At 42.7% G+C, this 57,671-nt stretch carries 51 protein-coding genes (1 of these 51 running past the window's edge); 25 read left to right on the top strand and 26 right to left on the bottom strand.

The window, feature by feature from the left end; translation table 11 throughout:
- The 3 genes in view from QZ576_RS15780 to QZ576_RS15770 are tightly spaced (at most 25 nt apart) and all read left to right on the top strand, a layout consistent with a single transcriptional unit that may run on beyond the window.
- Positions 1 to 1,174, top strand: the 3' portion of a protein-coding gene (locus QZ576_RS15780) for a tetratricopeptide repeat protein (RefSeq protein ID WP_297098754.1). 590 nt of this gene lie to the left of the window's left edge; the window shows 1,174 of its 1,764 coding nt (coding positions 591–1,764); the start codon falls outside the window, past its left edge; the stop codon is at positions 1,172 to 1,174.
- A gap of 3 nt (positions 1,175 to 1,177) precedes the next feature.
- Complete coding sequence (locus QZ576_RS15775; RefSeq protein WP_297098753.1) at positions 1,178 to 2,053, top strand: DUF4292 domain-containing protein; 876 nt, start codon at positions 1,178 to 1,180, stop codon at positions 2,051 to 2,053.
- Between the two features lie 25 nt (positions 2,054 to 2,078).
- Positions 2,079 to 3,281 carry a peptidoglycan DD-metalloendopeptidase family protein gene (locus QZ576_RS15770; protein ID WP_297098752.1) on the top strand — a complete coding sequence of 401 codons (1,203 nt, stop codon included), beginning with the start codon at positions 2,079 to 2,081 and terminating at the stop codon, positions 3,279 to 3,281.
- Between the two features lie 109 nt (positions 3,282 to 3,390).
- Here QZ576_RS15770 and QZ576_RS15765 read toward each other — a convergent pair whose 3' ends face one another.
- Both QZ576_RS15765 and QZ576_RS15760 read right to left on the bottom strand, forming a co-directional pair.
- A complete protein-coding gene (locus tag QZ576_RS15765; RefSeq protein WP_297098751.1) occupies positions 3,391 to 3,738 on the bottom strand; it encodes a hypothetical protein in 348 nt (115 codons plus the stop codon).
- Between the two features lie 89 nt (positions 3,739 to 3,827).
- A complete protein-coding gene (locus QZ576_RS15760) occupies positions 3,828 to 4,529 on the bottom strand; it encodes a Crp/Fnr family transcriptional regulator (protein WP_297098750.1) in 702 nt (233 codons plus the stop codon).
- Between the two features lie 160 nt (positions 4,530 to 4,689).
- Between QZ576_RS15760 and QZ576_RS15755 the strand changes: the two genes are divergently transcribed.
- The gene (locus QZ576_RS15755; protein ID WP_297098749.1) at positions 4,690 to 5,106 is read left to right on the top strand and encodes an OsmC family protein; all 417 of its coding nucleotides are present in this window, start codon (positions 4,690 to 4,692) and stop codon (positions 5,104 to 5,106) included.
- A gap of 619 nt (positions 5,107 to 5,725) precedes the next feature.
- Positions 5,726 to 7,090, top strand: a complete 1,365-nt coding sequence (locus QZ576_RS15750) for an NAD-dependent succinate-semialdehyde dehydrogenase (RefSeq protein ID WP_297098748.1) — start codon at positions 5,726 to 5,728, stop codon at positions 7,088 to 7,090.
- A gap of 9 nt (positions 7,091 to 7,099) precedes the next feature.
- Here QZ576_RS15750 and QZ576_RS15745 read toward each other — a convergent pair whose 3' ends face one another.
- From QZ576_RS15745 to QZ576_RS15715, 7 genes are all read right to left on the bottom strand, one after another.
- Positions 7,100 to 7,369: a hypothetical protein gene (locus QZ576_RS15745; protein WP_297098747.1), complete on the bottom strand. Its 270-nt coding sequence runs from the start codon at positions 7,367 to 7,369 to the stop codon at positions 7,100 to 7,102.
- A gap of 10 nt (positions 7,370 to 7,379) precedes the next feature.
- A complete protein-coding gene (gene hemH / locus QZ576_RS15740; protein ID WP_297098746.1) occupies positions 7,380 to 8,396 on the bottom strand; it encodes a ferrochelatase in 1,017 nt (338 codons plus the stop codon).
- Positions 8,393 to 9,751, bottom strand: coding sequence for a protoporphyrinogen oxidase (gene hemG, locus QZ576_RS15735; RefSeq protein WP_297098745.1), 1,359 nt, complete (start codon positions 9,749 to 9,751; stop codon positions 8,393 to 8,395). The genes hemH and hemG overlap by 4 nt, the downstream gene beginning before the upstream one ends.
- 5 nt (positions 9,752 to 9,756) lie before the next feature.
- Positions 9,757 to 11,133, bottom strand: coding sequence for an oxygen-independent coproporphyrinogen III oxidase (hemN, locus tag QZ576_RS15730; RefSeq protein WP_297098744.1), 1,377 nt, complete (start codon positions 11,131 to 11,133; stop codon positions 9,757 to 9,759).
- Between the two features lie 19 nt (positions 11,134 to 11,152).
- Positions 11,153 to 12,376, bottom strand: coding sequence for an MFS transporter (locus tag QZ576_RS15725; RefSeq protein WP_297098743.1), 1,224 nt, complete (start codon positions 12,374 to 12,376; stop codon positions 11,153 to 11,155).
- Position 12,377: 1 nt separating this feature from the next.
- Entirely contained in the window at positions 12,378 to 14,477 is a 2,100-nt protein-coding gene (locus QZ576_RS15720; protein ID WP_297098742.1) for a TonB-dependent receptor, read from the bottom strand.
- A 119-nt stretch (positions 14,478 to 14,596) separates the two neighbouring features.
- Positions 14,597 to 14,935: a hypothetical protein gene (locus QZ576_RS15715; RefSeq protein ID WP_297098741.1), complete on the bottom strand. Its 339-nt coding sequence runs from the start codon at positions 14,933 to 14,935 to the stop codon at positions 14,597 to 14,599.
- Positions 14,936 to 15,058: 123 nt separating this feature from the next.
- Here QZ576_RS15715 and QZ576_RS15710 point away from each other — a divergent pair, with 123 nt between their 5' ends.
- Both QZ576_RS15710 and QZ576_RS15705 read left to right on the top strand, forming a co-directional pair.
- Complete coding sequence (locus QZ576_RS15710; protein WP_297098740.1) at positions 15,059 to 16,693, top strand: amidohydrolase; 1,635 nt, start codon at positions 15,059 to 15,061, stop codon at positions 16,691 to 16,693.
- Between the two features lie 497 nt (positions 16,694 to 17,190).
- The gene (locus QZ576_RS15705) at positions 17,191 to 18,399 is read left to right on the top strand and encodes an ATP-binding protein (protein ID WP_297098739.1); all 1,209 of its coding nucleotides are present in this window, start codon (positions 17,191 to 17,193) and stop codon (positions 18,397 to 18,399) included.
- Here QZ576_RS15705 and QZ576_RS15700 read toward each other — a convergent pair.
- The 7 genes from QZ576_RS15700 to dtd all read right to left on the bottom strand — a co-directional run bounded on the left by QZ576_RS15700 (position 18,390) and on the right by dtd (position 23,904).
- Positions 18,390 to 18,986, bottom strand: coding sequence for an isoprenylcysteine carboxylmethyltransferase family protein (locus QZ576_RS15700; RefSeq protein WP_297098738.1), 597 nt, complete (start codon positions 18,984 to 18,986; stop codon positions 18,390 to 18,392). The genes QZ576_RS15705 and QZ576_RS15700 overlap by 10 nt on opposite strands.
- Positions 18,987 to 19,074: 88 nt before the next feature.
- On the bottom strand, positions 19,075 to 20,010 hold the full coding sequence (locus QZ576_RS15695) for a hypothetical protein (RefSeq protein ID WP_297098737.1): 936 nt from the start codon (positions 20,008 to 20,010) through the stop codon (positions 19,075 to 19,077).
- A gap of 72 nt (positions 20,011 to 20,082) precedes the next feature.
- Entirely contained in the window at positions 20,083 to 21,123 is a 1,041-nt protein-coding gene (locus QZ576_RS15690; RefSeq protein WP_297098736.1) for a hypothetical protein, read from the bottom strand.
- Positions 21,124 to 21,165: 42 nt separating this feature from the next.
- Positions 21,166 to 21,651 carry an RNA polymerase sigma factor gene (locus QZ576_RS15685; RefSeq protein WP_297098735.1) on the bottom strand — a complete coding sequence of 162 codons (486 nt, stop codon included), beginning with the start codon at positions 21,649 to 21,651 and terminating at the stop codon, positions 21,166 to 21,168.
- 159 nt (positions 21,652 to 21,810) lie between these two features.
- On the bottom strand, positions 21,811 to 22,884 hold the full coding sequence (locus QZ576_RS15680) for a branched-chain amino acid aminotransferase (protein ID WP_297098772.1): 1,074 nt from the start codon (positions 22,882 to 22,884) through the stop codon (positions 21,811 to 21,813).
- A gap of 198 nt (positions 22,885 to 23,082) precedes the next feature.
- The gene (locus QZ576_RS15675) at positions 23,083 to 23,421 is read right to left on the bottom strand and encodes a nucleotide pyrophosphohydrolase (protein WP_297098734.1); all 339 of its coding nucleotides are present in this window, start codon (positions 23,419 to 23,421) and stop codon (positions 23,083 to 23,085) included.
- A 27-nt stretch (positions 23,422 to 23,448) separates the two neighbouring features.
- Positions 23,449 to 23,904, bottom strand: a complete 456-nt coding sequence (dtd, locus tag QZ576_RS15670) for a D-aminoacyl-tRNA deacylase (protein WP_297098733.1) — start codon at positions 23,902 to 23,904, stop codon at positions 23,449 to 23,451.
- Between the two features lie 106 nt (positions 23,905 to 24,010).
- On the opposite strand from dtd, the gene QZ576_RS15665 reads away from it, so the two are divergent.
- The 6 genes from QZ576_RS15665 (at position 24,011) to QZ576_RS15640 (ending at position 32,110) form a co-directional block, all read left to right on the top strand.
- On the top strand, positions 24,011 to 26,392 hold the full coding sequence (locus tag QZ576_RS15665) for a TonB-dependent receptor (RefSeq protein ID WP_297098732.1): 2,382 nt from the start codon (positions 24,011 to 24,013) through the stop codon (positions 26,390 to 26,392).
- A gap of 200 nt (positions 26,393 to 26,592) precedes the next feature.
- Complete coding sequence (locus QZ576_RS15660; RefSeq protein ID WP_297098731.1) at positions 26,593 to 27,765, top strand: Gfo/Idh/MocA family oxidoreductase; 1,173 nt, start codon at positions 26,593 to 26,595, stop codon at positions 27,763 to 27,765.
- Between the two features lie 70 nt (positions 27,766 to 27,835).
- Positions 27,836 to 28,831: a sugar phosphate isomerase/epimerase gene (locus QZ576_RS15655; RefSeq protein ID WP_297098730.1), complete on the top strand. Its 996-nt coding sequence runs from the start codon at positions 27,836 to 27,838 to the stop codon at positions 28,829 to 28,831.
- Positions 28,832 to 28,922: 91 nt separating this feature from the next.
- Positions 28,923 to 29,330: a PaaI family thioesterase gene (locus QZ576_RS15650; RefSeq protein WP_297098729.1), complete on the top strand. Its 408-nt coding sequence runs from the start codon at positions 28,923 to 28,925 to the stop codon at positions 29,328 to 29,330.
- Between the two features lie 187 nt (positions 29,331 to 29,517).
- Positions 29,518 to 30,831 carry a Gfo/Idh/MocA family oxidoreductase gene (locus QZ576_RS15645; RefSeq protein WP_297098728.1) on the top strand — a complete coding sequence of 438 codons (1,314 nt, stop codon included), beginning with the start codon at positions 29,518 to 29,520 and terminating at the stop codon, positions 30,829 to 30,831.
- Positions 30,832 to 31,096: 265 nt separating this feature from the next.
- Positions 31,097 to 32,110 carry an adenosine deaminase gene (locus QZ576_RS15640; protein ID WP_297098727.1) on the top strand — a complete coding sequence of 338 codons (1,014 nt, stop codon included), beginning with the start codon at positions 31,097 to 31,099 and terminating at the stop codon, positions 32,108 to 32,110.
- A 532-nt stretch (positions 32,111 to 32,642) separates the two neighbouring features.
- On the opposite strand, the gene queF is transcribed toward QZ576_RS15640, so the two are convergent.
- From queF to QZ576_RS15625, 3 genes are all read right to left on the bottom strand, one after another.
- Positions 32,643 to 33,113 (bottom strand): preQ(1) synthase, encoded by a 471-nt coding sequence (gene queF, locus QZ576_RS15635; protein WP_045025772.1) that lies wholly within the window; start codon positions 33,111 to 33,113, stop codon positions 32,643 to 32,645.
- A gap of 76 nt (positions 33,114 to 33,189) precedes the next feature.
- A complete protein-coding gene (gene queC, locus QZ576_RS15630) occupies positions 33,190 to 33,873 on the bottom strand; it encodes a 7-cyano-7-deazaguanine synthase QueC (protein ID WP_297098726.1) in 684 nt (227 codons plus the stop codon).
- 91 nt (positions 33,874 to 33,964) lie between these two features.
- The gene (locus tag QZ576_RS15625; protein ID WP_297098725.1) at positions 33,965 to 34,645 is read right to left on the bottom strand and encodes a queuosine precursor transporter; all 681 of its coding nucleotides are present in this window, start codon (positions 34,643 to 34,645) and stop codon (positions 33,965 to 33,967) included.
- Positions 34,646 to 35,005: 360 nt separating this feature from the next.
- Between QZ576_RS15625 and QZ576_RS15620 the strand changes: the two genes are divergently transcribed.
- A complete protein-coding gene (locus QZ576_RS15620; protein ID WP_297098724.1) occupies positions 35,006 to 35,563 on the top strand; it encodes a lipocalin family protein in 558 nt (185 codons plus the stop codon).
- A 2-nt stretch (positions 35,564 to 35,565) separates the two neighbouring features.
- Positions 35,566 to 36,027: an SRPBCC family protein gene (locus QZ576_RS15615; protein ID WP_297098723.1), complete on the top strand. Its 462-nt coding sequence runs from the start codon at positions 35,566 to 35,568 to the stop codon at positions 36,025 to 36,027.
- Positions 36,028 to 36,109: 82 nt separating this feature from the next.
- Here the strand turns inward: QZ576_RS15615 and QZ576_RS15610 are convergent, their stop codons facing one another.
- The 3 genes from QZ576_RS15610 to QZ576_RS15600 all read right to left on the bottom strand — a co-directional run bounded on the left by QZ576_RS15610 (position 36,110) and on the right by QZ576_RS15600 (position 38,678).
- On the bottom strand, positions 36,110 to 37,375 hold the full coding sequence (locus tag QZ576_RS15610; RefSeq protein WP_297098722.1) for a T9SS type A sorting domain-containing protein: 1,266 nt from the start codon (positions 37,373 to 37,375) through the stop codon (positions 36,110 to 36,112).
- A gap of 78 nt (positions 37,376 to 37,453) precedes the next feature.
- Complete coding sequence (locus tag QZ576_RS15605; protein WP_297098721.1) at positions 37,454 to 37,657, bottom strand: DUF2892 domain-containing protein; 204 nt, start codon at positions 37,655 to 37,657, stop codon at positions 37,454 to 37,456.
- Positions 37,658 to 37,913: 256 nt separating this feature from the next.
- Positions 37,914 to 38,678 carry a hypothetical protein gene (locus QZ576_RS15600; RefSeq protein ID WP_297098720.1) on the bottom strand — a complete coding sequence of 255 codons (765 nt, stop codon included), beginning with the start codon at positions 38,676 to 38,678 and terminating at the stop codon, positions 37,914 to 37,916.
- Between the two features lie 179 nt (positions 38,679 to 38,857).
- On the opposite strand from QZ576_RS15600, the gene QZ576_RS15595 reads away from it, so the two are divergent.
- The 7 genes from QZ576_RS15595 to QZ576_RS15565 all read left to right on the top strand — a co-directional run bounded on the left by QZ576_RS15595 (position 38,858) and on the right by QZ576_RS15565 (position 47,473).
- Positions 38,858 to 40,069 carry an acyltransferase family protein gene (locus QZ576_RS15595; RefSeq protein ID WP_297098719.1) on the top strand — a complete coding sequence of 404 codons (1,212 nt, stop codon included), beginning with the start codon at positions 38,858 to 38,860 and terminating at the stop codon, positions 40,067 to 40,069.
- A gap of 395 nt (positions 40,070 to 40,464) precedes the next feature.
- Complete coding sequence (locus tag QZ576_RS15590) at positions 40,465 to 41,754, top strand: PQQ-binding-like beta-propeller repeat protein (RefSeq protein WP_297098718.1); 1,290 nt, start codon at positions 40,465 to 40,467, stop codon at positions 41,752 to 41,754.
- Positions 41,755 to 42,373: 619 nt separating this feature from the next.
- Positions 42,374 to 42,871, top strand: coding sequence for a CIA30 family protein (locus QZ576_RS15585; RefSeq protein WP_297098717.1), 498 nt, complete (start codon positions 42,374 to 42,376; stop codon positions 42,869 to 42,871).
- Between the two features lie 329 nt (positions 42,872 to 43,200).
- A complete protein-coding gene (locus tag QZ576_RS15580) occupies positions 43,201 to 44,193 on the top strand; it encodes a tocopherol cyclase family protein (RefSeq protein ID WP_297098716.1) in 993 nt (330 codons plus the stop codon).
- 464 nt (positions 44,194 to 44,657) lie between these two features.
- Positions 44,658 to 44,948, top strand: a complete 291-nt coding sequence (locus QZ576_RS15575; RefSeq protein ID WP_297098715.1) for a GIY-YIG nuclease family protein — start codon at positions 44,658 to 44,660, stop codon at positions 44,946 to 44,948.
- A 421-nt stretch (positions 44,949 to 45,369) separates the two neighbouring features.
- Positions 45,370 to 46,731, top strand: a complete 1,362-nt coding sequence (locus QZ576_RS15570; protein ID WP_297098714.1) for a M24 family metallopeptidase — start codon at positions 45,370 to 45,372, stop codon at positions 46,729 to 46,731.
- A gap of 451 nt (positions 46,732 to 47,182) precedes the next feature.
- The gene (locus tag QZ576_RS15565) at positions 47,183 to 47,473 is read left to right on the top strand and encodes a GIY-YIG nuclease family protein (protein ID WP_297098713.1); all 291 of its coding nucleotides are present in this window, start codon (positions 47,183 to 47,185) and stop codon (positions 47,471 to 47,473) included.
- A gap of 375 nt (positions 47,474 to 47,848) precedes the next feature.
- On the opposite strand, the gene QZ576_RS15560 is transcribed toward QZ576_RS15565, so the two are convergent.
- Genes QZ576_RS15560 through QZ576_RS15550 form a run of 3 tightly spaced genes read right to left on the bottom strand, consistent with a single transcriptional unit; the run spans position 47,849 to position 51,574 of the window.
- Complete coding sequence (locus tag QZ576_RS15560) at positions 47,849 to 49,045, bottom strand: radical SAM/SPASM domain-containing protein (protein ID WP_297098712.1); 1,197 nt, start codon at positions 49,043 to 49,045, stop codon at positions 47,849 to 47,851.
- A gap of 11 nt (positions 49,046 to 49,056) precedes the next feature.
- On the bottom strand, positions 49,057 to 50,766 hold the full coding sequence (locus QZ576_RS15555; RefSeq protein WP_297098711.1) for a hypothetical protein: 1,710 nt from the start codon (positions 50,764 to 50,766) through the stop codon (positions 49,057 to 49,059).
- 10 nt (positions 50,767 to 50,776) lie between these two features.
- On the bottom strand, positions 50,777 to 51,574 hold the full coding sequence (locus QZ576_RS15550; RefSeq protein ID WP_297098710.1) for a hypothetical protein: 798 nt from the start codon (positions 51,572 to 51,574) through the stop codon (positions 50,777 to 50,779).
- Positions 51,575 to 51,914: 340 nt separating this feature from the next.
- On the opposite strand from QZ576_RS15550, the gene QZ576_RS15540 reads away from it, so the two are divergent.
- Genes QZ576_RS15540 through QZ576_RS15530 form a run of 3 tightly spaced genes read left to right on the top strand, consistent with a single transcriptional unit; the run spans position 51,915 to position 56,408 of the window.
- On the top strand, positions 51,915 to 52,247 hold the full coding sequence (locus QZ576_RS15540; protein ID WP_297098708.1) for a hypothetical protein: 333 nt from the start codon (positions 51,915 to 51,917) through the stop codon (positions 52,245 to 52,247).
- A gap of 48 nt (positions 52,248 to 52,295) precedes the next feature.
- On the top strand, positions 52,296 to 55,436 hold the full coding sequence (locus QZ576_RS15535) for a DUF3427 domain-containing protein (protein ID WP_297098707.1): 3,141 nt from the start codon (positions 52,296 to 52,298) through the stop codon (positions 55,434 to 55,436).
- Positions 55,437 to 55,445: 9 nt separating this feature from the next.
- Positions 55,446 to 56,408, top strand: coding sequence for an HNH endonuclease (locus tag QZ576_RS15530; RefSeq protein WP_297098706.1), 963 nt, complete (start codon positions 55,446 to 55,448; stop codon positions 56,406 to 56,408).
- 438 nt (positions 56,409 to 56,846) lie between these two features.
- Here the strand turns inward: QZ576_RS15530 and QZ576_RS15525 are convergent, their stop codons facing one another.
- Positions 56,847 to 57,203, bottom strand: coding sequence for a hypothetical protein (locus tag QZ576_RS15525; protein WP_297098705.1), 357 nt, complete (start codon positions 57,201 to 57,203; stop codon positions 56,847 to 56,849).
- Positions 57,204 to 57,671: the final 468 nt, after the last annotated feature.

The following is a 57,671-nucleotide window of genomic DNA, read 5'->3' as shown; positions in this document are numbered from 1 at the left end:
TTATGTATCAACAGGGCAGGTTGACAAAGCTTTTGACGAGATCAATAAACTGATTGAGAACGATCCGAACGAAGCAAAATATTACGGTTTGCTGGCCGATTTGTATCAAAGTCAGGGCGACTCGGAAAGTGCGCTGAAAAACTATAAAAAGATCCAGGAAATGGATCCTGAAAATGGTTTTGTACACTTTTCGCTGGCCAATTACTACCTCGAAAGTGGTGAGGCTGAAAAGTCGTTCGAAGAAACAAAAGCCGGTTTTGAAAGCGATGCAGTTGATATTCAAACAAAAATGCAGCTGTATATGATGTTAACAGCCAACCCGGCTCAGTCGCATCTTAGTGAACAGCAGCGCGACGAACTGATTGCCATCTTGCTGGAAAAGCATCCCGATGAATCGTTGGTACATACCATTCACGCTGAATCGTTGTTGAAAGAAAATAAACTGGCGGAAGGACGCGAAGCTTTGTTAAAAGCTATTGAAATAGAGCCCAATGATTATATGATTTGGGAACGGATTATGTACATCGACAACGACCTGCAGCAGTGGGATAAGTTGTACGAACATACCGGGCAGATCATCGAATTATTCCCGAATCAGCCGCAAGGATATTTCTTTAAAGCAATTGCTTGCGTTCAGTTGGAGAAATTCGACGAAACCATTGAACTCAGCGAAGAGGGAATGGATTATGTAATCGAAAATCCACAATTGGAAGCCAACTTTTTAATGCTAAAAGGCGAGGCCGTTTACAAAAACGGAAACAAAACCGAAGCATTCAAAATATTCGACAAAGCCGTACAAATCGATCCGGATAACTACCTTACACTGAACAATTACGCGTACTATTTATCGGTTGACGGCGTTGAGCTCGACAAAGCCGAACGTATGAGCGGAAAAGTGGTTGAGCGCTTTCCGGATAATGCAACTTACCTCGATACACATGCCTGGGTGCTGTTTAAAAAAGGCGAGTACACGCTGGCCAAATTTTATATGGATTCGGCCATGAAAAACAGCGAGGACGAAAGTGATACATTGCTGGAACACTATGGCGATATTCTGTACAAAACAGGCAATGTTGACGAGGCCGTAGAGTACTGGAAAAAAGCAAAATCGAGTGGTAGCGAGTCGGTAACTCTGGACCGCAAAATTGCAGAGAAAAAATACATTGAAGAGTAGGCGATGAAGTTTCTTAAATATTTCAGGATTTCCCTGTTTATGGCAGCTGTGCTGGTTGCCGTTTCGTCCTGTAAAGCGCCGTCGGAATTAGCAGTTGTTGACGCTCGTCCGATAAGTACCAACAAATTGCTGAAACGTATCGAGCAAAACGCATTCGATTACGAGTATCTCACCATAAAACGTATCAACTGTAACTTTTCGAGCAGCCAGTCGAAAGCGGCTTTTAAAATCAATCTGAAGGCCAAAAAAGACGATCGTATTCTGGTATCGATAAGCAAACTGAATATTCCTGTTGGCCGTGTTTTACTAACGCCTGACAGCGTTAAATATGTGAATTACATCGACCGGAATTATTTCATCGACGACTATTCCTACCTCAGCAGTTTTCTGAATATCGACCTTGATTTTGCGACCATACAAAGCATTATTTCAAACAATGCCTTCTCGTACCGGAATGATCCGCGCGACAAGGATTTCAAAACTTTCGATGCGTTAATTGAAGACAATCAGTATGTTCTGCAATCGGAAAAAACAAGGAAGCTTAGCAAGCTGGAAGAGAAGGAAAACAAAGCCGAGCGCCGTTTAAAACGACTCGACGACCAGGCGCTAATCGTGCAAAAAATGTTTTTTAATCCTGCTAATTTTGCTTTGAACCGTCTGCTGATCAGCGATAAAACCAACGACCGGAATATGAACCTTATTTTCGACGATTATTCAGAAGTGGAAAACAAAGAGTATCCGGGAACCATTGAAATGAACTTTCATTCGCCTGAAGAAGAAATCGATATGAAAATCAGGATGAGTGGTTTTTCAACCGACAAGATCACTTCTTTCAGCATTAAAATTCCGGAAAAATACGAGGAGATTCGAGTAGATTAAATCCTAAATCAATACATTCGTAAACATGATTTTACGAATAAAAATACTATTCGTCACGCTGGCCGTTTCGCTGGTGAGTCTTTCTGTGTTTGCACAATCCATCGAGGAACTGCAAAAACAAAAGGCTGCTGCTGAAAAGGAAATCGAGTATACCACGCGTTTGCTCAACGAAACGCAAAAAAACGAACGTTCGTCGTTGAGTAAGCTGCGGCTCATTAATACAAAGATCAGCTCCAGAAACACGCTTATTTCGAATATAAACCACGAAATCGGAATTTATGAGCAATGTATCGCCAACAACGATTTGGCTGTAGAAATGCTTAAAAACGACGCTCAGCAATTAAAGAATGAATACGCCGAGATGATCAGGATGGCTTATAAAAATCTGAATTCGTATGACGAAATGTTGTTTTTGTTATCGGCCGAAAATGTAAACCAGGCGTATCGCCGTTTATTGTATTTTCGGCGCTATAAATCGTATCGCGAAAATCAGGCTCAAATGATCGATGCTGTGCAGGAAGTGCTCGATGAAAGTATACAAAAACTGGAGCAGCAAACATTGGCAAAACAAGCGCTGATAGAACAGACCGAAAAGGAAATGATAAACCTGAATCAGGAAAGAAGTGCACAAAGTAGTGAGCTGCAAGAGCTGCAAAACCAGAAAAGCAGCCTGCAAAAAACCTTGCAGCAACAACGACAGGTTGAGCAGCAACTGGAGCGCGAAATTCAGGCGATTATTGAAGAGGAAGCAAGCAAAAATCGGGAAGCCGGAGGTTCGGGTTTTGCTTTAACACCCGAGCAAAAACTAATTGGCGATAATTTTGAACAAAACAAACGGCGCTTACCCTGGCCGCTGGAAAGAGGCGTAATTGTGGAGCATTTTGGTGTACACCAACATCCGGTTTTAACCAACGTGCAGGTGCAGAACAACGGCATTAACATTGCCACCGATGTGGGTGCCGAAGTACGTGCTGTTTTTAATGGCGAAGTAAGCCGTGTGTTTGGAATTTCGGGGGGTAATACTGCCGTTATAATCCGCCACGGAACCTACCTGAGTGTTTATTCCAATCTTCGCGAAGTAGTGGTTAAAAAGGGCGATAAAGTGTCGACAAAACAACCCATTGGCACCGTTTATACCGACATCAAAGACGGCAACAAATCAATCCTGAAATTTCAGATTTGGAAAGAGAGCACCAAACTCGATCCCGAGGACTGGATTGGACGCTAGAAAAGTGAATTTTGAATGATGATTAACGAATGCAGATTTAAGAAGTACATTCTAAGAAAGCTGATTGCTTGTCAAAACTGATCCATCTAAAATCGTTAATCGACATTCATCATTCTTCATTCAATTTTTGCTTAATTTCTTTGATGTTTTGCAGGATTTCCATAGTAACCGGGTTTTCGCTGGCTGCATTGCGCATTTCTTCTTTTCGCAGGCCCAGCTTGGTGTCAAGCCGTCCGAGAACCAGGGAAAATACCATAAACAAAACCATCATTACCGGGTAAGTGATCAGCTTGTTTTCATCGAGGAAAGTGCGGATCGTTTCGTCTTTAAAATCGTTTAAAAACATAAACGCGATCATCACAAAACTGATGTAACCGATGTACATCCGTGCACGGTCGACGTAAATTTTCCACCGGATAAATGTGCGTCTGTTGAGGTGAATACCAAATAGTTTCATAGTATTGAAGTATTATGTTTGATGAAGATACGGATTTAATGATACAAAAAAACCGGCCATTAGCCGGTTTCTGAGAATATGTAGTAAGCTTATAAATTAGCCACCCGGTTTAGTGCAGGAATGTCTAAAAATTTAATTTTACGTCCCTGCAATTCAATCAGTTTGTCGTTCTTAAATTCTGATAATAAACGAATTACAGACTCAGTTGCGGTTCCAACCATATTGGCCAGCTCTTCGCGTGTTAACGAAATTTGTAGCGTATTTTGGTTATCCAGCTCAAAGTTTTCTTTCAAAAGCAGAAGCACTTCTGCCAGTCGTTCACGAACTGTTTTTTGCGCAATATCGGTGATGTAATCGTTGGCCTCGCGTAATTCGCGACACACAATTTGCAACATGTGATGCGAAAACTGCCAGTTGTTCTGAATAAGGTATAACAAGGTTTGATAAGGAACATGACACAACGCGGCATCGTCGATTACTTTGGCTGTAGTACAAGCCAGTTCCTGGCTCAGCAACGACCGATAGGCAATAATTTCGCCCTTTTTGGCAAAACGAATAATTTGTTCTTTGCCGTCGATTCCTGTTTTAAAGATTTTAATAATTCCCCTTGTAACACAGAAAAACCCGGTTAGCCGGCTACCCTCGCGATAAATAATGGTGCCTTTTTTATAAAGCGAACAAGTTTTTTCATAATTCAGCCGTGTAAATTCATCGTCGGTTAACTTCTTAAAAAGTTGAAAACCACTCAAATTTGTTTCTTCGTCCGACGGCCTTTTAATTGCGCTTCTCATTTCCTGATCTGATTATACGTTTAATACTGGAATAACCTTTTTTTAATTTTGGCTTAAAAATACAATTATCTGCATATTTCGAAAAACTATTTATATAGATAGTTAGATGTTGTATATTTGTGTACAAATTTAATGTAAAGTATTTTAAAATAAGGATGTTATGAAGCATGTAGTAGATATGGCCTGGACCGACAAGCTGGCTTTCGAAGCGGATATGGATGGACACAAAGTTGTTATCGACGCCACAGAAGAAGTGGGTGGCAGCGATTTAGGACCGCGTCCGAAGAAATTAATGTTGACAGCACTTGCCGGTTGTACGGGTATTGATGTGGTAATGATTCTGAAAAAAATGAAGGTGGAACTGGAAGCTTTTAATGTAATTGTTGAGGGTGAATTGACCGAAGAACATCCGAAATATTACAACAAAATGACTATCGTGTACCAGTTTAAAGGAAAAGATCTTCCGATGGCAAAACTGGAGAAAGCCGTTAAACTCTCGGAAGAAAAATACTGTGGTGTTAGTGCCGTTTACCGTCAGGCTATGGAAATGAAAACAGAGATAAGGATAGTGGAATAAATTTTATTTTCTGAAAATATATTGAAAGCAATCTTATAACGAGGTTGCTTTTTGTCTTTATGCCAGACGGGCAGTTCCTTTTGCATTCGATCAAAAGGAACCAAAAATCTTGTCAAAAAATAACCTTTGTGTTTTTTCAATGAAGCGGTTTAGCCCGACTGACGGATTTTTGACGAGCCCGCACCAAATTTGCCGTCAAGTCCGCCTTCGAGAAAAAGCGTTAAGAAAATGAATGTAGAGAACGTGAAAAAATCAAGTCTGTTTGACGCTCGTTAGCCCTGAAGAATGAAGGTCTAAAAGGAGAGCCTGTCCCGATCGGTAGCATCGGGAAGTTTCTTGATTTTAGTGAAAGGAATTTATTTTTAGTTTTTTATCGTCAGCGGTGGCTTTTTTGAATCCTTTTTCAGCTATAGGAAAAAGGATTTCCTGTCTGGAAAGACCAAATGATCATCAACTTGAATTTGTTATGTAATAGAAATAAAGCTGATTACCTATTGCAATATCGAGAGAAGTTTATCAAACACATTACTTTATAAGAATCATACTTAAATTAAAATGTTTTGGGGCTAACGAAGTCCTGAAACTTTTATAATTTTAAAGGTTATTAAAGAATCTCACTATGTTAAAATCGATTAATCCGGTAACCAACGAAATAGTAAAAACCTATCAAAAACACTCGGAAGAAGGCGTAGAAAAAATCATCAATTCAGTAGATAAAATCTGGCATCATTGGCGAAGTACTTCCTTTCATCACAGGGGGCAATTAATGCAAAATGCAGCCAGTATTTTACGCAGCAAAAAAGAAGAGTTGGCTTTGCTCATGGCGCAGGAAATGGGTAAAGTTAAAAACGAAGGAATTGCTGAAATTGAAAAGTGTGCCTGGGTTTGCGAATATTATGCTGCAAATGCCGAATCGTTTCTCGAAAACGAAACTATCGCTACACAAGCCAGCAAATCGTATGTTTCGTATCAGCCGCTGGGAACGATTTTGGCCGTTATGCCCTGGAATTTTCCGTTTTGGCAGGTATTTCGTTTTGCAGCTCCAACGCTTATGGCGGGCAACACAGCCGTACTGAAACATGCCAGCAATGTGCCGGGCTGTTCCATGGCTATCGAAGAGATTTTCCGCGAGGCCGGTTTTCCTGAAAACGTATTTCGTTCGCTGATGATTGGCAGTTCGATGGTTGAAAAAGTAATCAAACACAAAGCGATAAAAGCAGTGAGTTTAACCGGAAGTACTCCGGCGGGAAAAAGTGTTGCAGCAATTGCCGGAGCCGAATTAAAAAAATGTGTACTGGAACTGGGTGGCAGCGATCCGTACCTGATTTTAAAAGATGCTGACCTTGAAATGGCCGCAAAAACATGTGCTGCAGGTCGCCTGTTAAATGCCGGACAAAGTTGTATCGGTGCCAAACGTTTTATCGTTGAGGAGGCGGTTTACGGGCATTTCCTCGAGCTTTTTACTCACGAAATGAATGCTGCACACTTTGGCGATCCGTTTGACGAGGAAAGCACTATGGGGCCAATGGCGCGCGAAGATCTGCGTGACGAATTACACCAGCAGGTTGTTGATTCGGTGAAGAAAGGCGCTGAAGTGATTATAGGCGGCGAAATTCCACATCGGAAAGGTGCTTTTTATCCGCCAACCATTTTGGAGAATGTACAACCGGGAATGCCGGCTTACGAAGAAGAACTGTTTGGTCCGGTGGCGTCGGTAATAAAAGTAAAAGACCAGGAAGAAGCTATTCGCGTGGCAAACGATACCGATTTCGGATTGGGAGCTGCAGTGTTCACTCAAAATCTTAAAAAAGGCGAACACATCGCCGAAATTGAACTGGAAGCCGGTGCGTGTTTTGTAAACGATTTTGTGAAATCAGACCCGCGTTTACCTTTTGGCGGAATAAAAACCAGCGGATTTGGCCGTGAACTTTCGGTGCACGGTATCAAGGAATTTATGAATGTAAAAACCGTTTTTGTAAAATAAACGGTCGGTCTATTTTCGTCTCCAGGGTTTTATTGCGTAGATTTTCCGGCCAACAAACTGGCCCAGAAAAAAGCTTCCGAAAAGAAAGGGAGCAAGGCCCCAGCTGAGTTGGATGTCGAAAAATTTACGGATTAGAATAATCAACGGAACCGGAGCATGAATAGCTACAAACCACCAAAACGAAAGCTTGCGGAAACCGCCGCGCAGGTAACCAAAAGGCAGGCAAATCACAAAGGTTGCCAAACAGGTGTATAATAAATGCCACTCGTGATTATGCATGCTTCCGTTTTTATGAAACTCCTTTTCGTACCAGGTATGCAAGTGTTTCTACCCAGCTTTTTTCGGTGTTCAAACTATCAACCAATTGCAGTTTTTCGCCTCCTTTTTCCAGGAATTCTTCGCCATATTCCACGCCAAGTTCCAGCGTTGTTTCCAGGCAGTCGGTAACAAACGACGGCGCAGCAATCAGTATTTTCTTTTTGCCTTTTTCGAGCAACTCTCCCAGCAATTCATCGGTAAATGGTGTCAACCAGTTTTTCGATAAACGCGACTGAAAACCTACGGAATACTGCTCCGGCTTTAGGTTTAATTTGGCGGCTAGCAAACGCGAAGTTTCGTAAACCGTAGCGCGGTAACACATCGCACCGTGTTCCGGCATTGCATTTTGGCAGCTGCAATTTTCCACTTTAATTCCCGGATGGCACTTTTCCAAATGCCGGTTCGGCAATCCGTGGTACGAAAGAATAATGTGGTCGTAATCCTCCAGGTTGTATTGCGAGATTCGCTCGGCAAAAGCATCAATAAATTTCGGATCCTGGTAAAATTGTCCAACCTCACTTACCTCTGCTTTTATTCCCAGCTTTTTAATTTCTTTTTGAGCCGCAACAAACGATGTTTCAGTGGTTGACATGGCATGCTGTGGAAACAACGGCAGCAGAATCAGCTTTTCAAAGCCTTTCTTTTTAATGGCTGCCAAAGCGGCCTTATATCCCGGATTTCCGTAACGCATTCCCATAAAAACTTCGTAATTGTCACCCAATTCTTCCTGAAGTTTTTCCTTTAATTCTTCAGAAATATAAATCAGCGGCGAACCTTTTTGGGTCCACAATTGCCGGTATAATTTGGTTGAATTTTTTGCCCTAAACGGAATGATGATAACGTTTACCAGGAATTTCCGCAACAGGTACGGAAGATCGATAACACGTTCATCGTTTAAAAACTCGGTCAGGTATTTCCGAACCGCCGGTACGGTTGGCTTGTCGGGACTCCCAACGTTCATCAATAAAACTGCTGTTTTCGCCTTCATAAATAATCTGTTGCAAATTGGTTAGCAATTGTTCTTCCTTGTTTTATTCGGTCGGCCATTCCAATACCGTCGCGCATGTTTCCGGCGAGTGTCAGCCCTTTAAATTTGGTCTCCATATCGCTTATGGCCTGTACTTTTTCTTCGCTTTCGAAACTGTATTGCGGAATAGCATGCGGATAACGGAAAATCTCCATCAGATCGGGCTCAAAACTATCGAGTCCCATCATTTCGCGTACTTCGCGCTCTGCAATTTCTATTATTTTATCATCGGAATATTCGAACATTTCCGGCCTTTTAATACCTCCCATAAACACCGATAACAACGCTCCGTTTTCCGGTGCGCGGTTTTTCAGAAACGAACCCGGTAACAGAATACCCAGCACATCGCGTTTTTCTGCCGAAGGAACCAGTCCTCCAAACGATTTGATCGGGATGCCTTTCCAGTTGTTAAAGCCAAGCACCACCTGGGTAACTTTGGCATAATTCATTTTTTGAATTGGCTGAAGTTTCTCTTTTGGTAAGAATGGAAACAGACCCGGTAAAGCATGCGATCCGGCGGCTGAAATAACATGGGTAAAATTTTGTCCATCAAGTGAATATTCAAAATCACCTTCTTTTTTAACCTCCAGATTTTTACAGCCCAGCTTAATATTTTCGTCTCCGATATTTTTTACCAGCGCTACAATCAGGTTATCCAGCCCGTTTTCAACCGAAAATACCTGTCGATTAGCTTTTCGTGGCGGTTCCTTTTTGCGTGCTTTCTTTTGTTTGATACTTCCGCCAATAAAACTGCCGTAGTTTTGCTCCAGCCAGTAAAGTTTTGGTAAAGCAAAACGAGTTACCAGTTTCTCCGGATCGCCGGCATAAACGCCCGACAGAAAGGGATCGATAGCATTTCGCAGAAAGCTTTTACCCATTCGGCGGCGCACCATATCGGCAATTGTTTCGTTCGGATCAGTTCCCGGTTTACGAAAAGGTTCGCCAAGAATACGGAACTTGTCGTACCAGGTAAAAAGGGGAGTGGTGACGGCTTTTATTCCGCCCATTTCCATTTCGTGCCACTTGCCGTTTAGCCAAATCCAGCGCGCTTCGGCACTTTTGTTGGCGTATTCAAGTGTACAATCATCTGCCAAATCTTCAAAAAGCTCGGCAGCTTCTTCCTGTCCCATCGAGCCGGTATTTGGCCCCGATTCGAAAACAAAACCATTTTTCCGGTGGGTCTGAATCACACCTCCGGCATGGTTGTTCTTTTCTAAAACCTGCACCTTAAAACCAAATTTTTTAAGGTAATAAGCTGTTGTAAGTCCGGTTAGTCCTGCCCCTATTACGGCAATGTTTAGTTGGTTTTTTTGCATGGTTTTTATAGTGCTTTTGAGAATTTTAAGGTTGCATTCCGCATGTTCGGATCCAAGCTGGCAGCGATGTTTCGTACAAAAAACCGTCCTTGTTCGCTAACATGCAGTTCGTCTTTCGAAAGCGATAAAAGTCCTTCTTCAACAAAACCGGCCAGGAACGACTCATCGTAAATAATGCTTTGTTTTATTACATCGGTAGACGTTTTTAGCATTTGTGCTGCTTCTTCCCACGAAATATAATAGTTGCACATCACTTCGTTGATGACGTGGCGAATGATCTTCTCTGTTTCATTCAGCTGATAACCCTTTTCAATGGTGAATTTCCCGCTGTTGATCTGGTCAACGTAGGTATTCGTGTCCTTTGCATTTTGTGCATAGGCATTTTCCAGCTGGCTGATTCCGGTAGCTCCAAAAGCGTAAACCTGACCGGTTGTTTCGCGGGTGCAATAACCCTGGAAATTACGGTGCAGCGTTTTGTTTTTAAAAGCAATGCTTAGCTCGTCATCGGGGCGGGCAAAGTGGTCGAGACCAATGGCATCGTAACCGTTTTCAGTCAACAAACGATAACCAACCTCGAACATGGCCAGCTTTTTTGTTGCTGATGGCAAACCGCGTGCATCCAATATTTTTTGTGCTTTTTTCACCCAAGGCACGTGCGCATATGAGAACGTTACCAAACGATCGGGCGAAAGACTGATGGCGCGCTCAATGGTTTTTGCAAACGACTCTTCATCCTGAAACGGCAGACCGTAGATAAAATCGAAATTCACGCTGGTACCTTCGTGGCTGCGGATCATGGCCACCAAATCTTCCTCGGGAAGAATCGACGGATCGCGGTTTACATTGTCCAGCACCTCTTTATTAAAATCCTGAATACCCAAGCTAAAGCGGTTAAACTTCAGCGCTACCAAACGATCGATATAATTCTGATCGAGCATTGCCGGGTGACATTCCATGGCAATTTCCGGCTTTGGAATAAACTCGAAAAGCTCATGAATCACGTTCATAATGTCTTCCACCAACTCGATCGACAACGAGTTCGGGGTTCCGCCTCCCCAGTGCACCTGCGACACTTTACGGTCGTCGCTCAGCAACTTTTTCACCATGCGGATCTCTTTTTTCAGCGCGTCAACATAAACTTCCATTTTGTTTTTGTCGCGCGTAAGGTGCGTGTTGCAGCCGCAGAAATAACAGATCTTCGGGCAAAACGGGATATGAATATAAATGGAAATATTCTGTGGATTCTCTGAATTGGATTGCTCCAACACCTTCACGTACTGTTCCGGAGTAAATTCCGGTGAAAAAAAGTTGGCCGGCGGATAACTGGTGTATCGCGGTACCGGGGTGTTGTATTTTTCTATTAACTTTTGTGATACTTTCATTGTACTAAATTAAATAGTCTTAATCGGTTTCTTGTTCATACTTCAGGTAAAAACTTTTTCTGAAGATAAATGGTAAGAGGGCAAGAATTAGTATTCCGAGCCCAATTTCTATGGCAAACAGCCCGCGGTAAGTAAGCGCATCGGCCACTTTTCCGCTCATTATTGCAATAACAAGGCTGCTGAGGTGTGTAATTACTATTTGAATGGTAAAATCGGTTCCTTCGCGCCCTTTTCGAACTACGTGCATGCTCATGGTATATACAAATACCGACGACATGGCGTAAGCTCCCCAAAGCAGCGCAACACCCAAATAAACCAGCCACAAGGCATGATTGGTATAGGTTAGTCCGAAAAAGAAAGTGGCCACCAGCACATTTATTACCGGAAAGATCCACACCGCTTTGGTAATTCCTTTTTTGCGGAGCAGAAATCCTGCAGGTACGGTCATTAAAACACCGCAGGCGGTTCCGAATATTCCGGAGATGATTCCAATTTCTTTAATGTCGTAACCCAAATCAACAAAGTAGGGTTTTATCATGGTTAAAATCCCGATTATTCCTGAATAAAACAGGAAGAGCAACAAAAGGTGCGCGCCAATTTTTTTCTGCCTGAAAAAGTAAATAAACTCCAGTGGCGATACATTTTTTGTTGAACGATCAGGTTCTTTTCCGTTTCGTGCGTTGTACAACGATACAGGAATGAGCGCAAACAATACAAACAATCCAAGCGAGCGTAACAACCACAACCAACCAAAATAATGGTAGATAATGAGTAAAACACCGCTGCCCATCATGGTTCCGATAAAACTACCGGCCGATTGCATGCTGTTTCCCAGGCTGCGTTCGTTTTTATTCAGAATAAGAATGGCGAATGCATCGGTGGCAATATCCTGCGTTGCCGATGCCGTAAATGCAATCACCATCAGCACAATAATGGTGGTAAAATCGGTTTGCAGGTTTAAGTATCCGATGCTCATAATTATCAATGCATAAAACGCCTCCGACATGATGATCCAGCGGCGGTAGTGCCGTTTGTTTTTACTGGTTTTATCCACCAGCGGCGCCCACAACATTTTCAGAATCCACGGCAGTTTTATCAATTGAATATAACCGATGGATTCCAGCGAGTAGTTCTCCATTCGCATGATCACGGGGATCACCGTAGAGAAAAAACTCATCGGGATCGACTGCGCCAAATAAAGGCTCAGCAGCGTATAATATTTTTTTATTTCGCTATTTCTCATGTTAGAAATTTACCTTCAAATTTACACCCGCCGTTGCAGGTTTTCCCAACTGGGTATAAGCGTTTTGAAGCGATGAAATCTCAAAATAATAGGAATTGTACGAGGTATCCAAAATATTCTTCGCCCATATATCAAATTGAAATTTGCCCGAGAAGAAAGATACTTTGGCATCAACCAAACCATAATAATCCTGGTACAACGAATTGTTCAAGTCCCAGTAGTGTTTTCCAACTCCGCGGTACGAAAGATGAGCAACCATTTTTTCAAGGAAGTTGTTCTCGAACTCAAAGGTTTTGTTAATGCTGGCATTAACCGTCGAGCGAGGCACATAAGGAATATAATTGTCGTTGTAATTCAGCTCGTCGCTAACCACATAATCCGAAAAAGTGGCTTTTGTATAACCGTATCCAATTGTTGCTTCCAGGTTATCTACCGGGCGGGCTCTCACAAACAATTCCACTCCTTTGCTAACCGATTCTCCGGCGTTGTTTTTCATGTTTCCGCGGCCTCCCGGAACAGGTACGTCAATTTGCTGGTCTTGCCAGTCGATGTAAAACAAGGCGGCATCAAAATACAAACGGTGGTTTGCCAACGACGATTTAAATCCCCACTCGTAGTTCCAGCTTTGCTCGGCATCGTACGAACGGTTTTCCAAATCTACCGATGAGTTGGTGTTAAATCCACCCGATTTATATCCTTTCGACACGGTTGCGTAAGTGTTAAATTCGTTGTTGAACTCGTATTTTAAAGCCACTTTCGGAAGGATTTCCGTGAATGTTTCTTCGTAATTTTCTGAAATTGATGTATTCCACGGGCCTCCGCCAACTGACATAGCCATTGAATAATCCAGTTTGTCTTTCTCAACATCCAGTCGGATTCCGGCAGTTAAAGTCAGTTTTTCAATCAAAAAGTTGTTTATCGTAGATTGGTGGAAAAGTGCAAAACCTGAGATATCGAATTTACTTCTGATATCTTGTTGCATATTCGAGCGGTACAGGTCGCCAAAGGTTTTCTGGTCCATGGTCTGGTAAAAACCATAGGCCCCGAATAACCAGTTGTAACGTTCGTTATTCAGCGATTTTGCCACAAATTCCTGCGACCACATATCCTGGTTATCGCCAATTTCGAAAAAGTAAACCGAGTCGGCGGTAAAGTCCTGGTCAACCGCCATAACACCATCGTAATACTGGTAACTGGTTGTCGATGTCAGTTCAAAATCGTCGGTGCGGTATTTAAAAATCAATCCGTCCGAAAACAAATCGCGTTTATAACTGCTTGCCTGGTTGTAGTTGACTTTGCCCGAAGTATTTGTTTCGGTGTTGTAAAGTGCATACGGAAATCCGTACTGCTCACTGTTTTCGTAAGTGGCGATGTTTTCAAGTGTTAGCTGATCCGATATCTTCCAAACCAGGCGTCCGCGAAGGCTAAAAGAGTACTGATCATCTGCCGGGTCGCCATCAAATTCGTTGGTAAAATAGCCGTCGTGCGCCATGTAGTTGCCACTTAGCGAAAAGCCAACTTTATCGCTGATTTTGTTGTAATGGTTAACGTTTACGTTGTAGTAGCCGTGTGTTCCGGCCGACAGGTTCATATTTGTTCCTTCGAAATAAAGCGGCGATTTACTGAATACGTTAATGATTCCGCCCATGGTATTTCGTCCGTACAACGTTCCTTGTGGTCCGCGAAGTACTTCAATTCGGTCGATATCGAAGAAGTCGAAACCAAAAGTTGTTTTCTCAAAATACGGCACATTGTCAACGTACAATCCAACCGATGGCGAACCAAGACGCGAACCAATTCCTCGGATAAACACCGGCGATTGTAGTTTCGAGCCGTAATCCATCATAAAAAAGTTGGGCACTTTTGATGAAATATCAGCCAGGCTGGTGATTTCGTCGTTGGCGATCATTCGTGCTGAAATAAGCGAAATCGATGCCGGAACGTCCTTCACTCGCGGAAGTTCTTTTGCCGATTTAACGGTAATCTCGTCGATTAAAATATCGTTCGTTTGGGTGGTGTCGGTTATTACCCTGATATTTTGGGCGTTTGCGTAGCCTGCAATCAATAAAATGAAGACAAGCAGAAAATTGATTTTTTTCATTTTTTTAAGTTGTTCATCCACTTAACAAAATATAACGAATTTTGTTAATTTTTTCACAGAATAGATAAAAGGGTCATTCCTATTGGAGAAATGGAGGTAAATTTCTTTATCATAAAGCTTTATGCCATGGCAGGCGGTGGACGGCAAAACAGGGAATCGAGAATTATATCTTTAGCATAAAAGCGGAGCGATTGATGGACTTTCCACTTTTGATTACTGCAAAGATTATCGCAATTGTTGTGGCTTTCAAAATCAATTTCGGGCTGATCGAAAAATGCCAGCGACCTTTCAGCATTGGCATGTGCATGATTTACGTGGTACTCGATCTGGATCGATTTTTCGGCAATTTGTATTTTCCCTTCATGAGCCTGCTCAACACCAAAAAGCAAAAACCAGGCATAACAGGCAATAAACACCAGGTAGGGGAAATGCGTTGTAAATATGCCGACTGTAAACATTTAGTTTTTAAGTTTCTGTAAGTCGCGCAAATATAATAATATATCGTCGGAAAAGCCCTTCGGATTTGCTGTTTTAAAATATGCCCGAAAAGCTTACATTTGTGGCTAATCAAAAAAAGAAATATGAAATTTTTTAAGGCATTAATTTTACTATTTGTGATGATATCGTGTGTAAAAAAAGAAAAAGTTGACCTGGTTGTTTCGGGAGGAATGGTTTATACCGTTGATGAGGAGTTTGCAACTGCCGAGGCATTTGCTGTAAAAGATGGGAAAGTTGTGGCTGTTGGTTCGTCGCAGGAAATTCTTGATAAATACGATTCGGATAATATTATTGATGCTGATGGGAAGTTTATTTACCCGGGTTTTAACGACGCGCACTGCCATTTTAACGGTTATGCACAGGGTTTGATGCAATATGCTGATTTGCGCGGAACAAAAAGTCCGGACGAAATATACGCGCTGTTAAAAGAACACCACGATAAATTTGGTGGCGAATGGATTTTGGGGCGCAGCTGGGATCAGAATGATTGGGAAGACACCCGTTTTCCTGACAAATCAAAGCTGGATGAGTTATTCCCCGATATTCCTGTTTACCTGGTTCGTGTTGACGGACATGCCGGTTGGTGCAACTCGAAAGTACTGGAGCTGGCAGGGATTTCGGAAAACACCAAAGTTCAGGGTGGGGAAGTGTTGCTGAAAAATGGCGAACCTACCGGAGTTCTGATCGACAACGCCATGGGATTTGTTGGAAAACTGATTCCGGAAATTACTCCAGAGCAGCAGGAAAAAGGTTTGCTGGAAGCGCAGAAAAACTGTTTTGCTGCCGGACTGACATCGGTTACCGACTGCGGATTGGATAAGTCAACCATTCTATTGATGGATGAAATGCAGGGAGCCGGCAACTTAAAAATGCGGGTGAACGCCATGCTGAATCCTACGCAGGAGAATTTCGATTATTTTGTAAAAAAGGGAGAAGCTTACAAAACCGATCGTTTGTTGGTGAATACCATAAAAATTTATGCCGATGGTGCGCTGGGATCAAGAGGTGCATTGCTAATGACCGATTATTCGGATGACAAAGGAAACACCGGCCTGCAAATTGAAACGCAGGAGTATTACGATATGATTTGCCAGCTGGCCTACGACAATAATTTTGCGGTTGCAACACATGCCATTGGCGATGGTGGTAACCGTTTAATGCTGGATACCTACGGCAAGTTTTTGAAAGGTAAGAACGATCGTCGCTGGCGAATTGAACATTCGCAGATCATTAATGACGATGATTTTACAAAGTTTGCCGAATTTTCCGTTGTGCCATCCATTCAGCCAACACACTGCACCAGCGATATGCCGTGGGCTGAAGATCGTTTGGGGCCGGAGCGTATAAAAGGTGCTTACGCTTATCAAACCTTGCTAAATCAATTGGGATGGGTGCCAGCCGGAACCGATTTCCCTGTAGAAAATATTTATCCGTTGTATACCTTCTATTCGGCGGTATTTCGCACCGATCATGAAGGTTGGCCTGAAGGTGGCTGGCACAAAGATGAGGGACTTACACGCGAACAAACGCTGCGTGCTATGACAAGCTGGGCTGCCAAATCATCGTTCGAAGAAGATGAGAAGGGTGCTTTAACCCCGGGAATGTGGGCCGACTTTATAATATTAGACACCGATTTGATGAAAGCCCAACCAAAAGAAGTATTAAACACGCAAATACTAAGTACCTGGAGCGCCGGCGCAAAAGTGTTTGAGTTATAGAAATTAATATTCACTCATGAAAAAGGGATAGGAGCCGATTGGCTTTTATCCCTTTTTTGTTGGCTTTTGATTTGCTGGTTGCGATGTCAGGCTATTCTCTACAGGCTACTTTTAATGGCTGTTTCCTTTCAGAACGATCTTTTTTAAGGGGCTAATGATGCGTTGTGTCTTGTAAAATGGATTCTGCTCTTAATTACCTATTCTGATTCGTTAGTAATATTCCTCGATCTGCAAATTGATTCTCCCTGAGTACCCCGTCCCTCAAAGGAGCAGTGATAATCAATTCGCACCCTTTAGGGGTGGGGTAAACGAATTGATGTTCCGGATAAACACTCATTTGGGGGAATGAATTTGGAAACTCATAAACCGTTGTATTGCTGATGTATTTAGTGATTTTATTGTATGTTTTTACTTATTATTCATCTTATCTATTTATAATAGATAAGAATATATAATAATAAACAGAAAAAACATATATTTGTAATAAATAGAGTGTAATGATTTTAAAATCAGACTTAAAAATACTTATAGATTCACAAAAAATTCCTTCTGATCAAATTGGTTCTTATATAAAACGGGAGTTGGTTGATCAAATACAGAATGATAAAAGTGAGTTAATTATTATAACCGGTTTAAAACGAACCGGAAAAAAATCGGTGCTGTATCAGTTAAAAAATCAGTATTCAGCTGCTGCTTTTTACGTTAATTTCCGGCATCCCGGATTTTATGGTTTTGATCAGAACGATTTTTTTAAGCTGGATGAAATCATTGCCGCAGCTGAAAGCAAAATATTACTGTTAGATGGAATTACATCTATGGAAGGCTGGCAGGATTACATCCGTCAGAAATTGGATGAAGACTTTCGTGTGATTTTCACAACTTCGAATGCCGGAATACTAAATAATGAAAAGGGCAGAAGTTTGACCGGAAGGTACATCAGCAAAGTGATTACTCCGCTGTCGTATGATGAATTCTGTTCGTTCCATTCGCTGGAGCGGGATGAAAGTTCGGTGATGGACTATATGGCAAAAGGCGGTTTTTTTATACCAGAAACAAACCGTGATGAATTTTTAGGCCAGTTATTTGACGACATTGTCGTACGAGAGATTGGATTAACCAATGGAATTCGGGATTTGAGGGCGTTTAAACGGCTTAGTTTGCATTTGCTGCGCCACGTTGGGGAAATGATTACCGCAAACCAGCTAAAGAACGTCTTAGGGATAAAAACAACCACTACGGCAGTAGATTATCTGAATTATCTGGAGACCGGTTTTTTAATGTACTACGTTCCAAAATTCAGCTACTCGCTACGCAAACAGCTGGTAAACCCGCGCAAAATATATGTGGCCGACACGGGTTTTGTTAGCGCCGCAACTTTTAATATCAGCGAAAAAACGGAGCAGCTGCTCGAAAATCTGGTGTTTCTGTATTTGCAATCGAAATACACTGAAATCTTCTATTTTTCAGAAGATGGGTACTGCGACTTTATTGGCTTTGGGAAAGATCAGGCGAAAGTTGCCGTGCAGGTGTGTGCCACACTGGAACAGGATAAGCTGGAGCAGGAAGTAAATGGATTGCTGGAGGCTATGGAATTCTTTGGTTTCAACGAAGGAACTTTGGTAACTTTAAACCAAACTGACACATTTATTCGCGACGATAAAACGATTCATGTGCTGCCGTTTCATCAGTTTGCCACTCAGAAATAACGCCTTACGTTTTTTGCATAGTTTTTATATTCCTCTCCGTAATTTTGGTGCATAAAACGCTCTTCTTTCAATATAAAAAAATGTATGGAAACGAGCGCCAGTAAGCTTATTACGATAAAAAATGGAGTGGGAAATACCAGACCGATTCCAACAAACAAACAGTTGATAGCCACAAAAAACGGATTGCGCGAACTGGCGTAAATTCCGGAAGTTACCAGTTTGCCTAAATTGCTCCTGTTTAATCCAAAACGTAACGATTGATTTAATGCACGCAAAGTAAGCAGCATGAACAGATTACCCAATAAAATAAGAACGATTCCGCTAATCACCAGAATAATCTTTCCGGCAAGTAAAGGTTGTAGTACGTTGGGAATGATGGAAAAACGAATAAGCCCTGCTTTGTAAACCAGTTCGTTTAAAAACACCACGAAGAAAGCGGTAAGTAAAACCGTGCTAATTCCTTTTGAGGACTGCTTTTTTCCGCCAGACAAACGTGTTCCTTTTCGTTGCAAAACAAAAGCACGGATGCCAATCTGCAAACAAAAAAGCAAAAAGCCGATCAGCGGTATTAAACGAATGATTTCCACGGATTAAATGTACGCGAAGCAACGGTTAAAGCAAAAAAATCCCCGGCAAAAATTACCGGGGATATGAGTTATATATGTTTTTTGATTTCTAAATATTCGGGAACGAAACGCCGATCATCAATGGATAAGCCTCAGGTCCTCTGCCATCTTTAAATAACGATGTCATGCTGTAGTTGGCAAAAATGCAGAAGTCGCCAAAACCAATACGTCCGGTAAGTTCGTATTTCCACTGGTTAATGTTGTAACCACTTTTCGACTTTTCTTTGCCGCCTTTGTAATATTTGTATTTGGTGTGCGAGCCCAGGTAAAGACTGCCGATAACACCACCGGCCAGGTACAAACGAGAACTACCCATACGAAGTGGCGTTTTCACTTCAAGCATCAAAGGTGCGGTAATATAATTTACATGCAATTTCGATTTTTTAATTCCGCGGCCTTCGCTGTCGTTAGGTAAGTATACAGGAACTGTCATTCCGCCACCATCCAGCTTTTCAATGGTTACAGGATCGTTAAAAGTATAGTCGTTAAAACTCAAACCAAGACCGGTTACCACACCAAATGTTTTGCGTTCGTTTTTAAATGCGAATTCGGCAAAGTTCAGGTTCCAGGATAACGATTTGCCCGGATTCAAATCAAGAAAATCGCCAAAGTCTTCGTAATCGCCATCGTAGATTGAATAATCTGTTCCGGTCATAATGTTTACACCAACTTCAAGGCCTGCCCAGTGTGGATTAAATCGTCCCGACCATTTCTGGCGATTTTCATCTTTTTCAACTCTAACGTAAGTTCCGTTATGGCCTTCGATAACTTTAAATGTACGACGGCCAATGCGCACATGAGTCGTGTCGCCCCAGTCGTCGGTAATAACTTCAACGCCGTCGCCAACAACAACCTGTACTTTATCGTCGTCCTCAACAACAGTAACTACATTCTTTTTTAATACTTTAACCTCAGTGGTATCGGTTTGTGCGAATAGATTTGTGCTTAGTGCGCAACATAAAATTAGTGTCAATAATTGTTTCATTGTCTTTTCGTTTAAATGTTTCTGATGCTGTGACGGACTGCTGGTTTTAAAAGTTACAGGGAAATTTCAAATTTATTCACCAGCTTCGTTTTTACCCGGAATAGAAAAGGCCAGCAAACGCGATTCGTACGTGTAATTTACTACTTTCCCGTTGTCGTTGGTTTCGTATTCAAAACGGTCGTCGGATAGGTTGGCAATCAGATTGAGACCGGCTTTTGAGATCTTACGCAAATTGAGTTTATCTTTCACGCGGTCGGCCAAAAGCATTTCATTATCGTAAGTTTCGGCCGGATAGATGATGTACATTGTCGCCAGGGATGTGTTTGCTTGTTCAACATCTAAGGAGGCGTTAATAGGTTGCATCTCATCAGGAACGATAAGTGTTTCGCGCATGGCCAGTAACTCGTCTGGAGCCGAAGTGGCGTTATTTTCAACAATATTATCTTCGATGATAAGTTCTTTCGGACTGATCTCTTCTACAGGAACAGGAGCTTCGATTGGTGTATTTTCTTCAACTTGCTCGTTATTCTCAGATAGTATTTCCGGTGTTTCTTCAATGGTTTTTTGAGGCGCTTTTTCCACTTCTGCAATTTGCTGCGAAGTGTTTTCTACAGCCGTATTGTTGCGATTTACAAGGTTAAAAATTACAAGACCAAGAACTAAAACCGCTGCCACACGGCTTGTCCAGAGCAGAATAGTTTTTCCCGGGGCCTTTTTGTACAGCTTTTTCTTATGCGCAAAAACGATGTTTTCATCAGCTGTTAAAATGGTGTTTTGGAAAGCTGCGGCTTGTTTTTCCTTTTCGGGATGACTGGCAAGATAGGTTTCAAACTCCTGTTTTTCGTTCGCGCTTAAATCGCCTTCCAGCAATGCAATCGCAGCATTGTCAAAAGCTTCTTCATTATCGAAATTGCTTTTATAAAGTTCTGTTTTATTGCTGAACGCAATCTTTTCAGGCTCCAACGAAATTGGCTCATAAAGTTCCAGTTCTTGTTTCAGGTCGGGGTTCGCTTTCAGAAACGCAATAAAGCTATCGATCATCCCTTCATCGAGGTTCCCCTCGAGGTAATCGATAAAATATGCTTCGTAATTTGTTCTGTTAATCTCCTTCATGTCCGTCCTTTCTCCTTTTCCCCTTTAGGCGAGTTTGAGGGGTTATGCCACAGCCTCAATGCTGCCAATATATTTCTTCAAAAACAACCTTGCACGATAAATATACACCTTCACCTGCGACTCGCTTAAATTCGTCAGCTCGCCAATTTCCTGGTAGTTGTATCCTTCGTAATCGCGCAACAACACTACCATTCGTTGAATCTCCGGTAGTTTGTTTACGGCTTCAGTCAGTATTTCGCTCAAGTCGGAATAATTGCCTTCGCGGCCTTCTTCCGGCAAGCTCAAATCTTCAGTAAACGCCGAACGTTTTTCCTTTCGAATGCGGTCAATCATCGTGTGGTAGGCAGTGGTAAAAAGGTACGATTTTACTTTCGTGCCATCCACATTCTCGCGGTTCTTCCACAATTTCTCGAAACTATCCTGCACAATATCTTCAGCCATATGCACATCTTTTATACTTTTCAGTACAAAGCGGTACAGACGATCTGAGTAATTGTCAACTGCAAGGTTATATTCGGTAATTGTCATTTGTTTCTGAACCTCGTTCGTAACATACGACGGATAAGTTTTGAGATAGTTACAGTATAAATAAAAAAAGCTCCGAATTTTTTCGAAGCTTTATATCTTTTGGGTTCTGCGGTTTGTAACCGCATTGTTAAAAGCGGATATAATCCGCTTAACCCGTTTTTACTCAATTATCTCCACCCAACCGTGTGTGTCGGGCTCGTCGCCATATTGAATAGCGCGCAATTTGTTGTATAATTTTGTCGACCATTCGCCGGCTTCTTCCTGGTTGCCGTACTTGAACCACTTGTCGTTGTCGTTGTCGTAAATACCTTTAATTGGCGAAATTACTGCAGCGGTTCCACAAGCTCCTACTTCGTCAAACTCTGCCAGTTCTTCGTACGGAACTCTGCGGCGCTCAACGTTCAATCCCATTTCTTCGGCCAAAACAATAAGGCTTTTGTTGGTGATCGATGGAAGAATAGAAGCTGATTCCGGAGTAATGTAAGTGTTGTTTTTTATGCCAAAGAAGTTGGCCGGTCCACATTCGTCGATGTATTTTTTCTCTTTACTGTCGAGATAAAGTACAGCCGAGAAACCGTTTTTCTTGGCTTTTTTGCCTTCGTACATACTGGCAGCGTAGTTTCCGCCAACTTTATATTTTCCTGTTCCTTGCGGAGCAGCGCGGTCGAATTCGCGATAAATTACCAGGTTGGTAGGTTTAAATCCTTCAGGGAAATAAGGACCAACAGGCATAACAAATACCATAAACAGGTACTCTTCGGCCGGAGCAACACCAATTTGTGGTCCGGTACCAATTAACAGCGGACGAATGTACAATGCCGCACCCGATTCGTAGGGCGGAACAAAACGCTCATTCATTTTAACAGCCATTCGAACGGCCTCCTGAAATTTCTCAACCGGAAGTTTCTGCATCAGAATACCATCGGCAGAATTTTGCATACGTTTGGCATTTTCATCCATGCGGAAGACCCTGACCTTTCCATCTTTTCCTTTAAAGGCTTTTAGTCCTTCAAAAGCTTCCTGTCCATAATGCAATGCCGTTGCCGACATGTGAATATTAATGACGTTTGATGAGCTGATTTCAAGTTCTCCCCACTTGCCGTCGCGGTAATAGCAACGAACGTTATAGTCCGTGTCACGGTATCCAAACCCAATGTTTTTCCAATCGAGATTTTCCATTGTATACGTTTTAAGTCTGCTTGTTTTGTATTCTATTTGCAACTTTTGTTGCACTAGCAAAGTAAGCGATTTTTCTTTAATGAAAGTAAGAAATTAATCATGAAACCCTTTTGTAATAAATGTTTTATAACGTACGAGTAATTTCGGATTTTTTTAATTGAATAAGATTTTGCTGGTTTTTCTGTAAATTTTATTCCAAAGACCTGAATAATATTTCAAAATAACAAAAGTGCAGATTTCAGGAAAAATGGCTTATTTCAATTTGTCATTGTTTTTATGCCTATCGCCATCGCGTTTGGTTTTTTTCTCCATATTTTTCAGAAATGCTTCGTTCAGATCAACACCGGTTTGATTGGCCAGGCAAATCAACACCCAAAGAACATCAGCCATTTCGTCGGCAAGGTTATATTCTTCGTCCGACTTTTTAAACGACTGGTCGCCATATTTCCGGGCCATAATACGCGCCAGCTCACCCACTTCTTCGGTAAGAACTGCCATATTTGTTAATTCGCTGAAGTAGCGCACGCCAATGGTTTTTATCCAATCATCAACCTGTTTTTGGGCTTCGGAGATAGTAAGTTCGTTTTTCATTTTCACATGTTTAACTGATGAAACAGGCTAAAAATCCTTTTGTTTCGAATCGATGATAATGGTTACCGGACCGTCGTTGATCAGCGCAACATCCATCATGGCACCAAATTTTCCGGTTCCAATTTTTTTACCGAGAGCGGTTTCCATCGCAGCCACAAATTTTTCGTACATCGGGATTGAAATGTCGGGTTTGGCAGCCCGAATGTACGACGGACGATTACCCTTTTTGGTGTTGGCCTGAAGTGTAAACTGGCTTACCACAATAATGTCTCCGTCAACATCAATTACCGAGCGATTCATCACTCCGTTCTCATCGTCGAAAACACGCAATTGTGTCGACTTTTTTACCAGGTAATCAATGTCTTCCTGTGTATCTTCGTTTTCAATTCCCACCAGAATTAACAAACCATTTTTTATGGCCGATATTTTTTCGCCTTCAACCGTCACCGAGGCTTCTTTTACTTTTTGAATGACAACACGCATTTGCTTTTCAATTTTTCGATGGCTAATTTATAAAAACAATAATCCTTTCTCAACTTTTATTACTTAGTTTTGTTTGAGGATTTGACACAAAATTTAAACAAAATCAATGAAGAAAGTCGGATTAATTTTACTTTTATTTGGATTGCCACTATGGATGCTTGCACAAAATGCCGCATTAACCGGAAAAGTTGTAGATGCCGTTAGTAACGAGCCCTTACCTTTTGTAAATGTGCTGGTTTCGGGTACTTCAAACGGAACGGTAACAGACGAAACAGGTCATTTCGAGTTCAGAAACCTGACCCCGGGTTTTATTCGTATCGAAGCCAGTTTTGTTGGTTATAAAAAGGCCATTTCATCGGAGGTAGAGGTAAATAATTCGAGCACTGCTTTTGTAGAAATATTGTTGCAAAAGGCGGTATCAGAACTGGATGAGGTTACAGTTACCGCTTCGCCATACCGAAAAACCATTGAAAGCCCGGTTTCGCTGCGTAGTATTGGCATTGGCGAAATTGAAAAAAGCCCCGGTGCCAACCGCGATATTTCAAAAATCATTCAGTCGTTCCCTGGTGTGCAGTCGACGCCCGCTTTCCGAAACGATATTATCATTCGTGGTGGCGGCCCATCGGAAAGTCGTTTTTACCTCGATGGTGTGGAGGTGCCGTTTATCAACCACTTCGCCACACAAGGCGCTTCGGGCGGCCCGGTTGGTATTTTAAATGCCGATTTTATTCGCGAAGTAAATTATTACTCGGGCGCTTTCCCGGCCAATCGTGGAAATGCGCTAAGTGGCGTGATGGAATTTTACCAGATCGATGGAAACGAAGAGAAACTGAATTTTCATGGAACACTTGGTGCATCGGAAGTTGCCGCAACTTTGGATGGCCCCATTGGTGAAAAAACAAACTTTGTTGTGTCGGTACGCCAGTCATATCTACAGTTTTTGTTTAGCGCGCTGGAATTGCCGTTTTTACCCACATTTACCGATATGCAATTTAAAGTACGCACTCGTTTCGATAAAAAGAATGAGTTGACACTAATCGGTTTGGGAGCCAACGATTTGTTTGAGTTAAATGAAGATATTGAAGATCCGGACGATGAGCAAAAGTACATTCTTAGCGAAATTCCGGTGAACAAACAATGGTCGTACACGGTGGGTGCGGTTTACAAACATTACCGCGACAACAGTTACCAGACTTTTGTGGTAAGTCGCAGTCATTTAGATAATAACGCCTACAAATACCTCGATAACGACGAAAGTTCGGAGGAGAACAAAATTCTGGATTACGATTCGCAGGAGGCCGAAAACAAGTTTCGTTTCGAGAACACATCGCGAATGGATGGTTTTAAATTGAATTTTGGAGCCAACCTCGATTTTGTGAGCTATAAAAACAGCTCGCAATTCCGCCGTTTTTACGAGGGTCAGCCGGTTGATGTGATGTACAACACCGATCTTAACCTGGTAAAATACGGACTGTTTGCACAGCTCAGTAAATCGGTTTTTAGCGAACGTTTGGCTTTGTCGCTGGGTGTGCGCGCAGATGCGAATAATTACTCGTCGAGCATGAAGAATATTTTGAATCAATTTTCGCCACGTTTTTCGGCATCGTATTCGTTAACCGATCAGTGGAGCCTGAATTTTAACACCGGACGTTATTACCAGTTGCCGGCCTATACAACGCTGGGTTACAAGGAGAACGATGTTTTAGTGAACAAAGCCAACAACCTGAAATACATTGCAGTAGATCATGTTATTGGTGGTTTGGAGTATCGTCCCCGACCAGCGGTTCAGTTATCGGCCGAAGCATTCTGGAAAGGTTATTCCCAGTATCCGTTTTCTGTGAATGACCAGGTAAGTCTGGCGAATCTGGGAGCTGATTTTGGCGTGGTTGGCGACGAAGAAGTAACCTCAACTTCCGATGGAAGAGCGTACGGAGCCGAGTTTCAGGCGCGTATTAATTCAACTGATGGATTTAATTTTAACCTGTCGTACACTTTGGTGCGCAGCGAATTTAAAGACGGAGAAGGCGCTTACATTCCCTCAAGTTGGGATGCCAAACACCTGATCACACTTACCACCACAAAAGACCTGAAACGCAACTGGCGCGTTGGTGCACGCTGGCGTTTTGTGGGTGGTTTACCTTATACGCCGTGGGATATCGAAAAATCGTCGCTGGTTGAAGCCTGGGATTTGCAGGGCGGTCCGTATTACGATTATACGCAGTTAAATGCCAAACGCTTCGATCCTTTTCATCAGCTCGATATCCGGGTGGATAAATCCTATTATTTCGATAAACTCACCGCGAAATTCTACATCGACATTCAGAACCTCTACAATTTCCAGGCCCAGGAAAACGATATTGTTGTTCGTGCCGAAGATGCCAACGGTAATTTTCTCACAACCGACAACGGAACGCGTTATGTGCTGAATGAAATTGAAAGCAGGTCGGGAACGGTTTTGCCAACCATCGGAATTATTATCGAATTTTAGATCAACCTGAATAGGTAAAAACCGGGTTTTATGAATCCTTATAATAAGGAGGTCACAACACAGCAAAAGTTGTTGTGTTTGTCTTTCATTTTATAGGCAGTATCCTGTAAAAACGGGATGCAGAAGTACACCTGTGTCTGTTGCTTCCTAAAAAAAGAGTTCTTACATTTATAAACTAGATCAACAAAAACTAATAGATCATGATGAATCGAAAACTTCGAATGGGAATGGTTGGCGGAGGCTCCGGTGCTTTTATCGGGGCAGTTCACCGCACAGCAGCATTAATGGACAACCAGATAGAAATGGTTTGCGGCTGTTTTAGCTCCGATCCCACCCGATCAAAGGAATCAGGAAAAGCACTTTTCCTTCCCGAAGACCGTGTTTACGGCACTTACCAGGAAATGTATGAAAAGGAGGCGCAATTGCCCGAAGGTGAACGAATGGATTTTGTAGCTATCGTAACACCAAATCACATGCATTTCGATCCGGCAGTGAAAGCTTTGGAACACGGATTTAATGTAGTGCTCGATAAGCCGATTACTTTTACACTTGATGAGGCTTTACAATTAAAAGATAAAATTGCGGAAACTGGTTTAACCTTTGCATTAACGCATACTTATTCCGGTTATCCAGCGGTTAAACAGGCCCGGCAAATGGTTGCCGATGGTAAGTTTGGTACCATCAGGAAAATATACGTGGAATACCCGCAAGGTTGGCTGGCAACAAAACTGGAAGATACCGATAACCAACAAGCCGGTTGGCGTACCGATCCAAAACGCTCGGGAAAAGCCGGTTGCATGGGCGACATTGGAACTCATGCACATCAATTAGCAGAATACATTTCCGGATTGCAGGTAACCGAAATTTGTGCCGACTTAAATGTTTTTGTTCCCAATCGTTTGCTCGATGATGACGGATCCGCATTTCTGCGTTTTAACAACGGGGCACACGGTGTGTTAACGGCATCGCAAATTGCGGCCGGCGAAGAAAACGGAATTAAAATCCGTGTTTACGGCGAAAATGGTGGCCTGGAATGGCACCAGCACGAACCCAATACCTTGATCTTAAAATGGATCGATCAGCCTATGCAAGTATTGCGAACGGGAACAAACCTCGATGCTCCGGGAGCATTGCATAATACACGAACTCCGGGGGGTCACCCTGAAGGTTACCTGGAAGCGTTTGCCAACATCTACCGTAATTTTGCACTTACTGTTCGAGCCAAAGCCAACGGAGAAGAGCCTACACCCGAAATGCTCGATTTTCCGGGAGTTGAGGACGGTATTCGTGGAATGCAGTTCATCGATACGGTAGTTAGTGCCGGGTATAACGATGAGGTGAAATGGGTAAAATTTGGCGAAACAATCGATTAGAAATAATTGAGCAGGTGACTTCAAGTCACCTGCTCAATAAAATAAATATGAACTAAAAACTACAACAATAATGGCAAGACCAGTAACACTTTATACCGCACAATGGGCCGATCTTCCCATTGAAACCATGTGTCAGAAAGCAAAACAATTTGGCTACGATGGTTTGGAGCTTTGCACCTGGGGCGATCACATTAATGTTCCGAAAGCCGATCAGGCATACTGCGACAGCAGAAGAGAATTACTCAATAAATACGATCTCGCGCTATATACGATCTCAACGCATTTGGACAGTCAGTGTGTTTGCGATCCTATCGATCTGCGGCATAAAAACATTGCTAGTGCTCATGTCTGGGGCGATGGCGATCCGGAAGGTGTACGTCAGCGTGCAGCCGAAGAAATGGTAAAAACAGCCGAAGTGGCAAAACGTTTGGGAGTAGATACCGTGGTTGGATTTACCGGAAGCCCGATTTGGCACATGCTTTATTCGTTTCCGCCGGTATCAGCCGAAATGATTGAAGAAGGTTATGCCGAATTTGCACGCCGTTGGAAACCGATTCTCGACGAGTACCAGAGTCTGGGTGTAAAATATGCATTGGAAGTGCATCCAACGGAAATAGCTTTTGATATTCACACGGCACATCTGGCGCTAAAAGCATTGGATTATCATCCTGCCTTTGGTTACAACTACGATCCTAGCCATTTGGGTTACCAGCATGTGGATTATGTGCGCTTTATCTACGAGTTTGCCGATCGTATTTTCCATGTGCACATGAAAGATGTGTATTGGAGCGATGTACCAACCGGAGTTGGTGTTTTTGGCGGGCACATGGAATTTGGTGATAACCGCCGTTACTGGAATTTCCGTAGTATGGGACGTGGAAAGATCGGGTTCGAGAACATTATTCGCGCACTGAATGATATCGGTTATAACGGACCTCTTTCTGTAGAATGGGAAGACAGCGGCATGGATCGTGAAGCCGGGGCTGCAGAATCCTGCGAATTTGTTAAAAAGGTTGATTTTGCACCGTCGAATATTGCGTTTGACGATGCGATGCAAAAAGATTAAAAGAACGAGAAGAAGACTTTTCAGGCCGGGAGCAACAATGTTTCCGGCTTTCTTTTTTTCGTACTTTCACGAAAATTAAACTCAAAAAAGAATGACCGATTCAAAATACCATAAAACATTTGGGAAGGATGTGTTTGCCGCCAACAACGGGATAAAATTAGTGGAAGCAGAACCCGGATATGCAAAATCGAGCATGGAAATTAAACCAAGTCACTATAATTCAGTCGGAATTGTTCATGGCGGAGCTTTGTTCACGTTGGCTGATTTTACTTTTGCCGTTGCATCCAATTCGCATGGCAGAGTGGCCTTGGCGATTGATGCTGAGATTTCGTTTTTTAAAGCCACATCAAGCGGTACATTAACGGCTGTGGCAAAGGAGATCTCGTTAAACGGAAAACTGGGTACTTACCTGGTGGAGATTACCAACGAAGCGAATGAACACATCGCCCATTTTAAAGGAACGGTGTACCGAAAAAAGGATAAAATTGAGTTTGAATAAGTATTCAGTTTTACATATTGTGTTGTAGAATACATTAATAATGTGTGAGTAGCTGGGCAAAAAGTAAGCATTAAAAATGGATAACTTAAAATAAATCTACAAATTTGGGGTCGGTTACGCAAAAGGAGTTCTTCTTGAGCTAAATACCATGAAATAAGATTTATTTTCTAATACCAACTAAATAAAAATGACTAACAGGAGAGATTTTATTAAAACATCGGCAATGGCAACAGCTGGCGTAGGGATTGCGTCGAGTATGCCTTTAGCGATGGAATCGTGCTCGGGTGCAAACGAAAAATTAGTTTGCGGTTTGATAGGGGCAAAAGGTCAGGGTTTTACTGATCTTCAAGCTTTTTTGAAACAAAAAAATACGGAGTGCGCGGCCATTTGCGATGTGGATGACAAGATTCTGAATCAACGTATTGCCGACGTTGAGAAAATTCAGGGAACAAAACCAAAGGGATTTAAAGATTTCAGAAAATTGCTGGAAGAACCCGGTATTGATGTGATCATTATCGGTACTCCCGACCACTGGCACTGTCTGCCATTTGTGTATGCAGCACAGGAAGGAAAACATATTTTCTGTGAAAAACCGCTGGCAAACTACATCGAAGAGATCAACATTATGGAACGTGCCTGGAATCGTTACGGAACAATTGCCCAGGTAGGGCAGTGGCAGCGTAGCGACAAGCACTGGAAAGATGCTGTTGATTTTGTTTACACCGGCGCGCTGGGTAAAATTCGTACCGTACGTTGCTGGTCGTACCAGGGTTGGATGAAATCGATTCCGGTAATGCCCGACGGACCTGTTCCGGCAGGTGTTGATTACGATATGTGGTTAGGACCGGCAAAAGCACGTCCGTTTAACCCGAACCGTTTTCACTTTAATTTCCGCTGGTTCTGGGATTATGCCGGTGGTTTAATGACCGACTGGGGTGTACACATCATCGACTACGGTTTATACGGAATGAAAGCCAAAGCGCCAAAATCGATTATGGCAATGGGTGGCAAATTTGGTTATCCTGATGATGCTTGCGAAACTCCTGACAGCATGCAGGCGCTTTACGAATTCGACGATTATACCTTGCTTTGGGATCATGGTTTAGGAATCGACGGAGGTTACTACGGCCGCAGCCACGGTGTAGGCTACGTTGGAGAAAACGGAACTTTGGTGGTTGACCGTAACGGCTGGGAAGTTATTCCTGAAGGTGGCAGAAACCCAAGAATGGAACGCGTTGAACTGAAAAAAGGCGATGGTCAGGGATTGAACAACCACATGGAAAACTTTATCGATTGTATTAAAGATAACGATCAGAATACAAACTGTAGCGTTGAAATTGCTGCCAATACTGCTCGTGTGGCTCACCTGGGTAATATGGCCTTAAAAACAGGCCAGCGCCTTTACTGGGATGCCGACAACAGCAAGTTTATTGGTAACGATGCTGCCAACGAATTGTTGGTGCCAACTTACCGTGTACCATGGGAATTGCCTAAAGTTTAAAAGGATAAATACCATATATTTTGAAAAAGCAGGCTTATTTCGGGTCTGCTTTTTTTGTTGAAAAGTTCATTTGTGATATAATCATTTGACCCCCTAAATCCCCCGAAGGGGGACAATTCCTCCCCTTTGGGGAGGCCAGGAGGGGTTCAAATTCTCTCATAATTATTATTTATTGCCAGATTCTTGAATGATTTTTATGGAGTAGAATTTTTCAATTTGCTTATTAAGGCCTGGTATCCGTATATTTGAAATAAAGAAGAAAAGAATGACATCGAGAAAACAGACAGAATTGATAAATACGATTCCCAAAGCCGAATTACATGTACATATTGAAGGTACTTTTGAGCCGGAACTGATGTTTACCATTGCTGAAAGAAATGACATCCGGTTAAAATTTAAATCGGTTAACGATTTGCGTACAGCTTATCAATTCAATAATCTTCAGGAATTCCTTGACCTTTATTATGCCGGAGCCTATGTTTTGCTTTACGAGCAGGATTTTTACGATCTTACGAAGGCCTACCTGAAAAAGTGCTACGAAGAAAAGGTGGTACATACCGAGATCTTTTTCGATCCGCAAACGCACACGCAACGTGGTGTTCCTTTTGAAAACGTGATAAACGGAATTTTGCAGGCTTGTAACGATGCCCGCGAGGAATGGGGCATAACCTACCGATTGATTCCCAATTTTTTGCGTCATCTGAGTGAAGAGGATGCCATCAAGACTTTTAAAGAGTCGTTGCAGTTTGGCGATTTATTTACTGCATATGGTCTCGATTCCAGCGAAAAAGGTCATCCGCCGGCAAAGTTTAAAAAGGTGTTTGAAATGGTGCGTGCCGAAGGATTTCTAACCGTTGCACATGCCGGAGAAGAAGGACCGGCACAAAACGTTTGGGATGCAATAGAACTACTAAAAGTTTCTCGTATCGATCACGGAGTGCGTTCGATCGACGATGCGGAATTGTTGGATGAATTGGCACGGATCGAAATGCCCTTAACGGTTTGTCCGCTATCGAACCTGAAGCTAAAAGTGGTGAACGATATGGTCGATCATCCTTTAAAAAAGCTCTTGGATCATAACATTGTAGCAACAGTAAACTCCGATGATCCGGCGTACTTTGGTGGTTATATGAACGCCAATTTCCATGCTGTTAATGAGGCGCTTGATCTCACCAACGAAGATATCGCGACACTGGCCGCCAATTCGTTTAAAGCCAGTTTCCTATCGAATGAGGAAAAACAAAATTGGTTGGATGAGATTGCTAAGTTTATTGCTTAGAAAAAGATGATTTGTTTGATGTTATTTAGAAATTGCCAGTTGAATTGTATTGTTTGATTGTTTAAGTAGCTTTGGTCTTCAAGCCAGACGGGCTCTTTCTTTTGCAGTCGATCAAAAGAAAGCAAAAATCTTGTCAAAAAATAACCTTTGCGTTTTTTCAATGTAACTAATTAGCCCGACTGACGGATTTTTGACGAGCCCGCACAAGATTTGCCTTTAGGTCCGCCTTCGAGAAAAAGCGTTAAGAAAATAAATGTAGAGAACGTAAAGAAATCAAGTTTGTTTGACGATCGTTAGACCTGAAGAATGAAGGTCTAAAAGGAGGAGTTTCTTGATTTTAGTGAAAGGAATTTATTTTTAGTTTTTTATCGTCAGCGGTGGCTTTTTTGAATCCTTTTTCAGCTATAGGAAAAAGGATTTCCTGTCTGGAAAGACATTGTGAGAGTAGACTTCAATTGAAAATAAGTATTAGGTTAATTCACTCGTCTTCCAGTATATGAATTCTTGGAATCAAGAATATTATTATAAACTTTTATCGGTTGTCAATCTTCTCCGGATTTAAATCATGGTTCTGCATTCGAAACCAGGCCATCTCTTCGTATTTCGTCCCCGGTTTTCCGTAGTTTGAAAAAGGATCGATGCTGAGGCCGCCACGAGGCAAAAATTTCCCCCACACTTCAATGTATTTTGGATTCATTAAAGCGATCAGGTCTTTCATAATGATGTTGATACAATCTTCGTGAAAAGCACCGTGGTTACGGAAACTAAACAAATAAAGCTTCAGGCTTTTGCTTTCTACCAACTTTTCATCAGGGATGTAACTGAGGTAGATGGTTGCAAAATCGGGCTGCCCGGTAATGGGGCACAGGCTGGTAAACTCGGGGCAGTTAAATTTTACCCAGTAATCATTTTCAGGGTGTTTGTTATCAAACGATTCCAGCACATCCGGCCGATAGTTAAAATCGTAATTCGTTTCGTTTCCCAGGTGTTTTAATTCGCTCATAATTCTGCATTTAGTTGTCACACTGAGCAGAGTCGAAGTGTTATTCAGTCTTCGACTCCGCTCAGACTGACAGTCATTATTCATTCAATCCTTTAAGTCCTCTCTTTTCCAAATACTTCTCCAATCCTTTATTCCGCAGCTCACAAGCCGGGCATTCTCCGCATCCTGAGCCTTTAACGCCATTGTAGCAGGTAACCGTTTCGTTCTGTACCAATTCAAGAACGCCCAGTTCGTCGGCCATCTGCCAGATTTCGCTTTTGTTCTTCCACATCAGCGGTGTATGGATTTGATACGGATAATCCATCGACAGGTTCAGCGTTTCATTCAGCGACACGATAAAATCATTCCGGCAATCGGGGTAGCCGCTAAAATCGGCCTGACCAACACCCGTTACCAGGTGGTGTATATTGTGCACTTTGGCAAAAATGGCGGCGTAGGTTAAAAACAGCATGTTTCGGCCTTCCACCAGCGTGTTAGGAGGCGTGTTGTTCGGTTTATGGCGATCCACCTGCATGCTGTGGTGCGTTAACGAATTCTGGCTGAGTTGTGAGATCAGGTCCATCGAAAATACCTGCAAAGGCACACCGGCATTTTCAGCAATCGATTTTGCAGAATCCAGCTCAATAGCATGGCGCTGCCCATAGTTAAATGCAATCGCATAAACTTCGTCGAATTCACGTTTTGCCCAAAACAGGCAGGTAGTAGAATCCTGTCCACCCGAAAAAACCACCAGCGCTTTTTTCTTATCTGTTGATGTCATTTTAAAATGTTTTAATAGAATGAATGGAGAAGATCGGGATAAGTTAAATCTAACTTTTGCCTTCTCCCTTTTGCCTTTCTACTTTCAATTTTTAAACCTGTCTCAGTTTAAACGGATTGTATGAGATCTGGTAATCGTAAGTGTCGATGCCTTCCAGTTTTTTTACTTTACCAACCACCCAAATGGTTAGTGGAAGCACGGCAATTTCGTACACGGTTTTGATGATTGCCTGAGTAATGATCATAGTTATCAGCGCATTAACAGGAAACATTCCGGCAAAGGCAATGGTAATAAAAATAGCCGAATCGGCACCTTCGCCAACAAGCGTAGAAACTACTGCGCGTATGGAAAAGCCTTTTCCTTTTGTTAGCACTTTAAACTTGCTCATTACATAAGCATTCAGGAATGAACCCATAAGGTAGGCCAGCATACTGGCAGCTACAATTCGCGGAGTACTGCCCAAAACAGTTGCAAAGGCATCCTGGTTTTCCCAGAAAGGCGCGGCATTTACTGTAATTGCAAGTGTAAAGAACACTACGGCGAGCACATTTACTCCAAATCCTGCCCAAATAATGAGGCGGGTTTTCTGGTAACCCCACACTTCAACCAGCACATCGTTAATGATGTATGCCAGTGGAAAGATCAAAACTCCGGCCGGGGCTGACCACGGACCGATCATCATAATTTTTGAAGCAAGAATGTTGGAAATCAATAAGCAGGTGGCGAAAAGAATACCTGCAAGCATAAACAGAACGGATACTTTGTTTTTCATTTTCTTGTTTTTTACGTGGTTATCAAGAACACGTGGTTAATACGCCGCGAAGATATAAAATTTTCAATATCAGGAAACAAGGGCTTTTAATTTAAAAGACTGCTTCTCTACCGTTTGGAACCAGATTTATAATTGGATGAAGATGAAGATGCTGAAACAAGTTTAGCATGACGAATTTAATTAAGCCTGCAAAAAACTTAGAACGTCACCCTGAACTTGTTTCAGGGTCTTAAAAATAATAGTCACTTCGATGGATTTGGGTACCGAAGTAATCTCTAAAATAGTTCTCCCTTCAACCGAACCAAACACATTGTTTAGTGTTTTATGAGTATGATTAAACAAAACATGAAAAGAATAGCTATGTCTCAACCGAATTGGTCGGTTTCGCTAATTCTGCTTAGTTTTATAATAAGCGGTTTATTTACCGGCTGTTCAGGGCAAAAGCAAATGATAGATAACAGTGTAGTTAAGGAACTAGACCTCCAAAAGTACCTGGGAACCTGGTACGAAATTGCCCGTTACGATCATCGTTTTGAGCGGGGAATGGTTGGTGTTACAGCCAATTATTCGATGCGTCCCGACGGCAAAATCAAGGTCGTTAACAGCGGCTACCAAGATACACTCGACGGTGAATATTCTGAAGCGATTGGAAAAGCAAAAATTCCCGACCCGGAAAACGATCCTGCAAAACTAAAGGTCTCCTTTTTCTGGATATTTTATGGCGATTATTATGTGCTGGAATTGGATGAGGATTACCAATGGGCAGTTATTGGCAGCAGTACCGACAAATACCTTTGGATATTGAGTAGAACTCCACAAATGGAACCTGCAGTGTACAACGATTTGCTAAAACGTATTGCTGATCGGGGATATGATACTTCAGCACTGATTAAAGTGAAACAAAAGCAAAACAGTTAACAATGGCATTCTATCAATTCAGACGCGAACAGCTTATAAATAGTACCATCGACGAGGTGTGGGATTTTATTTCCACACCACAAAACCTGAAACGTATCACTCCGGATTACATGGGTTTTGACATCCGTACTCCCGGTTTGTCTAAAGCGGCTTACGAAGGAATGATCATTGCCTACACCGTGCGGCCGCTTTTGGGAATTCCTACCACCTGGGTAACCGAAATTACGCATGTGGTGCCGCAAAAGTATTTTGTAGATGAGCAGCGTGTTGGGCCTTATAAACTCTGGCACCACGAGCACCACATTGAGTCGGTAGAGGGCGGCGTGTTAATGAAAGACATTGTTAGTTACAGTCCGCCGCTGGGTTTCCTTGGGCAAATCGCCAATGCACTGGTCATTCACAAAAAACTGGAAGAGATTTTTGATTACCGGACAAAGGCATTTGAGGAGATATTTCCGCGATAATAAAAAACGCCTGTGAAAATTGCTTCTACAGGCGTTTTTTATGCTGTCCATCCAGGATCGTATTTTAACTTGAAAGGCCGAATTACCGTTTAATTAGTTTCCGGATTTGCAGCTGGTCGCCGTCTTGTAATTGAACAAAGTACAATCCTTGTGGCAAATGAGAAATATCGAGTTCGGTCCTGTTGCCGATATTGGTTTGGCTAACCGAACGTGTTTTTCCACTGATATCGATCATCCGAACCAAAACATTATTATTTAGATCATCGAATTCAAGTGTAACTTTATCGCTTGCAGGATTCGGATACATGGTGAAAGAATTAAGTTGCAGATCACTAACACTGGTTACATTAAAAATGTCGGTGAAATTTGTATTGTGACTGAAATTCAGAACGGTATCGCCAGCTACATTATTGAGCTCCAAACGCCAGGCGTGATCAGTTGGCGGCGCATCGTAACTACCGCTGCTGTTGTGGTCGGCATAAAAATCAATGGTGTATGATTTACCGGTTTCAATTCCGTAAGCCACAATTTCAAATTCCTCTTCAACCGTAACTTCTGTAGTGAATAATTCCTCTCCATCGCTTTCATCAATTACCCAAAGATTAAGGCTTTGACCAATGTGAGGAGTCATTCCCAAGAACTGCACCGTTAGCTTATTTTGCCACATAATGTCGGTAAAGTTCGTATTGTGGGCAAAGTTTAGTGTTTCATCACCCGTTACATTGTCGAGCTCCATTTGCCAGGCATGGTCTGTTGGCGGAGCGTCGTATGATCCGTTTCCGTTATGGTCGGCAAAGAAATTTACAAAGTACGAGTGGCCTGTCTCCAGCCCTGAAACCTGTACCTGAAATTCGGCACTGACAGTTTCTGTGGTTCTCTCAACCTCCATCCCTGAATCTTTTTCAACTAGCGAGAGGTAAAGCATTTGCCCAACATGTGGATTCATGCCGGTAAACTGAACGGTAAGCATATGCTTGCCGTCATCTTCTCCCGATTGTACCTCGATTGTACCACGCATTCCCTGTCCGGCATGCGGATCGCATTGATATTCGTACGTTCCGGCAGTAGTAAAAGTATGAGAGTAGGTCCACCCCGATCCAACTTGATTTCCAAACGATTCCGGATTATCGGGGTACGTAGAGGTAGTACCATTTACATTGTGCGAGCCTTCGATATTTCTCCATTCAACAACATCGCCAACATTAATGGTTAGTACGCTGGGAGTAAAAACATTGTTTGTAACCTGCACATTGTGTGTGGTTTGTGCATGGGTTACTGCAGCAGAAATTAGCACAAGTACTAATAATAATCCGCTAAGTTTTCCGAGTAAAGTAAAATTTGTTTTCATAGGCCTCTATTTTAAATTTTAATGGATTAGAAGATACTTATATCTTTAATCTGAAGAAAAAAAGAGGCAAATCTGTTGTTAACTGTCCTTTTTTGTTTTTAGTCCGAGTGGCAAATACATTGGGCAAAAACTAAAAATACTGGTAAGCAAAAAAACGATTGCAACTACCAGTAAAACGATTCCCAGCGTTCCACTTACAGTTCCTGTAAAATAAAGTACAGCAAGTACTGCGGCCACAATAATTCTTAGGCTCCTGTCAACGATTCCCATGTTTTTCTTCATCTGTTTTTTCTAAAATTTCTAATTAATCGTTATTAGGCCTGGTACATTGTTTATAACATAATGCCAGGTCTTTCATCTGTCCCTGTTTCTAAAACAATTGGAGACTCAAAATAGTTGAGTGCCAACCTGTTTTGTGCAAAAGGTAGCACCGTTTTGGTGGGGTTGATGTTCGTTTTAGTATGGATGGTGAGACGGTTGCTATTGATTCAATTCAACCGTCTCACCAATTTTATATTCTTTCAATCAGAGCTGACTTTTATTGTTCAAAATTCAACGACCAGTCGGGCTGGAACCATCCGGTTACCACTTCCATTTTGCGGAGGTGTGGTTGAATATTTCCCCATAACTCGGTTAGTTTCTCCGAATGATTTTCCTGAAGCGATGCTTCCAGTGTGCGCATTGACAAAGGACTCTCAGAGCGATCCATAACTACCCAGCAAGGAGAGTCGTAGCCAATCATAACGCTATATAAATCCCAACTCCATTCTTCATCAATGTTCTCGCTAAATTCGATGTATTTTTTCACAGCATCTGCCATTTCCTTTTCATGGCCGGCTTTTAAATAGAAAAAGGTCCATTCGCAATACCTGTTGTCTATGGTTTGCATACCGGCACCATTGGGGTGATACGACAAGTCTTTTTCCCAGTGGATAATGGTTTGGCGCATGGTAGAAAGATCACGGAATTTAGCTTCGGCATCAAAACCCTCTTCTTTCATTTTGTTGGATAATTCGCCCATTTTGGCAAACATTGGGTCCAGAGATGCAAAATTCTCGAAGGGCACTACCCAGTAAAACGAACTTACATCGGTTGAGTAGGCAAAAACCGGCAAATCGAAATTTATTTTTTTCCAGAGGTCAATACCCTCCTGCTGTACTTCTCTGAACTCCGCTAAATCGGCAGGTTGTACAAACTCTTCAATGACTAAAAAGTTCTCAGGCATGGCAGGTGTTTCCTGTGCCTGGAGTGAAACAATTCCCATAAAAAGGAATAGACAAACAATAATTCCTGTTGTTTTCATTTGGTTAATTTTTTTGATTTACTCTTGTCTTTACGAAATCCGATAGAATTGGTTATCAAAGTGTTATTTGCGGTAAAGTTCAACTCCTTTAAAATGCCCAACAGCAATTCATTAATCCTTAATCTATTATCGTTAGTCCTTTATTTATAGTTGTTTATCGAAATGATTTCGCAAAATGGATGATACTTGTAATTTTTGTACCGGATATTGGGAAACCTGATTTGCAGGAATCCCGTTTAAGCCAAAATGAATTAGACAAACTAAAAACTACCACTGCCATGTCATCAACATCACGCCTGTATTACATCGACAACCTCCGTATTTTTCTTATCTGTTTGGTTGTATTGCTACATTTTAACATCACCTACGGAGCGCCTGGCGACTGGTATTACAACGAATCGGAAGCCGGAATGCCGGAAATGATCATTCAGGCCATGTTTAACATTACCAACCAGGCCTTTTTTATGGGCATGTTCTTTTTTATATCGGCCTATTTTACCGCCGCTTCCATAAAACGAAAAACAACGGGCCGGTTTTTAAAAGACCGCCTGGTTCGTTTGGGAATCCCATTGCTCGTCTTTTATTTCTTTTTGAATCCACTAACCAATTTCATTCACTACTATTTTATCAAACACGAAGCGGTAACATTTCTGGGTTTCCTTGGCAATCAGCGTGCACGGGGTTTCGGTCCGCTGTGGTTTGTTGAAACACTACTGATCTTTACCCTGATTTACCTGCCAATAAGTAGGCTGAAATGGAACATCAAAATGAATTTTCCGGGTACCGGGAAGTTGGTGTTAGGAGCATTTATTGTTGGGTTAAGCCAGTATATTATCCGGCTTTGGTTGCCGGTAGGATGGAGCCTGCCGCATACCGGATTACAGTTTCCGTTTTTTGTGCAGTACATCGTAATGCTTGTATTTGGCGTTATCGCCTATAACAACAACTGGCTCGAAGCCATTAGTGTTAAAAGTGCAAAACGTTGGTTTATTTTTGCCCAGCTTATGATCTGGATCGCTCTGCCTGTAGTGCTTTATTTTGGTGGAAAAGAAAGAGGAATAGAAGCTTTTGTGGGAGGTGCAACCTGGCAAAGTTTTGTCTGGGCAATATGGGAGCAACTGGTTTGTGTGGCTATGATCATCGGGCTGTTTGGCCTGGCAAAAAGATATTTCAATAAACAAGGTGTTTTGGCGCAGCAATTATCCGGTAGTGCTTACGGGGTTTTTATTTTTCATGCACCAATAATTGTAGCATTAAGCGCCCTTTTTGTGGGCTGGCAAAACATCAATCAGCTGCTAAAATTAATTGTGTTGGCACCCGTAGCATTAACGGTTTGTTTTGCACTGGCCTGGCTGATCCGTTTGGTGCCGGGGGTTAAGAAGGTTGTTTAAATTGCTTTAATCACCACCTCCCCACCGATTCCACTACGTTCCATCAGCGGTACTCCTCCTTCAAGGAGGAGAAACGTTCGTGTGTCAATTCAAATTTTGGACTTGAACCAAGCCTATAGCACGAAAATTTAGCTACCCTGATTTTCAATTCCCCTCCTCTCAGGAGGGGGGTACCGCGTTTACAGCGGTGGGGCGGTGTAAACATCACAACATATTAAACACCTCCGTCATCACGATTTCATTGGACTCCATTGTGAGTACTCCTTCTCAAAGGAGGAGAAACGCACGCATGCCAGTTCAATTTGTGATAATACTTAACACCCCATTAACCTCAACCCCATTTTCTTCCACTACTTTTTTGCTATTTTTGAAAAAAACCATTTTATAATCTCATCATGAAGAATCGACTATTTCTAGCCGTATTTACATTTATTTTAGTAAGCTGTTCGCAGCAAAAAGGAAACAACTGGCCACAATACCTTGGCCCCGACAGAAATGCCACAATCACCGATGCAGGAATAATGCGCGAGTGGCCCGAAACCGGCCCTGATAAAGCCTGGGAATTCCCGTTAGGACCAGGCTTTGGTGGAGCTGCAGTATATAACAACGAGGTGTTTGTCCTCGACCGCATTAAAGGTGAAAGCGATGTGTTACGCTGCATCGACCTGGAAACCGGAGCCGAAAAATGGAACTACAGTTACGAAGCTGAAGGTGAACTGCCTTACCCGGGTTCACGCGCGGTGCCGGTGGTTGACGATAACTATGTGTGGTGTGTTGGTCCGCACGGGCACTTTCATTGTATCGATAAAAAAACACAGCAAGCCGTTTGGTCGCATAACCTGCTGGCCGACTACGGTGGCGAACTCGACAACTGGGGATTTTCAGCATCACCAATCGTGACCGGCGATTTGGTAATTGTAGCTCCGCAAGGCGAAAAAGCCGGGGTAGTAGCCTACAATAAACTCAGTGGCGAGGTTGTTTGGGAAAGCCGCAGACTGACAGGTTACCGTTTTCATGTGTCGCCCATATTGGGCAACTATGGCGGTGTGGAGCAGGTGATCATGACCAGCTCGTGTGTAAAAGGCGATGGATTTTCCACCGATGAGGTAGTGTCCTTTGAAGTAAAAACGGGTAAAGAACTGTGGAGTTACAAAGGCTTCGATTCGTTTGCGTGTATTGCGCCTCCGGTAGCAGTTGTTAATACCCATTTGCTGCTCACCTCGTGCGCCTACAAAGACGTATACGAACCGGTTACCATTCTCTTGGAAGTGAACAAGGAAGGCGAATCATACAATCTCAACGAACTGTTCCGTACCGAAGAAGCCGGATGTAAAATGCATCCTCCGGTGGTGATCGGCGAGCATATTTACCTGAATAACAACCATCGTGTAAACGAAATGTCGTGTTTAAACTGGCAGGGCGAAAGCTGCTGGCCCGAGAAATCTGCACCGGGTTTTGAGCTGGGAGCCATTATCATGATCGACGGAATGATCATTAACCAAAACGGTAAAAACGGCGATCTGCACCTCATCGAGCCCACCCCCGAAAGCTACAAAGAAGTAGGCAAAGCTTCGTTTTTTACCATGAAAGGTTCACAAGCCTGGTCACCAATGGCCTACGCCAACGGCAAACTCCTCGCCCGCGACAACGAGAAATTGGTTTGTGTGGAGCTGAAAGAAAGTTAGGTTCATAACCACAAAAATAAAATCCAGAGGATTTAAACGTTTCTAGAAAATATTCCGGGATATAAAGGTGCGACACCACACAGTGTCGCACCTTTATTCTTTTTACCCATCGTTTGTAACGAAACACCACCTCCCCACTGATTCCGTTGCACTACATCAGCGGTATTCCTCCTGTTAGGAGGAGAAACTATTTGTATTTCAATTCAATTTCTGTGATACCCAATAAGCCATTAGCACGAACGTTTCCCCTCCACAAAATCAGATATTCCGCTTTGTTTCCCCCATTTGGGGGAAATGTCAGGGTAAGGCTCGCGCGCTGGCCGACAAAGGGGGTCCAGGAGGGGGGTACCGCGTTTACGGCGGTGGGGTGGTGACGAAATACAGTAGGATCAATATGGTTTTTGCTGACGGGGTGGTTAGATTGCTTCTCCCGATTCGTTTTACTCATCGGGATCGCAATTGTAAGGTAGTGAAACGACCAAAGTAATCTCTTCCACCTTCCCAATTTTTCCTTACCTTAGTAAGGATAACAGAAGGTTTATGGGCACTTGTGTAGCCGATCGTCCGTAACTGAAATCCCTGCAAAATGGTAGTATTCATCTTAATCACTTTTTTACAAATGAACACCTTAGTATTGTACGATTTTACAAAAACTGCCACGCTTGATGGTTGGTATACCGTTAACGATGATGTAATGGGTGGGCGTTCTACCTGCTCGTTTAAGCTCAACGAACAAGGCAACGCTGTTTTTCAGGGACAGGTATCGCTCGAAAACAACGGAGGATTTTCATCGGTACACTACCGCTTTCCTCCGCTTGAAACCACTGGCTTTACATTCCTTTCGCTGCGGGTGAAGGGCGATGGAAAACGTTACCAGGTGCGCATTAAAAACCGGGCTGACGACTACTACTCATACATTGCCTATTTTTCCACCAATGGCGACTGGCAGGATATCAAAGTTCCCTTAAGCGACATGTACCCTTCATTCCGCGGGCGTACCCTCGATATGCCCAATTTTGCGGGAGGGGAAATTGAAGAATTTGCCTTGCTCATTGGTAATAAAAAAGAAGAGGCCTTTCGTATCGAAATCGACAAAATTCAGTTACTGGAGGAATAAGAGCAGCTGACAATCGGAATACATTATACCCCTCTTTTGCAACGAGGGGTAAGTTAGATTGCTTCTCCCGATGCCAGAAAACTGGATCGGTATCGCAATGACTACGGTGTTGGGATATTTGGGCAGCGGACAGGAGAGAATCGTGCCGGGATGAATGTGTTTGATGTCCGCTGCTATTCTAAATATTCACATCCTGTCATTGCGAGGGATCCGTCAGCCGACGGAGACCGAAGCAATCTGGACTCTATTCTATCCTTGCTACCGCGCGCCCGAAGTTTCGGGGCTTCGCGTGGTTAAGTGCAACAATATTCTTGCTATCTTTAAGCATCATGCATCCGATCAACCAAATAAAAGCTTTGTTTCACCCCGAGCGTTACCACGGCTGGGGGCGCAGCAAACGGTATTTCGAAGGCTGGTACTATAAATTTGTGTCGGCCGGAGGGAAGGAGGCTTTTGCCTTTATCCCCGGTATTGCCATGGACGAGCAGGGCAATCAACATGCTTTTATACAGGTGCTCGACGGAAAGGTGCAAACAGCAGAATACATTCAGTTCCCTGCCGAAGCTTTTACCGCCACATCCGGTTCTTTCACTGTTGGTGTCGACAGAAGTAAATTTACCAGGCACAGCATGCAACTGACTCTTAACGATTATTCCGGAACACTGCAGTTTAAAAATACGGTTCCCTGGCCCAGTAAGTGGAACTCGCCGGGTATTATGGGGCCCTATACTTTTGTGCCCTTTATGGAGTGCTACCACGGCATCGTCAGCATGGATCACGAGTTGGAGGGCACCTTAACTATTCACGGGCGACCGGTCGATTTTAGCGGCGGACGTGGTTATATCGAAAAAGACTGGGGCCATTCCTTTCCATCGGCCTATTTCTGGATGCAGTCGAACCACTTTTCCCGGCCGGGAATTTCCTTTAAAGCATCAGTGGCCAAAATTCCGTGGTTACGGAGTTCCTTTGTGGGCTTTATTGCCGGTTTGTATGTCAACGGGAAGCTGTTTCAGTTTACCACCTATAACGGCACAAAACTGTTGCGCTCGCTGGCCGACAAACAGCAGGTAGAATTGCTGATGGAAAACAAAAAATACCGCCTCGAAGTAGTGGCACACCGCCATTTGGCTACCGAGCTGGCATCACCCATAGCCGGTTTTATGGATGGTCGCATCAGCGAAAGTATGACCTCTGAACTCGACATTACCCTGAGAGACAAAAAAAGCGAAAAAGTCCTCTTCCACGATACCGGCCGAAATGCCGCTCTTGAAGTGGCCGGCGAGATTAGTGAGATTTTGGTGAAGGAATTTGTTTTTAGGTAAGCAATGTCTTTAAACGGTTGGATTGCTTCTCCCGATTCATTTTACTCATCGGGATCGCAATGACGCGTACTATCTTGTAGGAGGGGCAGCGGACAAGAAAGAATCATGGACGGAATTAGAGTTCATTGTCCGCTGCCGATTCAATAATAAATTCGTGTCATTACGAGGGAGGGACGACCGAAGTAATCTCTTTTCATTTCGTAATTAGTAATAAGTTTTAGATTGCTTCACCTCTTACGTCGGCTCGCAATGACAAATGCGTTAGAATATTGGGCAGCGGACAGGAGAGGATCATGCCGGGATAAACAAGTTCATTGTCCGCTGCCTTCTCAAACATCAAATTTGTCATTACGAGGGAGGAACGACCGAAGTAATCTCTCTTCTACCCTTGTTACGAACGATGTGCAGAGAGGAACTTGTGACCAAAGCAATCTATTCATATCTTTACCTGAAATTCCCAAATCATGAAAAAAGAAGCTTACGTTTATATCTTAACAAATACAACCAAATCAGTGCTTTATGTAGGTGTTACCAGCGATCTTACACAGCGAATTCAACAACACAGAAGCGGATTTTTCAAAAACTCATTTACCTCGAAATACCGGATTAACAAATTGGTTTATTACGAGTTGTTTCAGGATATAACCGATGCTATTACTCGTGAGAAACAAATAAAAGCCGGTTCCCGGCAGAAAAAGATTGACCTCATAAATAGCCGAAATCCTGAGTGGAAAGATTTAATGCTTAAGAATTAGATTGCTTCGCTACGCTCGCAATGACTGCGTAATTGGAGTGTACTGGGCAGCGGACAAGAGTGAGTCGTGCCCGGATTAACTTTTTCTTTGTCCGCTGCCAACTTTATATTCAAGTTTTGTCATTACGAGGGAGGAACGACCGAAGTAATCTCTTTTCATTTGGTAATTAGTAATAAGTTTTAGATTGCTTCACCTCCTACGTCGGCTCGCAATGACGAATGCGTTGGGATATTGGGCAGCGGACAGGAGACAATCGTGTCCGGATGAATGAGTTCATTGTCCGCTGCCATTCTTAAAATAAATATTTTGTCATTGCGAGAGATCCGTCAGCCGACGGAGACCGAAGCAATCTCATCCCTCAAAATTTACTACATTTAAAAGCTGTTTAATCAAAAAGTAAAATCATCATAAATCCGTTCCTATGACAAACCAAAAATCCACCCTGTTAGTATTGTTTATTCTTTTTTGTTTTCCGGCTTTTGCACAAAACCCGTATTTCCCAAAAACGCTCGACATGCAACAACGTGCCGAAGTGGTAGATGTTTGGCTCGAAGAACGGGTAGAAACCGTATTGCCCGAAGTAATGCGCCGGGCCGGTGTGGATATGTGGCTGGTGATGGCCCGCGAATACAACGAAGATCCGGTGATAAAAACTCTGTTGCCGGCCACCTGGCAATCGGCCCGACGAACCACCATGTTAATCGCTTACGATCCGGGCGACGGAAAGCCACTCGAAACCTTTGGTGTGTCACGCTACGACACCGGCAATACTTTTAAAACCATTTGGAATAAAGAGGAGCAGCCCGATCAGTGGAAAGCGTTGTCAGAGATCATTGCCGCCAAAGATCCGGCGAAAATAGGTATCAACAAATCGGAGACTTTTGCGCTGGCCGACGGACTGTCATCCACACTTTACGACCAGCTGATGGAGGTGCTGCCCGACAACTACCGCTCGCGGGTGGTAAGTGCCGAAAACGTGGCTATCGGGTGGCTCGAAACGCGCACCCCCTCCGAAATGATCGTTTACCCGAATATTGTACGTATGGCGCACCAGATCATTGCTGAAGGATTTTCCGAAAAAGTAATTCAGCCGGGCGTAAGCACTACCAACGATGTGGTGTGGTGGTACCGCAACCGCATTCGCGAACTGGGATTTACCACCTGGTTTCATCCATCGGTGGAAATTCAACGTGCCGACACCAAAAAGTTCGATCATTTGCAGGCCTTCTCCGAAAATCCCGACGAGCAGGTTATTCTGCCGGGCGACCTCTTACATGTCGATTTTGGCATTACCTACCTGCGCCTGAATACCGACACGCAGCAACATGCCTATGTGCTTCAGCCGGGCGAAACTACGGCACCCCCTTATCTGAAGGCCGCCTTAAAAACCGCCAACCGCGTGCAGGATATTTTTACCTCCAACTTTAAAGCCGGTTTATCGGGTAACGACATACTAAAAGCCGCGCTCGCACAATGTAAGGCCGAGGGTTTAAAAGCAAGTATTTATACCCATCCTCTCGGCTTTCACGGGCATGCTGCCGGGCCAACCATCGGGTTGTGGGACCAGCAGGACGGCGTTCCCGGGGCCGGCGACTACCCGCTTTATGCCAATACCGCCTATGCCATTGAGCTAAACGCTGCGGTAACAATCAGCGAGTGGAACAAGGAGATACGCATTATGCTCGAAGAAGATGCCTTTTTCGATGGCGATACCGTGCGTTATATCGATGGACGCCAAACCGAACTCATGACTATCCCACGTTCGCTGTCTACTATTGAGTAAGTAAGTGAATGCAGTAACGAATAGATTGCTTCGCTCCGTTTGCAATGACCGTCGTATTGTGACGTATTGGGCAGCGGACAGGAGAGGATCGTGTCCGGATGAATGAGTTCATTGTCCGCTGCTGTTTTTTTTATGTATGTTCGTCATTACGAGGGAGGGACGACCGAAGTAATCTCTTTTCATTTGGTAAATAGTAATAAGTTTTAGATTGCTTCACCTTCTACGTCGGCTCGCAATGACAAATGCGTTGAAATATTGGGCAGCGGACAGGAGACATCCATGCCCGGATGAGGATAATTGTTGTCCGCTGCCCTTTACAATGCTAATGATTGTCATTGCGAGGGAGTAAAGCGACCGAAGCAATCTCTTTTCCACCCATTGTTACAAACGAGGAGCTGAGGATTTGTGACCGAAGCAATCAATTCATAACTTTACATGAAATTCCCAAGACATGAAAAAGGAATCTTACGTTTATATCTTATCAAATGCAGGTAATTCAGTGCTTTATGTGGGGATAACCAGCGATCTAACACAGCGAATGCAGCAACATAAAAGCGGTTTTTTCAAGAACTCTTTTACCTCGAAATACCGGATAAACAAATTGGTTTATTACGAATTATTTCAGGACATAACTGATGCTATTGCTCGCGAGAAACAAATAAAAGCCGGTTCTCGCCAGAAGAAGATTGACCTAATAAATAGCCGCAATCCTGAATGGAAAGATTTAATGCTTAAGAATTAGATTGCTTCGCTACGCTCGCAATGACCATCGTATTGCGACGTATTGGGCAGCGGACAGGCGACAATCGTGTCGGGATGAATGAGTTCATTGTCCGCTGCTTTCTTTTTATTCAAGATTTGTCATTACGAGGGAGGGACGACCGAAGTAATCTCTCGTTAATCCGTATTAAGTTTTAGATTGCTTCACCTCCTACGTCGGCTCGCAATGACAAATGCGTTAGAATATTGGGCAGCGGACAGGCGACAATTGTGCCAGAATGAATTAAGTCATTGTCCGCTGCCAGTTTAATATTCAAGTTTTGTTATTGCGAGGGAGGAACGACCGAAGTAATCCCTTCAATACCAATGACCAATGACTACCAACCAATGACTGCGGTTACAACTCCTCACCAACCGAAACCGTTTTAAAGGCCTGGCAGCCTTCGGCCCTCAGTTTTTCAATCGAGCTGTTAAACGAAGCGGTCAGTGCATTTCCCCGTCTCCCGCGGCAAAACGGACAGGCATGAAAATCGCCGTTGGCATCGATGTAAAGGTAGCGGTTCCCGGCCCCCATGCACCCCAGTTTTCGCTGATGATAGCCATAGAACACCACAATGGGGTAATCGTTAAACTGCGGTTCGGTGTTCATCCGGATGACAAAATCACTGATCATATCGATCCTGTCTTTTCCCAAATGAACAGGCTTGTCAGCAAAACGCCCCACCTGCCGGGCTTCGAGGATACGGATAAAATGTGCACCCACGTTTTTGGCCAGCTTAATGTATTTTTCAAGATTTTCTTTGCTCGTAAATTCGCGGGTGGCACACATCGAAAGACTCACCAGTATCCCGGCTTTACGGCAGTTTTCAACGGCTTTTAATACCCACTCAAAACTATGGGGATTATTTCTGAACCGGTTGTGTTCGTCTTCATCCCAGTGATCGAGACTGATGTTTGCCCCTACCAATCCCGCTTTTTTTAGCGCCCTGGCTTTTTCTTCCGTCAAGCCAAAACCCGAAGTCAGCAACCAGAAATCAATGCGCGAGGCAGCTTCCTCCAGAATCGATATCATATCGTTGAAGCGGGTAAGCGGCTCGCCACCGCTCAGCTGCACATGCCGTATGCCCTGCTCTTCAATCTTTTGCAAAATCTCTTTTAGCTGATCGAGCGAAAGGTGGTCTTTGCTGTCGATATTGTCCCAGTCGTAACAATGCGAACATTGCAGTTGGCAGCGGTTGGTAATTCCCCAGATAATGGTTTGCTGTGGAATTATTGCCGGATTCCCGCTTCCGGCCCCACTTTTATTTCGGTAGAACTCCTGCTGCATTACCTTTTTCAGGTTGGCCGACGGAAGTCCGGGGAAATCGGTTACCCAGTAGTAGAGCCGGCCCGATTTTACCAGCTTGCGTATCCGCTGATCGCCATGCACCGAACTTCGGAGTTTTTTTAGCCGCTTTACTTCCTTCACCGCTGTCAGTGGATTGCGGTTGACTTTCAGTATTTGCCAGAAGATAAAAACACGCAGCCGCCGCACCAGGAACCATACTTTCCGGCCATTAATAAGTTCCGGTATTCTTTCTTGCTTTTCTTTCACTTGGTCGGTTTTTATTGTTTAGGAACCAGGTTCTTGTTCTGAAGCTCCACCATTTGCTGCATGTATTCATTCACAAAAAGGTTGAAACGCCCGGGCTCTCTGAATGTTTGTAAGTATTCGATATCCGGAGTGCCCTCGGTATCGCGCAGGATATGGTACCAGCCTTTGCTGTGCAGAAAAACGGAACGCGATTCTTCCAAATTTGCGGGAAGATCGAAACTTAGCTTCGCATAGTTGCCCACTTTGGGCTGATCGTAATAGCGGCCATCGTCGGCCAGTATTTTCTTTTTAATGTCTTTCCCCGACTGATCGACAGCCGATGTTGCCGATACAACGGTGTAGTCCAGCTCGCGGTCGGCAGAATAATCGATTCCCACATAATCGATGTCCCAGAAAAAGTTTCCCGCTTCGAGTTTAATTTTTACCGGGTTGCTTTCTGTTCCGGTTAACGGAAACGAAAGAATGTCTTCCTTAAATGCCATCGGGCCGATCACGTTGTAATAATCCACCGTCTCCCATTCGCCGTTTCGCTCTACCGATAAGCTTAACGGAATGTTCTGGTCGGCCGTCCATTGCCGCAGCTGCTCTTCAGGAGCTTTCTGCTGCTTCCTGCTCCATCGTTTGTACAGGTCGCCAAACTGATCGTAAAACTGGTTGATCATATAATCGAGCACAAACGAGTTCTTCGCCCTTATCATTACTTTCGCAGTGGTGGCATTCTCCGGTTTCGGAAATTCCAGTATCATTCCATCGGTGAGCGGTAATTCCTCATTGCCAATGCGGCCGGTAAAAAACAAGCTGTCGGTTTCGGCAATCAGGGCAGAGAGATCAGTTCCATCGAAACCGGTGGCCGACACGGGCGATAAAAGCTGCTCAGCCGTATGATATTTCCCGTATTTATCCACCCAGATATTCAGATCGGAGGAATGATCAAAAACCCATAGCTCCATAAGATTGGTATGCTGAATTTCTTTTACCTCGTTGGCAATTTTTAACTGATAGGTGTTGTTCTGATTCCTGTAAACCGGCAGTTTTAAAAAGTCGTGCCTTTCGAGTTGCGGCTGAATGCTCCCGCTGTAGATTTCTCCGGCCAGCGTATACTGTTCGCCATCCCAGGTATAAATAAACGGACACGACGATTTTACGAGCGCAACAATAACCGCCAGCAAAAGAAATGCTCCGGCTGTGGCACCCAGGGTTCCAAGTACCCACGATCCGGTTGTGGCAGCCTTGTCTTTTTCGTACACCTCAATTTTCTCAATCCGGTCTAAAGGAACGGCTACTTTTAGGGTGCCTTCATAGCGGTTTACATCGGTGGTATAAATATGCACTTCGTTTAATACGGCACTTTCGTTAGGCGTTTTTGTGCGGTAGCGGTTGGCTTTGTCGGGTTTTACCGGGTTTTGAACAGTAAGAACATACTCCTCGTAGGTAGCTGCTTTAAGTGTGTCTGTCTTTAGGTCGATGGCGCCGAGTACCCAGGCATCATCGCCGTAATGAAGCACAATGGTTTTTTGCTGACTGGTATAAGTGTCGATATTCTCGACCACCGAACCACTGGCTTTTTTAACCTTGAAATAGTTCATGCAGCCCGAAAACAGGTTCAGCATACACACGATCAATAGCCAGGAAATAAGCTTCATCCCGGTCGACCAGCGGCGAAATTTTAGCTGATCGCTGCCGGTTTGCTTCCGTACTTTTGGGTAAATCTGATCTTTCATAATTGTGATATTAGAAATTGATGGCGAATTCGGTTTTAAAAATTACATCGGCCGGGGGATGATTATAAAGCGGAACATCGAGTTCAAATGTAATGTACAGTCGGTCGTGGATCTTGGCCGTTACCGACCCGTTCAGAACGACGGTGCCTGTGGTCCGTTTTTCGGAGGAAGGAGTATAATCGGTATAGTAATAGTCGGTATACGGATCATATACTTCGGTATACTCGTTTACCACGTACTCGTACTGCCCGAAATTATAGGCCGCTCCCACACCGAGCCGGTAAAGATCAGACTCCAGGAAATAGTAATTCAACCCGGAGTTTATAGTATAATCCACGGTTTCGTAATAATTGCCGTACGCATTACTGTCCGACCGCCGGAATAAAAAGTTATTCTTAAACCCCAGGTGTTTACCAATACGGCGCTCGTATAAAATTTCAATGTCTCCGTAAAACACCGGCCACAGATTTATCCCGATCAGGTTCTTTCTCATTTTTACGCGCGGAGTTTCGGTTTCGGGGAGCATAATATTCGAAAAGAAACGCTCCATGCTGCCGTCTTCGTATCGAACACTATCCATTTCACTTCGCCTGATGTTAAGGAAAGGTGCGTCGGGATCGTCGGATAATTTATACGACCGGGTTTGCCCCGCCTTTGTTAAGCGGTAAGCTTTTAGGGTGGTTCCGTCGGTTTTGTAGATCACCGACTGGGCAAAAATTTTCTGACTGGGAAAGGAAATGCTTAGCAACAGCACCAGGAAAAGCGGAAAGGCGGGTTTTGCAATGTAACTCTTGTAATTTACCGGCATGTTACTATGTGGTTAGTTTACAATTCAGTTATCTCTATTAAATTTAGTGCATTTTGCCCGGTTTTAAAAACAAACGACTGATTTTCAGTGCCCGCTATACTTCTTTTAGAAAATAAACGGCCCACCGCATTTGCTGAAAATCCCAACCGGCAACTTTGTCTTTCTACTTTTGCCTTTTTACTTTAGAGTCATGGCCGACGTACACAACAAAACAACCCGCTCGTATAATATGAGCCGCATTAAGGGCAAGAACACTAAGCCTGAAATGAAAATCAGCGGAGCTAAATGTTGGTGCGGAAGTTTTTTCCCATGTTACTTATAGTCCGTTGACAAAGATTATTTGGCTGGATATTTTTACAATATGAAAATATATGTGTCGATAGAATTAATGAGTGATGTGGATGATTCAATGGAACTTCCAGAGTTTTATCCTAACCAAGCAATGACTCCATGGAATGATATTGAGGTACATCCAATTATAGAAATTGAAAAGGGAGTGTGTGAGGTAATCCAAGAAGGAATGGAATCTTTTTGGAGTGTTTATTTACATCAGTTGGGTGGAGGTGTAAAATGTATCGCAGATGTAAGAAGTAAAATTGAGGCAGAAATGTTGGCCGAACTTATTCATAATTGTTCAAATACAAGGATTCATTCTTCGGGAAATAATTCTTGATTTAAACATAATCTATTAAATTTGAAAGTATAATTCCGAAAATATAATATGACTAATCTTGGCCTCTACGAACAACTCATAAATAAGCTGATTGATTCCAAATTGAATGAGCTTGATAAAAATGAATTTCACATTAAACAGACAAAAGTTGATAAGAGTGAAGCATCCAAAGTTTTATCACAATATTTAATTGAAAGAATACAATTTGCTTTGAGTTTAATTTCTGGCGATGATAGTATTGAGAAGCAAATTGAAATTTCAAATAAGATTATCAGGCTTTTAAGTACAGAGCTTAATAATGAAGAATTTGATAATGATTTGATTTTAACAGAAGCAAAAATTCTTACGGCAATTTTCTCAAAAATAGATCCGCGTTTCTCGAACTTTGATAAATATCTAAAAGAAATTACACCTTACACTAGGCTTTCTCAAAGCGAATTATTTACTGGAAATAATGCAGGTGTTTCTCTTGAAAGTGAAATTAAGAAGGAAATACTTTCTTCTGATAAAGTAAGTTTCCTTGTTTCGTTTATAAAGTGGACAGGGATAAGGATATTTGAAAAAGAACTCATTGAATTTACTGAAAGAGGCGGAGAATTAAAGATAATTACAACCTCGTACATGGGAGCTACCGACCTAAAGGCAGTTGAATTTTTATCGGGATTAAAAAATACAGAAATAAAGGTTTCGTATAACACGGATAATGAGCGTTTGCATGCAAAAGCATATTTGTTTTATCGAAATACAGGATTTCACACAGGTTACATTGGTTCTTCTAATATATCGCGTTCTGCTTTAACAAACGGGTTAGAATGGAACATGAAAGTTACCACAAAAGAAGTAGGTCATATCATTGATAAATTCCAAAAGACATTTGATACTTACTGGCAAGACAAAGAGTTTGAATCTTTTGATAAATCTCGGCATAAAGAGAAGTTAAGAGTTGCTTTGAGAAGAGAAAGAACAGGAACGAATAATAACCTTACCGCCTATTTTGATATAAAGCCATTCCCGTATCAAGAAGAAATTTTAGAAAAGCTTGAAGCTGAAAGATTGGTGCATAATCGTTTTAAAAACCTAGTGGTGGCAGCAACCGGAACTGGTAAGACAGTTATTTCGGCTTTTGACTACAAGAAATTTAAGCAACAGAATTCTAATTCAAAATTATTATTTGTAGCTCACCGGAAAGAGATACTTCAACAAGCACAAGCAACATTTCAAGGTGTTCTAAGAGATAATAATTTTGGGGAATTATGGGTTGATGGCCTTGAACCAGAAAAATATGATTTTCTATTTGCTTCGGTGCAAACATTGAACAATAGAATTGACTCCCTTCAACTTTCATCGAATTATTACGATTATATAATAATTGATGAAGTTCATCATATCGCTGCATCCAGCTATCGTTCTATTCTTAAACACTTCAATCCTAAAATTCTTTTAGGATTAACAGCAACTCCAGAAAGAATGGACAATGAAGATATCTTGAAAGATTTTTCAGATGTTATTGCTGCGGAAATTAGATTACCACAAGCTTTAAATCGTAAATTACTTTGCCCGTTTCAGTATTTTGGAATAACTGATAGTATTGATTTGTCAGATGTTACGTGGCAAAATGGGAGGTATTTGCCAAGTGAATTAACAAAGCTGTATACTCAAAATGATAAACGAGTTGGAGAAATACTTTCAAATCTTGAAAAATACATAACCGATATAAATGATGTAAGAGCTCTTGGTTTCTGCGTAACACAGGCACATGCACAGTATATGGCCGAAAAATTTACTTTAGCCGGTCTGAAAGCCGATTATTTAGTTAGTTCAAGAAATGCGGATCGGGAAGAATTAAGAAAAAAATTACTGGAAAAGAAAATCAATTACTTATTTGTAGTAGATATTTTTAATGAAGGTGTAGATATCCCTGAAATTGATACTGTGTTATTTTTACGACCGACAGAAAGCTTAACTGTTTTTCTTCAGCAGTTAGGAAGAGGTTTACGCTTGGCAGATAATAAAGATTGTTTAACTGTTCTTGATTTTGTTGGAAACTCAAGACCAGAATATGATTATGAAGGAAAATTCAGAGCTTTGGTAGGGAAAACTAATACTTCCATAAAAAAAGAAATTGGAGACGATTTTCCTCATTTACCACTTGGCTGCTCTATCGTTTTGGAAAAACAAGCGAAAGACTTTATTCTCCAAAATATTATTAATGCGACTTCAATTAATAGAAATAAGCTACTTGCAAAAATCCGTAATTATAAGCATCAAACGTCTTTGCCATTAACGCTTAAGAATTTTACAAACTTGTACCATATTCCTTTACAATTAATCTACAAGAGAGACAATTGGAAAAGGTTATGCGCAGAAGCAGGCCAGATCGAAAATTTTTCTGATGAAAATGAAAAAGAAATTTATAGAGCAATTAACAAAAAATGGCTTTCATGTAACTCAAATTCTTACTTTCAATTTATTTTGAATTTGGCGAAAAAAGGATTCAAAGTTGATTTGAATGCTCTTAATGAAGAACAAAGATTGATGTGTTTAATGCTGCATTATGATGTTTGGCAAACTGCTGGTGGTTTTTCCTCGTTAGAGAAAAGCATCAGAACAATTGGAAAGAATGAGGTGTTAGTCGAAGAAATTATTGAGATTCTAGAATTATTAATTGACAAAATTGATTTCTTAGAAAGTGATATCAAACTTCCATATTCGCAACCATTAAAACTTCATAGCCGATATACCCGTGAACAGATTCTGACAGCATTCGGACATAGTACATTTGAAAAAAAATCAACTAATCGCGAGGGAAATGCCGATAACAAGAAATTGAATACTGACGTTTTATTCATTGACTTAATTAAGTCAGAAAAAGACTTTTCTCCATCGACATTATATGAAGATTATGCCATTAGTGAAACACTTTTTCATTGGCAGACTCAAAATGCTTCAAGACCAGATAGGGGAAAAGGATTAGGCTATATTCGTCACCTCGAAACTGGGAAAATAATTTTATTGTTTGTCAGGGAAAGAAAGAACGATGAATTTGGAAATACAATGGGATATGTATTCTTAGGTGAAGGAAAAATAACTGAGTATTCAGGGTCAAAACCTATGAACATTAAATGGGCTTTGGACGAACCGATGCCTCCATATTTATGGAAACAGTCGGCAAAAATGGCTGTAGGTTAATTTTCAATAATGAGCAATATTCTCCAACATATCTTCACCCTAAATCAAGGCGTTACCAAATACGGTAAAGCGCCCCATAAGCCAATTCTATTATTGGCGGTGATCGATTCGTTTGAAGCAGGAGAAATTTATGAAAACTGGATTGAAATTACCGATGACTTGGTTCAACACTTTCTAGACAATTGGGATGCATTGGTTAAAACACCTCATGTAGCCACTTTTGCACTACCGTTTTTTCATTTAAAAAACGAAAAAGGTCAATTTTGGAAACTGATTACCTACCCCGGTAGGGAAATTCCAACTACTAAAAGCAAATCGATAAAAAGTTATCGGGCATTGAGCGAGACAGTTTGTGCTGCTACACTTTCTGATGAGTTGTACATTGCCTTGTCAGATCCGATAAAACGTGAAGAAATAAAGGCTGCTATTCTCGAACACTATTTTGGCATTCGTCGAGTAACAGAATACGCAAAACGAGAAGCCTATTCAACGAGAATTAAGCAACAAATACTTTACGATCCCGAACAAAACTACGCACGCAAAGTAAAACAAACCATCGATGAACAGCCCAAAGAGATACGTGATGAGTTTGTAGTAATGCGAAGTTCTGTATTTCGGAAAGCTATTTTGGAGGTGTACGATAATCAATGTGCCGTAACAGGATTAAAGGTTGCCGATGTTAAAAACCGTTCATTGGTTGATGCCTGCCATATTTCACCATTTGCCGAAACTTACAACGATTCAATAAGAAACGGTTTAGCACTTTCTCCCACTTTTCATCGTGCTTTCGATCGGGGCTTGATTGCCATTTCCGATAAGTATAAAATTTTAGTTCATCCCAAACTAAAAGACTTTAATCCCGAATCAGGTATCCGGCAATACGAGAATTCCGAGATTTTGCTTCCTGACGAAAATCGATTTCATCCATCGTTGAAACACTTTCGAGAACATCGTTTAAAATTCGGGTTCTAAGTCAAAAATTTTTTCCATCCCTTTATCCACAAGCCTTTCAGCAACTTCTAAAGTCAGGGGCGAAGAGCAATCCCCTGAGGGCACACGATAATCCCCTGTCTCGGCAAGCCTTGCACCAAGGGGCACGGAACAATCCCCAAGGGGTGCAAAGCATGCCCCCGTTTTCGCAAAGCCATCCCCATGGGGCATGAAACAATCCCCAAGGGGCACAAAGCGCGCCCCTGTTTTCGGGAAACGATCCCCAAGGGGCGCAATACCATCCCCAAGGGGCACGAAGCAAAAAAGTAGGGGCACAGGCTTCGCCCCTGAGGGCACGGACTAAAAAAGCAGGTGAAAATTACTATTTGTAGGGGGAGAAAAGCGGTAAGCCACTTTGGCGAATCAGCAACTTAAAAAGCCACCCTGAAATACAAGATGGCTTCTTAAAAAAGACGGTGTTTAAGCGTCGCCGGATGGTTTCTCCGACTTGCCATTCGACTTGCGCAGTTTCCGGAGCTCCTGAACCAATGGATGGTCTTTGCCCAGAAAACCGGCAATGATCTCTACGGTAGCCGAACCATCGTCGTAAGCCGTTTTTAGCGTTTGCGTAGCTTCACGCGTAGCAATTTTAGCAGCGGCTTTTGCATCGATTTGGCGACCTTCGGCATCGTCGGCAGCAGTTAACTCAGTATCGAGCTGAGTGATTTTTGCTGTCGGATCGAAACCGGCATCAGTAAGAAGCGTGGTATTTTGCTGCAGAATAGTAATCATCTGCGAAACAAAATCGCGCTTTCCCGATTCAGTCATTTTTGCCATATTGCAAAGTGTTTTAATGATAAATTTAAACATCGGGCCATCTGCAAGCTTATCAGGGCGCAGGTGGCCTTTTTCGTATGCACGCCACTTTTCTATAATGGCGTGTACATGCTATCCCTGTAGCATGTGGTCAGTAGGTGTTAAAATGTTACGGTAATTTCAGAGGGCTCTGGGTTAACCGTGTTTTGGTTTTTAACGCTTATAAAATTATGGAAAATGGATTTGGTTATCAATATGTTATGTAGCAGGGCAACCACCACCTCCCTCCCGATTCGATCGGGAGTACTCCTCCTGAGAGGAGGAGAAATGGAGCCAGTGGTTGAGTAGGAAATGGTTAGTTGATATAGCATGAAGTTTCCCCTCCTGCCAGGAGGGGAGGACCGCGTTTACGGCGGTGGGGTGGTGGATAACAGATTGCTTCGCTACGCTCGCAATAACAGGAATTACTGTGCTACAGTGCCGCGGACG

It is taken from the genome of uncultured Draconibacterium sp. (assembly GCF_913060805.1).
Taxonomy (GTDB): Bacteria; Bacteroidota; Bacteroidia; order Bacteroidales; family Prolixibacteraceae; genus Draconibacterium.
The sequence above is the reverse complement of the archived record's forward strand: the minus strand, read 5'-3'. Positions and strand labels throughout refer to the sequence as shown.

What these genes read in the sequence shown, in the direction of transcription:
- QZ576_RS15775 (WP_297098753.1), top strand. Translation starts at nt 1,178, where the DNA reads ATGAAGTTTCTTAAATATTTCAGGATTTCCCTGTTTATGGCAGCTGTG.
- QZ576_RS15770 (WP_297098752.1), top strand. Translation starts at nt 2,079, where the DNA reads ATGATTTTACGAATAAAAATACTATTCGTCACGCTGGCCGTTTCGCTG.
- QZ576_RS15765 (WP_297098751.1), bottom strand. Translation starts at nt 3,738, where the DNA reads ATGAAACTATTTGGTATTCACCTCAACAGACGCACATTTATCCGGTGG.
- QZ576_RS15760 (WP_297098750.1), bottom strand. Translation starts at nt 4,529, where the DNA reads ATGAGAAGCGCAATTAAAAGGCCGTCGGACGAAGAAACAAATTTGAGT.
- QZ576_RS15755 (WP_297098749.1), top strand. Translation starts at nt 4,690, where the DNA reads ATGAAGCATGTAGTAGATATGGCCTGGACCGACAAGCTGGCTTTCGAA.
- QZ576_RS15750 (WP_297098748.1), top strand. Translation starts at nt 5,726, where the DNA reads ATGTTAAAATCGATTAATCCGGTAACCAACGAAATAGTAAAAACCTAT.
- QZ576_RS15745 (WP_297098747.1), bottom strand. Translation starts at nt 7,369, where the DNA reads ATGCATAATCACGAGTGGCATTTATTATACACCTGTTTGGCAACCTTT.
- hemH (WP_297098746.1), bottom strand. Translation starts at nt 8,396, where the DNA reads ATGAAGGCGAAAACAGCAGTTTTATTGATGAACGTTGGGAGTCCCGAC.
- hemG (WP_297098745.1), bottom strand. Translation starts at nt 9,751, where the DNA reads ATGCAAAAAAACCAACTAAACATTGCCGTAATAGGGGCAGGACTAACC.
- hemN (WP_297098744.1), bottom strand. Translation starts at nt 11,133, where the DNA reads ATGAAAGTATCACAAAAGTTAATAGAAAAATACAACACCCCGGTACCG.
- QZ576_RS15725 (WP_297098743.1), bottom strand. Translation starts at nt 12,376, where the DNA reads ATGAGAAATAGCGAAATAAAAAAATATTATACGCTGCTGAGCCTTTAT.
- QZ576_RS15720 (WP_297098742.1), bottom strand. Translation starts at nt 14,477, where the DNA reads ATGAAAAAAATCAATTTTCTGCTTGTCTTCATTTTATTGATTGCAGGC.
- QZ576_RS15715 (WP_297098741.1), bottom strand. Translation starts at nt 14,935, where the DNA reads ATGTTTACAGTCGGCATATTTACAACGCATTTCCCCTACCTGGTGTTT.
- QZ576_RS15710 (WP_297098740.1), top strand. Translation starts at nt 15,059, where the DNA reads ATGAAATTTTTTAAGGCATTAATTTTACTATTTGTGATGATATCGTGT.
- QZ576_RS15705 (WP_297098739.1), top strand. Translation starts at nt 17,191, where the DNA reads ATGATTTTAAAATCAGACTTAAAAATACTTATAGATTCACAAAAAATT.
- QZ576_RS15695 (WP_297098737.1), bottom strand. Translation starts at nt 20,010, where the DNA reads ATGAAACAATTATTGACACTAATTTTATGTTGCGCACTAAGCACAAAT.
- QZ576_RS15690 (WP_297098736.1), bottom strand. Translation starts at nt 21,123, where the DNA reads ATGAAGGAGATTAACAGAACAAATTACGAAGCATATTTTATCGATTAC.
- QZ576_RS15685 (WP_297098735.1), bottom strand. Translation starts at nt 21,651, where the DNA reads ATGACAATTACCGAATATAACCTTGCAGTTGACAATTACTCAGATCGT.
- QZ576_RS15675 (WP_297098734.1), bottom strand. Translation starts at nt 23,421, where the DNA reads ATGAAAAACGAACTTACTATCTCCGAAGCCCAAAAACAGGTTGATGAT.
- dtd (WP_297098733.1), bottom strand. Translation starts at nt 23,904, where the DNA reads ATGCGTGTTGTCATTCAAAAAGTAAAAGAAGCCTCGGTGACGGTTGAA.
- QZ576_RS15665 (WP_297098732.1), top strand. Translation starts at nt 24,011, where the DNA reads ATGAAGAAAGTCGGATTAATTTTACTTTTATTTGGATTGCCACTATGG.
- QZ576_RS15660 (WP_297098731.1), top strand. Translation starts at nt 26,593, where the DNA reads ATGATGAATCGAAAACTTCGAATGGGAATGGTTGGCGGAGGCTCCGGT.
- QZ576_RS15655 (WP_297098730.1), top strand. Translation starts at nt 27,836, where the DNA reads ATGGCAAGACCAGTAACACTTTATACCGCACAATGGGCCGATCTTCCC.
- QZ576_RS15650 (WP_297098729.1), top strand. Translation starts at nt 28,923, where the DNA reads ATGACCGATTCAAAATACCATAAAACATTTGGGAAGGATGTGTTTGCC.
- QZ576_RS15645 (WP_297098728.1), top strand. Translation starts at nt 29,518, where the DNA reads ATGACTAACAGGAGAGATTTTATTAAAACATCGGCAATGGCAACAGCT.
- QZ576_RS15640 (WP_297098727.1), top strand. Translation starts at nt 31,097, where the DNA reads ATGACATCGAGAAAACAGACAGAATTGATAAATACGATTCCCAAAGCC.
- queF (WP_045025772.1), bottom strand. Translation starts at nt 33,113, where the DNA reads ATGAGCGAATTAAAACACCTGGGAAACGAAACGAATTACGATTTTAAC.
- queC (WP_297098726.1), bottom strand. Translation starts at nt 33,873, where the DNA reads ATGACATCAACAGATAAGAAAAAAGCGCTGGTGGTTTTTTCGGGTGGA.
- QZ576_RS15625 (WP_297098725.1), bottom strand. Translation starts at nt 34,645, where the DNA reads ATGAAAAACAAAGTATCCGTTCTGTTTATGCTTGCAGGTATTCTTTTC.
- QZ576_RS15620 (WP_297098724.1), top strand. Translation starts at nt 35,006, where the DNA reads ATGTCTCAACCGAATTGGTCGGTTTCGCTAATTCTGCTTAGTTTTATA.
- QZ576_RS15615 (WP_297098723.1), top strand. Translation starts at nt 35,566, where the DNA reads ATGGCATTCTATCAATTCAGACGCGAACAGCTTATAAATAGTACCATC.
- QZ576_RS15610 (WP_297098722.1), bottom strand. Translation starts at nt 37,375, where the DNA reads ATGAAAACAAATTTTACTTTACTCGGAAAACTTAGCGGATTATTATTA.
- QZ576_RS15605 (WP_297098721.1), bottom strand. Translation starts at nt 37,657, where the DNA reads ATGAAGAAAAACATGGGAATCGTTGACAGGAGCCTAAGAATTATTGTG.
- QZ576_RS15600 (WP_297098720.1), bottom strand. Translation starts at nt 38,678, where the DNA reads ATGAAAACAACAGGAATTATTGTTTGTCTATTCCTTTTTATGGGAATT.
- QZ576_RS15595 (WP_297098719.1), top strand. Translation starts at nt 38,858, where the DNA reads ATGATACTTGTAATTTTTGTACCGGATATTGGGAAACCTGATTTGCAG.
- QZ576_RS15590 (WP_297098718.1), top strand. Translation starts at nt 40,465, where the DNA reads ATGAAGAATCGACTATTTCTAGCCGTATTTACATTTATTTTAGTAAGC.
- QZ576_RS15585 (WP_297098717.1), top strand. Translation starts at nt 42,374, where the DNA reads ATGAACACCTTAGTATTGTACGATTTTACAAAAACTGCCACGCTTGAT.
- QZ576_RS15580 (WP_297098716.1), top strand. Translation starts at nt 43,201, where the DNA reads ATGCATCCGATCAACCAAATAAAAGCTTTGTTTCACCCCGAGCGTTAC.
- QZ576_RS15575 (WP_297098715.1), top strand. Translation starts at nt 44,658, where the DNA reads ATGAAAAAAGAAGCTTACGTTTATATCTTAACAAATACAACCAAATCA.
- QZ576_RS15570 (WP_297098714.1), top strand. Translation starts at nt 45,370, where the DNA reads ATGACAAACCAAAAATCCACCCTGTTAGTATTGTTTATTCTTTTTTGT.
- QZ576_RS15565 (WP_297098713.1), top strand. Translation starts at nt 47,183, where the DNA reads ATGAAAAAGGAATCTTACGTTTATATCTTATCAAATGCAGGTAATTCA.
- QZ576_RS15555 (WP_297098711.1), bottom strand. Translation starts at nt 50,766, where the DNA reads ATGAAAGATCAGATTTACCCAAAAGTACGGAAGCAAACCGGCAGCGAT.
- QZ576_RS15550 (WP_297098710.1), bottom strand. Translation starts at nt 51,574, where the DNA reads ATGCCGGTAAATTACAAGAGTTACATTGCAAAACCCGCCTTTCCGCTT.
- QZ576_RS15535 (WP_297098707.1), top strand. Translation starts at nt 52,296, where the DNA reads ATGACTAATCTTGGCCTCTACGAACAACTCATAAATAAGCTGATTGAT.
- QZ576_RS15530 (WP_297098706.1), top strand. Translation starts at nt 55,446, where the DNA reads ATGAGCAATATTCTCCAACATATCTTCACCCTAAATCAAGGCGTTACC.
- QZ576_RS15525 (WP_297098705.1), bottom strand. Translation starts at nt 57,203, where the DNA reads ATGGCAAAAATGACTGAATCGGGAAAGCGCGATTTTGTTTCGCAGATG.